This window comes from Roseomonas marmotae (assembly GCF_017654485.1).
Classification (GTDB): Bacteria; Pseudomonadota; Alphaproteobacteria; order Acetobacterales; family Acetobacteraceae; genus Pseudoroseomonas; species Pseudoroseomonas marmotae.
The window spans coordinates 1985586-2040651 of sequence record NZ_CP061091.1 but is presented as its reverse complement, the minus strand read 5'-3'; the positions used below and the strand labels follow the sequence as shown (position 1 = coordinate 2040651).

Below are 55066 nucleotides of genomic sequence, written 5' to 3'. Positions count from 1 at the left end.
ATGGAGCAGCCATGGTCGCGGGCGGCCTTCACCACCTCCCGCACCCTCTCCTTGCTGCCGATATTGCCGGGGTTGATACGGAGGCAGGCGGCACCGGCCACGGCGGCCTCGATGGCCCTGCGGTAATGGAAATGGATATCCGCCACGACGGGCACATTGACCTCGTGGACGATCTCCTTGAGCGCCGCCGTCGATTCCTCGGTGGGGCAGGAGACGCGGACGATATCCACGCCGGCCAGCTCCGCCCGACGGATCTGCGCGATGGTCGCGGCGGCATCCTCGGTCGGCGTATTGGTCATGGTCTGCACCGAGATCGGCGCATCGCCACCGACCAACACCTTGCCGACGCGGATCTGCCGCGATTTGCGGCGCAGGATCTGCTGATACGGACGATAGGACATGGCGGCCGGAACCCTCCCGCTGCGGTCAGCCGCCGATATGGCAGCCCGCGGGCGGGAGGCCAAGGCACCTTTCGGGCGATCTCCCCGCCGGCGGGCGCTTAACGGGTCGGCAATTGCCCAGGCTCGGCATCCCGGAGGCGGGCCGGGTCCAGCAGAATGTCGCGGCGGACACCGACGAGCCCCTGCGAGGCGGCGGAGGGCTTGCCGTCTACCTCGATGGCCAGGCCTTCGATACGGCCGGTGGTCAGGATGAGATTGCCACCCTCCGGCACCTCATAGGTTTCCTTCGGCCGAAGGATGCGGCTGAGGACCGTGCGGCCGGTGCGGGTGTCGCGGATCTGCACCCAGGCATCCTCCGTGGCACGCAGCACGATCCCGCTGGCTGCGGGTGTGGCCGGCTCGGCGGCCGTCAGGGGCGGCGGTTCCGGCGCGGCGGGTGCCGGCTGCTCGGGGGTCAGGACGGCGCTTCCGGCCGGCGGCGCCGGCTGCTCCGGGCGCGGCTGACCCGCGGCCGGTGCCGGCGCGGTGACTGGCGCGGGCGCGGGCACCGTGGCCGGGAAACCGGCAACCGGACCGGCCGGCGGCGTTCCGGGGGGCAGCGCGGCAGGCGGCAGGGCCGTGGCTGGCGGCGGATTGATGCGCGGGGTAGCGCCCGTCACGGCCGAGGTGCCGGGCGGCAGGGCCTGGCCCGCACTGCCGGGCATCGCCGCGCCCGGCAGCGGCGGCGCGCCGGCCTCGCGTGCGGACTGCTCCAGCCGGGGTGGCAGGGCCGGCACAACGTCCACGGTGCGCTGGGAGGAGCCGCTCCAGTAATACCAGCCGGCATAGCCCGCGACCGCCAGCACGGCGCCCACCATCATGATGGCGCCCGCCGGAATGCCGCGCTCGGGCACCGGCTCGGGGAAGACGAGATCCTTGGAAGCGGCGGCAACGCCGGCTCCCTCCCGGAAGCGGCGCACCATCTCGGACGCGTCCAGCCCCAGCATCTGGGCATAGCTGCGGATGAAGCCGGTGGCATAGGTCACGCCCGGCAGGTCCCGAACCCGCCCTTCCTCCAGCGCCGCCAGATAGCGCCGGTTGATGCGGAGCCGGTCCTCGGCCTCTTCCAGGCTGAGGCCGGAGGCGAGACGCGCGTCGCGCAGCTCCTCCCCCACCCTTACCGCTTCGGCACTGGTCTCAGGGCGGGGATGACGCTTCATGTCATAGGCCACGTGGAGGGCACCTATCGCGCCGCGCGGGTTGCGGCGAACGGTTGCAGTGGCGGCCGCCCCCTGCTCCTACGGCCGTCGGCGGGGCATCGGCACGGCGGCCGCCCCCTCCACTTTCTTCAAGCGCCGGCGCGTCGCGCGGTCAATGCGGCGGAGGCCTGGTCCAGCAGTTCGGCGATGATCTCGGCCGCCGGCTGCTCCTTGGTCACCATGCCAACGCTCTGGCCCGCCATCAGGCTGCCATTCTCGACATCGCCATCCACCACCGCGCGGCGGAGGGCACCGGCCCAGAAATGCTCGATCTCAAGCTGCCCGGCATCCTTTGCCACCTCGCCTGCCTTGAAGCGGCGGATGACCTCGGCCTGGTGTTCCAGGAAGCGCTTGGTGCCTCCGTTCTGCAAGGCGCGCACCGGAATGACGGGGAAGCTCTCGTCCAGCTGCACCGTCGGCAGGGCGTCGCGCGCCGCGCCGCGGATGAAGGCGCGCTTGAAGTTCGGATGCGCGATGCATTCGGTGGCGCAGACGAAGCGGGTGCCGATCTGCACGCCCGCCGCGCCCATCTCCAGATAGGAGAGGATGGCCTCGCCCCGCCCGATGCCGCCGGCCACATAGACCGGCACGTCGCGGATATGCGGCAGGATCTCCTGCGCCAGCACGGTCAGGCTGACCGGGCCGATATGCCCGCCGGCCTCGGAACCCTCGATCACCAGCGCATCGGCGCCGGAACGCACCAGCTTCTTGGCCAAGGCCAGCGCCGGGGCGAAGCAGATGACCTTGGCGCCGCCATCCTTGGCCGCCTTGATGGCGGGCCCGGGCGGGATGCCGCCGGCGAAGACGATATGGCCGACCTTCGCGTCCAGGCAGACCTGCACCAGCTCCATCAGGTTCGGGTGCATCGTGATCAGGTTGACGCCAAAGGGCTTGTCCGTCAGCGCCTGGGTGGCGGCGATCTCCTCGGCCAGGCGGTCCGGCATCATGGCGCCGCAGGCGATGACGCCGAAGGCGCCGGCATTGGAGAGGGCGGCGACGAGGTTGCGCTCGCTGACCCAGCTCATCGCCCCGCCCAGGATGGCGTAGCGCGTGCCGAGGAAAGCGGCGCCGCGCGCCATCAGCGCCTCGAGCGAGGGGTCCATCACGGGGGCGAGCGCATCCATCGGCATCTGGCGTTCCTTAACCCGGGGCGTCCAGGCCATAGGCCGTGTGCAGGGCGCGCACGGCCAGCTCGGTGTATTCCAGGCCGACCAGCACGCTGGTCTTGATCTCGGAGGTCGAGATCACCTGGATGTTGATGCCCTTCTCGCTCAGGGCCTTGAACATGGTCGCGGCCACGCCGGCATGGGAGCGCATGCCGATGCCGACGATAGAGATCTTGGCGACCTCCGGATCGGTGATCATCGCTTCGAACTGGATGACCGGGCGGGCCTTCTCCAGCACTTCCTTCGCGCGCGGCAGGTCGGTCTTGCCCACGGTGAAGGTCATGTCGGTCGTGCCGTCGGCGCCCAGGTTCTGGACGATCATGTCCACGTTCACATTGGCTTCCGACAGCGGGACGAAGACCTGCGCGGCGATGCCGGGCTTGTCCGGCACCCGGCGCAGCGTCACCTTGGCCTCGTCGCGGGAATAGGCGACGCCCGTCACCAGCGGCTGTTCCACGATCTCATCCTCATCCACGACCATCGAGCCCGGCTTGTCCTCGAAGGAGGACAGAACCTGTACCCGCACCCGCTGCTTCATGGCCAGTTCGACCGAGCGGGTCTGCAACACCTTGGCGCCGACCGAAGCCAGCTCCAGCATTTCTTCATAAGCCACCGCCGGCAGCTTGCGTGCCTTGGGCACGATGCGCGGGTCGGTGGTGTAGACGCCGTCCACATCCGTATAGATGTCGCAACGGTCAGCCTTGACCGCGGCGGCGATGGCGACGGCCGAGAGGTCCGAGCCGCCACGGCCCAGGGTGGTCACGCGGTTGTCCGGGCCGATGCCCTGGAAGCCCGCCACCACCGGCACCTGACCGGTCTTCATCCGCTCGATCAGCACGGTGCCGTCGATCTCCTCGACGCGGGCCTTGCCATGGGCATCATCCGTCCTGATCGGGATCTGCCAGCCCTGCCAGGAACGCGCATCGACGCCGATGGTCTGCAGCGCGATGGCCAGCAGGCCGATCGTCACCTGCTCTCCGGTCGCGACCACGGTGTCGTATTCGCGGGCATCGTGCAGCGGCGACAGCTCAGTGCACCACTTCACCAGCTGGTTGGTGGTGCCGGACATGGCGGAAACCACCACGGCCACCTCGTTGCCCGCATCGACTTCCCGTTTCACGCGGTTGGCGACGTTGCGGATACGGTCCAGGTCGGCGACGGAAGTGCCGCCGAACTTCATCACGATACGGGCCATTGCGGTTCTGGGAGTCGATCCGAAAATGAAACGGAGTGCCTGCCGCAGTTGCGGCCGGCGAGGGGCTGCGACAGATAACGGGCACTGCGCTGCACCGCAACCGGGGAAGACGCCGCCATGACCGACATCACCCATGCGACCGCAACCCCGGAGGAGATCGCCAAGTTCGATGCCCTGGCCGCCGAGTGGTGGGACCCGCAGGGTCCCATGGCGCCTCTGCACGCCATGAATCCGCTGCGCTGCGGCTGGATCGCCCAGCACCTGGCCCGGGCGCGGGGCGGCGATCCGGCGCGGCTGGGCGGCCTGACGCTGCTGGATGTCGGCTGCGGTGCCGGCCTGGCCGCCGAGGGTATGGCCCACCTGGGGGCGAAAGTAACGGGGCTGGACGCCGCCCCGGCGGCACTCGCCGCCGCCCGCGCGCATGCGGCGGCGGAAGGGCTGGAGATCGACTACCGCGAGGGCATGCCAGAGGCGCTGGCGGCCGAGGGCGCCCGCTTCGACGCGGTGATGGCGCTGGAGGTGATCGAGCATGTCGCCGACCGCGCCGCCTTCCTGGCCGCGCTGGCCAAGCTGACGAAGCCAGGCGGGATGGTCTTCCTCTCCACCCTCAACCGCACCGCGCGGTCCTTCCTTTTCGCCAAGCTGGGCGCGGAATACCTCCTGCGGCTGCTGCCGCGCGGCACCCATGACTGGAAGATGTTCGTCACCCCCGCCGAGCTGGGCGCCGAGGCGCGCCGGGCCGGGCTGCGGGTGGTGGCGATCTCCGGCATGGCGCCCCAGGGGGCACCGGGCCGGGCCTGGCGCGCCACGCCCGATGTGGCGGTCAACTACATCGTGGCGCTGGCGCGGGACTGAGCCTCAGCCGTCCGCCCTTGGGACCCAGGGCAGGCGGGCGATGTCGATGCCCTCATCCCTCAGGGCCTCGGCATCGGTGTCGCTGGCCTCGCCATAGATGCCGCGGAACTCGGTCTCGCCCCGGTGCATCTTGCGCGCCTCCTCGGCGAAGCCGCTGCCGACATAGTCGCAGTTCTTCTCCACCTCGGCCCGCATCCGCTGCAGCAGCGCCACCATCTGCGCCGGGATCGGCCCGGCGGCGGCCTGCTGCTGCGCCCCAGCCTCCGGGGGCGGCGCGGGCTGCTGGGGCACCACAGGCTCGGCCGGCTCAGCCGCCTTGGTGCGGCCCTTCTTCGGAATGGCCGGCGCCATCAGGGCACGCGTGACCTTGGAGCCACCGCAGACCGGGCATTCCACCAGCCCGGCATCGGCAAGCTTCTCGAAGGCGGTGCTGTCCCTGTACCAGCCGTCGAATTCGTGGCCCTGGTCGCAGCGAAGCTGGTAGTGGATCATCAGGCAGCCTGTAGCAGCGGGTCCAGCTTGCCGGACCGGTCAAGCGCGAAAAGGTCGTCGCAACCACCGATCGCCTGATCATTGATGAAGATCTGCGGCACCGTGGTACGGCCGCCGGAGCGGCTGATAGCGTCCTGCCGCTCCTGGGAGCCATGCGGGGAATCGTATTCGGTGAATTCGACACCCTTGCGGCTCAGCAGCGTCTTGGCGCGCGCGCAGTAAGGGCAGAACGGGGTGGTATAGATTTCGACCTTGGCCATGGCGCACACATCGGTGTGTTACGCGCGCCGGTCAAGAGGATTGCGCGGGGATGGCACATCCATCCCGTCCTCCAGCGCGCGGTCCGGCACCCGCGCCGCGGCCAGCACGTCCACCGCCCGCGCGCCGGCCGCCAGCAACAGCCGCGCGCAGGCCGTGGCGGTGGCGCCGGATGTCAGCACGTCGTCCACCAGCACCAGCCGCCGCCCCCTCACCCGCGCCGCCGCACCGGGGGCAAGGGCGAAGGCGTCCTCCAGCAGCGCGGCACGCTCGGCCGCGCCGAACTCCCCCAGTGGCGGGGTGGCGCGGCGGCGGCGCAGCAGGTCCGGCACCCAATCCACACCCGACAGGCGCGAGAGACACCGGGCCAGCAGCGCCGCCTGGTTGTAGCGGCGGGCCAGCAGCCGGCGGCGATGCAGGGGCACCGGCAGCAGGAGATCCGCCCGGGCCAGCAATTCCCGCCCGGCATGGGCCATCTGCCTGGCAATCGGCCCGGCCAGTTCCGTACGGTCACCATATTTCAGGGGCAGCAGCAGGCGGCGGGAGCCGGCGTCATAGAGATAGGCGGCGCGGGCCTGCCCGTATTCCGGCGGGCGGCCGAGGCAGCGGGCACAATGCAGCGCCCCCCCGCCCGGCAGTGGCTCCCCCTGCCCGCTATGAATGAAGGCCACGCCGCAGCGGTGGCAGAGCGGTGCGCCGATCAGTGTGACCTTGCGGAAGCATTCGCCGCAAAGGGTGCCATCGGCCGGGACGACGACGGCGCAGCAGAGGCAGCGCGGCGGCAGCAGCATGTCCAGCGCCGCCCCGCACAACCACCGCAGACTCCGAGTCACCGCCCGACCATCCATGGCGATACCATTATCACGATTCCGTGATAATGATGAAGGGCTTGCACATTCCCCTTCGCCCGGCGCATCAGCCGGCATGAGCGATGCGATGCAGGTCTTCGACCGGACCCTGGTCCGGCTGCGGCGGGAGAAGGCGGCGCCTGGCGTCGGTGCCGTCTCCCCCATCCTGGACGCGGCCGCCGAGCGGCTGCTGGATCGGCTGGACGACACCACGCTGCGCTTCACCCGCGCGCTGGAAATCGGCGGGCGCGGCAGCGTGGCGCCGATGCTGACGGCGCGCGGCATTCCCTTCGTGGTCTCGGCCGATCTGGCGGCCGGAATGGCGCGCCGGGCCGGGGGTCTGCCTGTGGCGGCGGACGAGGAATGGCTGCCTTTCGCGCCCGGCAGCTTCGACCTGGTCGTCGCCAGCCTGTCGCTGCACTGGGTGAACGACCTGCCCGGCGCCCTGCTGCAGATCCGGCGGGCGCTGAGGCCCGACGGGCTGTTCCTGGCCAGCCTGCCGGCGCTCGGCACCCTGCAACCCCTGCGGGAGGCGCTGGCCGCGGCCGAATCGGAGCTGCGCGACGGCATCAGCCCGCGCGTCTCGCCCTTCCCTGAATTGCAGGACGGCGCCGCGCTGTTGCAGCGCGCCGGCTTCGCCCTGCCGGTGGCGGACCGGGAGAGGCTGGCGCTGCACTACCGCACGCCGCTGGCCCTTCTGCGCGACCTGCGCGCCGCCGGTGAAGGCAATGCCGCCCTGGCGCGCGACCCGCGTATCCCGCCACGGGCCCTGTTCCCCCTCGCCCTTTCGCGCCTGCCATCCGATGGGCAGGGGCTGCCGGTGACGCTGGAGATGCTGGTGCTGACGGGCTGGGCGCCGGCACCCACCCAGCAACAGCCCGCCCGGCCCGGCAGCGCCAATGCGAGGCTGGCCGATGCCCTGGGCACGGTGGAGCACAAGGCCGGGGACAAGACGGGGGGCGGCGGCCGTCCGCACTGACGGCGCCGCAGCCCAGCCATCCCCGCGCAAAACCTTGCAACCGGACGCGCTGCCGCGCATCTTTCGCGATTATGGAACAAACGGCTTCTGAGTCCCGCCGCATCGTGCTGCATGCGCCGGAAGATTTCGTCGGCATGCGGCGCGCGGGGCAACTGGCCGCCGCGACGCTGGACATGATCACTCCGCATGTGCGCCCGGGCGTGACCACAGGCGCGTTGGACAAGATCATCCTCGATTTCATCGAGGCGCAGGGCGCGACCTCCGCGACGGTCGGGTATCGCGGCTACCAGCACGCCTCCTGCATCTCGATCAACCATGTGGTCTGCCACGGCATCCCCGGCACCAAGGTACTGGTCGAGGGCGATATCCTCAACATCGACGTCACCGTCATCGTGGACGGGTGGTACGGCGACACCAGCCGCATGTATGTGGCCGGCACGCCCAGCACCAAAGCCAAGCTGCTGATGGACGTGACCTATGAAAGCCTGATGCGCGGCATCAAGGCCGTGCGTCCCGGCGCCCGGCTGGGCGATATCGGCCATGCCATCCAGAGCTATGTGGAGAAGCAGCGCTTCTCCGTGGTGCGGGACTTCTGCGGCCACGGCATCGGCCGCACCTTCCATGCCTCCCCCAATGTGCTGCATTTCGGCCGCCCTGGTGAGGGCGCGGTGCTGAAGCCCGGCATGTTCTTCACGATCGAGCCGATGGTGAATGCCGGCCGGCCCGAGGTGAAGGTGCTGGACGACGGCTGGACCGCCGTGACGCGGGACCGCAGCCTCTCCGCCCAGTTCGAGCACATGGTCGGCGTGACCGAGGACGGGTGCGAGGTCTTCACCTATTCCCCCGCCGGCCTGCACAAGCCCCCCTACGGCGCCTGAGCCCTGGACTTGCCTTTTGGTTCCGTCGAAGCTGGGCGGGACCAAGGAGGCCCCATGCGCAAGATGCGCGGCATGGCGGAAGCGGGGCTCGGCCTCGCCCCGCCGGATGAGACGAGCGGTGCATCCACGGCACCCCGACCAGCCGCCACTTCGTCCGAGGGCCACCGGGCCCGGATGCGCGCCAGGCTGCTCTCGGCCGGCCCCGAGGCGCTGCTGGACCATGAGCTGCTGGAAATGCAGCTTTTCCTTGCCCTTCCGCGACGCGATACAAAGCCCATTGCCCGTGCCCTACTGGCCCGCTTCGGCAGCTTCGGCAATGCCATCTCCGCGAGAGTGGAGGATCTGCGGCAGGTCGAGGGCCTGGGAGACGCAGGCGCCGCCGCGCTGAAGACCGTGCAGGCCGCGGCCCTGCGGCTGATGCGGGAAGAGGTGCTGGACCGTCCTCTGCTGAACAACTGGGACCGGCTGCTGGGCTATCTGAATGCCGCCCTGGCCCGGGAGAAGACGGAGCAGTTCCGCATCCTCTTCCTCGATTCCAAGAACCGGCTGATCGCCGACGAGGCGCAGGCTCGCGGCACGGTCAACCATACCCCCGTCTACCCGCGCGAGGTGGTGAAGCGATGCCTGGAACTACAGGCCACCGCGCTGATCCTGGTCCACAACCATCCCAGCGGCGACCCCACCCCGAGCGGAGCCGATATCGAGATGACCGGCGAGATCCGCGCGGCGGCAGCGACCCTGGGCATCGTCGTCCATGACCATCTCATCATCGGCAATGGCCGGCACCTTTCCTTCCGAAAGGAACGGCTGCTTTAGGTCACCGCCGAAATGAGGCTTCACCTGCCCCTGCCGCACCACCTGCACCCGCGCCGCGGCCTCGCCGCGCTGCGCCGCTGGGTGCGGCAGACGGAGGTCGGCATCATCCTGCTGGCCGTGGTGGTGGGCGCCGTCAGCGGGCTGCTGGCAGTGGCCATCGGCGGCATCGCGCGCGGCCTCCATGTGCTCTTCTTCGGGCCAGGTGCCTTCCATGGCCTTTCGACCCTGCGTGGCGCCTCGCCCTGGCTGCTGCTGACATTGCCGGCCATCGGCGGGCTCGTGCTGGGGGGGCTGAACTGGCTGCTGGCGCGCTATCGCCCCCGCAGCCCCGTCGATCCCATCGAGGCCAATGCGCTGTACGGAGGCCGCCTGTCCTTCAATGACGGGGTGGTGGTGGTGGCGCAGAACCTGGTCTCCAACGGCTTCGGCGCCTCGGTGGGGTTGGAGGCCGGCTATACCCAGATCGCCGGTGGCGCCGCCTCCCGCCTCGGGAGGCTCTTCGGGCTGCGGCGTGGCGATCTCCGGGTACTGGTGGGCTGCGGTGCCGCCGGCGCCATCGCCGCGGCCTTCGACGCGCCGCTGACGGGCACCTTCTATGCCTTCGAGCTGGTGGTGGGCGTCTATTCCATCGTCACCCTCGCCCCGGTTGTCACCAGCGCCGTGACCGCGGTGCTGGTGGCCCGGCTGATCCAGACCGAGGGAGCCGTGCTGGCCGTGGGCGGTGCCGTTGCCCCGGACTGGCAGGGCTATGGCCTGGCGCTCGTGCTCGGCCTGCTCTGCGGGCTGGCAGGGATTGTCGTGATGCGGGGCGTGACCCTGACGGAGCGGTGGCTGCGGCGCGGCGTGCCCTGGCCCAACCTGCGGCCGGCGATCGGCGGGCTGGCGGTGGGCGCGCTGGCGCTGATCACGCCGGGGGTGCTCTCCGCCGGGCATGGCTCCCTGCACCAGCTCTTCGTGACGGAGACGACCCTGGGCGCCGTGGCGCTGCTGCTGCTGCTAAAGGCCCTGGCCTCGGCCATTTCCATCGGCTCGGGGTTTCGCGGAGGCCTGTTCTTTGCCTCCCTGCTGCTGGGGGCGCTGATGGGCCAGCTTTTCGCCGCCTTCCTGGCCCTGGTGATCCCGCCGGGCGTGGACCCCATCTTCCTGATCACCGTCGGCACCAGCGCTTTCGGCGCCGCCGTCATCGGCGCGCCGCTGGCCATGACCTTCCTGGCCATGGAGATGACAGGCAATTTCGGCCTGACCGGCGCGGTCCTGGTGGCCGTCATCGCCTCCAGCGTCACGGTGCGGCGCCTCTTCGGCTACTCCTTCGCCACCTGGCGCTTCCATCTCCGCGGCGAGACGATCCGCAGCGCCCAGGACATCGGCTGGCTGCGCGACCTGACGGTAGGCAAGCTGATGCGACGGGATGTGCGGACGGTGAAAGCGGATACCCGCCTCAGCTCCTTCCGCCGCGACTTCCCGCTCGGCGCCGCGTCCCAGATCGTGGCCGTGGACGAGGCCGACCGCTACGCGGGCATCGTCAGTGTCACCGATGCTCATGCCGAGGCGTCGGATGAACTGGAAACCGTCGCGCCGCTGCTGCACCACGCCAAGACGCCCCTGCTGCCGGCGATGAACGCCAAGGAGGCCATGGCCGTCTTCGAGGCGACCGAGAGCGAGGCGCTGGCGGTGGTCGACAACCTCAGCAGCGGCAGGGTGATCGGCCTGCTGAGCCAGGCCCATCTGTTGCGCCGCTACGGCGAGGAGCTGGAGAAGCGCCGGACGGAGGAGCTGGGCGCCTGAGGCGCCGCTCCCCTGCCCGGCCCCGCGTCACACGGTCGGCGGAACCCCGGCTTCCTTCAGTGCCTTGGCCTGGCGATTGGCCAGCTTGACCTGGTCGAAATCCGCGATCAGCTCGTTGAACATGCGGTGCCAGTTCAACTCGGCGCCCAGCCGCATGAAGGCGCTGCCCAGGCCCACCGCGCCACGGTCCACCAGCACGAATTCACGCGGCGGCTTCACGCCCCCGGTGCGCTTCAGCCCCGCATGCACCTGGGCCGCGACCTTCCGCCCGTAATCCGGGTCGCCGCCGGACTGGATGGGGCGCACGCGGTCGTCCAGCAGCGGCTCGTGCAGGAAGCGCGCCCAGAGGCCGAGGACTTCCATCCTCTCCTTGGTCAGGTTGGTGAAGCCCCAGTTCGTATAGGCCTCGTGCGCCTTTTCCTCGTCGTTATCGCGGATGGCCTCGTAGAGCATGATCACGCCGCTGAGGAATTGCGGCGGGAAGACGCGGATGGCGCCGAAATCCAGCAGGTTGATGCCGGCAGGCTCGCTCTCCGTCGGCTGGCGCACCTGATAGTTGCCGAGATGCGGGTCCCCATGGATCACGCCGTAATGGTAGAAGGGCACGTACCACGCATGGAACAGGGCGCGCGCATAGGCGTTGCGCTCCTCCAGCGGCGGGTTCTCGGCCAGGCGCTCCATGATCGGGCGGCCTTCCAGCCAGTTCATGGTCAGCAGGCGCCGGGTGCAATAACCCTCCACCGGGGTCGGCGTGCGGACATCCGGGACATCGGCCAGCATGCGGTTGTAGAGGCGCATCTGCGCCGCCTCCCGCTCGTAGTCCAGCTCCTCCCGCAGCCGGTCGCAGAGTTCGACATAGACATCGTCATGCTGGATGGCGTCATCCATCCGGGCGAAGATGCCCATGGCGATCTTCAGCTGACGGAGGTCGGCCTCCACCACGCTGGGCATGTCGGGATACTGCAGCTTGCAGGCGACAAGCCGCCCGTCCGGCAGGGTGGCGCGATGCACCTGTCCCAGGCTGGCCGCCGCCGCCGCCTCCTGCCCGAAGCTGGCGAATCTGGACTGCCAGTCCGGCCCCAGTTCGCTGGCCATGCGCCGGCGGACGAAGGCCCATCCCATGGGCGGGGCATTGGCCTGCAGCGCCGCCAGTTCCTGCGCGTATTCCGCCGGCAGGGCGTTAGGCACGGTGGTCAGGAACTGCGCGACCTTCATCAGCGGGCCCTTCAGCCCGCCGAGCAGCGCCTTCAGGTCGTTGGCATGGCTGGCCTTGTCGGTCTTGATGCCCAGGAAGCGTTCCCCCGCCACCCGGGCGGCGATGCCGCCCACGGCGCCGGAGGTGCGGGCCATGCGGCGGAACTCGCCGAAGAAAGTACTCTCGTCCCGCTCGTTAGCCATCGGTGCGCTCAAGCTCGTCGATAAATCCGGAAATGACGTTCAGCCCCTTGTGCCAGAAGGCGGGATCGGCGGCGTTCAGGCCGAAGGGCGCCAGCAGCTCCTTGTGCCGCAGCGTGCCCCCGGCCTTCAGCAGCTCCAGATACTTGGCCTGGAAATCGGGGACGCTGCCCTCCTGGAAGACGCCGTAGAGCGCATTCACCAGGCAGTCTCCGAAAGCGTAGGCATAGACGTAGAACGGCGTGTGGATGAAATGCGGGATATAGGACCAGTAGATCTCGTAATCCGGCGTGAACTCGAAGGCCGGGCCGAGGCTCTCCACCTGCACCTGCATCCAGAGCGCGCCGATCTCCTCGCGTGACAGCTCGCCCTTGCCGCGGGCGTCATGCAGCAGGGTCTCGAAGCGGTAGAAGGCGATCTGCCGCACCACCGTGTTCAGCATGTCCTCCACCTTGCCGGCCAGCAGGGCGCGGCGCCGCTTCGGGTCCTTCTCGGCATCCAGCACGGCGCGGAAGGTTAGCATCTCGCCGAAGACGCTCGCGGTCTCGGCGAGCGTCAGCGGGGTGCCGGACATCAGGTAGCCCTGGTCGGCCGCCAGCACCTGATGCACGCCATGGCCCAGCTCATGCGCCAGGGTCATCACGTCGCGCGACTTGCCGTGATAGTTCAGCAGCAGATAGGGGTGCACGCTCGGCACCGTCGGGTGGGCGAAGGCGCCGGAAGCCTTGCCCGGCCGCAGCGCCGCATCGATCCAGGGTGAATCGAAGAAGCGCCGGCCGATCTTGCCCAGCTCCGGGCTGAAGCCGTTATAGGCGGCCAGCACGCGGTCCCGCGCGGCATCCCAGGGGATGTCGCTGTCATCCTCGTCCGGCAGGGGCGCATTGCGATCCCAGTGCTGCAGCTTGGGCAGGCCCAGCCACTTGGCCTTCATGGCGTAGTAGCGGTGCGACAGCGCCGGGTAGCTGGCCACCACGGCCGAGACCAGCGCATCCACCACCTCGTCCTCGACCATGTTGGCGCGGTTGCGGCTGCTGCCGGGGCGCGGATACTGCCGCCAGCCGTCGATGATCTCCTTGTCCTTGGCCAGGGTGTTGGTGATCAGCGTGAAGAGCCGCGACTTCTCCCCGAAGGCGGCTGAGACCCCCTTGGCCGCCGCCTCCCGCACCTTGCGGTCGCGGTCGGAGAGCTTGTTTAGGGCGCCGGAGACGTTCAGCACCTCCTCCCCGACCTTGACCTCCATCGCCGCGATGGTTTCGTCGAACAGGCGGTTCCAGGCGCTGCGCCCCGTGACCTCCTTCTCATGCAGCAGCCGCTCCACCTCGTCCGAAAGCTGGTGCGGGCGGAAGACACGGAGATCGCGCAGGAAGGGGCGGTAATGGGCCAGCGCCTTGCTCTTGCCGAGCTTGGCCTCCAGCACCGCCTCCTCCAGCTTGTTCAGCTCCAGCGTGAAGAAAAGGAGGTGGGTGGAGATCGCCGTCACCCGCTCCTGCATCGTCTGGTAGAAGCGGCCGTTCTCTGGGTCCTGGGCATCGCCGGAGAAGACGAGTTGGGCATAGGACATCGCGCGGCCCAGCACCTCCTCGATCCGCTCATAGGTGGCGATGCCCTCGGCCAGCGCGTCGCCGGAAAGGTCGGCCAGCTTGCCGGCATAGCGTTCGGAGAAGGCGCGGGCCTCGGAATCGGCCTGCTTCAGGTCGGCTTCTAGCTTAGGGTCGCCTGAGCCATCATAGAGGTCGGAGAGGTCCCAGACCGGCAAGGCTGCCTCCCCTCCGGTACCGGAGGGGCGGGAGGCGGTGTCGCGGGCGGGATGGCGGGGAGTAAGAAGCTTCACGGCGCGCCTTGCGGTTGTGGGTTCCGGTCCTACCGATATAAGCCCAACAGGCGGCAGGCCAAGCGCCCGCCGCCAAAGGACTGCCACGGCAAAGGAAGAAGATGGCGTTGGAGGAGAACTGGAACAGCCTGCCGGGCATGATGCTCAGCCTGGCGCGCCGCTGGCCGGAGCGGTCGATGCTGCGCTTCTGGCGCGAGGGCGCCTGGCGGGAGATGAGCTGGGCGGAATACGCCATGGCCGTGGCCGCCATCGCCGCCGGGCTGCGCCGGCGCGGCGTCTCACCGGGCGACCGCGTGCTCATCGTCTCCGAGAACCGGCCGGAATTCCTGATCGCCGACACCGCCATCATGGCCATCGGCGCCGTGTCCGTGCCCACCTACACCACCAATGCGGTGGAGGACCACGCGCATATCCTGCGCGATTCCGGCGCCCGCACCGCCATCGTCTCCACCCCCCGCCTGGCCCGCATGGTGGCCGAGGCGGCGGGGATCGGCGGGCTGGACCTGCTGGTGGCCATGGAGGACGCCGAGAATACCGTCCCCTGGGCGGAGCTGGCCTCCACGCCGCCCGACCTCGCCATGCTGGTGGCCGAGGTGGACCATATCCCGCCGGGGCGGCTGGCCTGCCTGATCTACACCTCCGGCACCGGCGGCGCGCCCAAGGGGGTGATGCTGCCGCACCGGGCCATGCTGGCCAATCGGCACGGGGTCGCCAGCTTCATCGGCAAGCTGAACCTGCCGGCGGATGCCTGCTACCTTTCCTTCCTGCCGCTCTCCCACGCCTATGAGCATACGGTGGGAGGCTTCCTGCTGCCCTCCTTCGGCATCCAGGTCGTCTACAGCCGCGGCGCCGACCGCCTGGCGGCCGAGTTGCAGAGCTTGCGCCCCGCCGTGCTGACGGCCGTGCCCCGCCTCTTCGAGGTGCTGCGGGCCCGCATCCTGGCCGGGCTGGAGAAGGAATCGCCCTTCCGCCGCCGGATGTTCGAGGCCGCGCTGCGTCTCGGCCTGCGCAAGCTGGACGGCCCCAGCCTCAGCCCTTGGGAGCAGTTGCAGGACGCGGTGCTGGAACACTTGGTGCGCCGCAAGGTGCGGGCGCGCTTCGGCGGGCGGATGGTCGCGCTGGTCTCGGGCGGCGCGCGGCTAGACCCCGGCCTCTCCGGCTTCTTCATCGCGCTGGGCCTGCCGCTGATCCAGGGCTATGGCCAGACCGAGGCCGGGCCGGTGATCAGCGTCAATGTGCCCTGGGACAACCGCCGGCATACCGTGGGCAAGGTGCTGGACGGCGTCGAGGCCCGCATCGCCGCCGATGGCGAGGTGCTGGTGCGCGGCGACCTGGTGATGGACGGATACTGGAACAACCCGGAGGCCACGGCCAAGGCGCTGCTGGACCTGCGCGACGGCGGCGCCCCCTGGCTGCATACCGGCGACCTGGGGGAGATCTCCCAGGGCTACCTTCGCATCACCGACCGAAAGCGGGATATCATCAAGACCTCGGGCGGGGACATGGTCAGCCCGGCCAAGATCGAGGGCATGCTGATGGCGGAGCCGGAAATCGCCCTCGCCGTGGTGGCGGGCGAAGGCCGCCCCGCCATCGCCGCGCTACTGGTACCGGCCGAGGGGCAGGAGGACAGGGTGCCCGACGCTGTGGCACGGGTGAATGCGCGCCTCTCCTCGGTCGAGCGGGTGCGCCACAGCCTGGTGGTGCCGCCCTTCACCGTCGAGAACGGCATGCTGACGCCCACCATGAAGATCAGGCGCCGCGCGGTGCTGGAAGCCCATGCGGCGGCACTGGACAGGCTCTACGCCTGAGGCCGCCGCACGGAGTTTTGTTTCCATATCGAATCGTCATGGCGCTAGGCTCCCCATCGCGATGGACGCCCGGGAGCCCGCCATGCCGTCAGCCGGTTTGATCCTGCGCCATTGGTTCGAGGAAGTCTGGAACCAGAAGGACGCTTCCCGCATGGCTGACTATATCGCGCCGGAATGCGTGCTTCATTCCACCGACATGGCGGGGTCTGACCTGCGCGGGCCCGCGGCCTTCCAGATCTTCTTCGACCAGGTGCAGGGAAATTTCTCCGACGTCCAGTTCACCGTGCATGACGTGGTCGAGCAGGGTGACCGGGCAGCCGGACGCTGGACGGCCCGCATGACCCATACCGGCGACGGTTTCGGTGTCCCCGCCACCGGGCGGAGCGTGACCATCAGCGGGATGTCGATGGTCCGTGTCGAGGATGGAAAGGTCGCGGAAGCCTGGGACGAATGGGACCGCTTCCGGCTGGCCACCACCTGCGGGATGGTGGCCAGGGTCTGAACGCCGCGCCACCGAAAGGTGGCGGCGCGGCCGGGGCATCACATGCCCAGGGCGCGGCGGTAGAGGTCGAGCAGGGTCTCCTGCTCCTCCACGTCGGCGGGCTCCTGCTTGCGGATGCGGATGATCTGGCGAATCACCTTCACCTCGAAGCCGGCGGACTTGGCCTCGGCGAAGATGTCCTTGATGTCGTCGGCCAGCGCCTTGCGCTCTTCCTCCAGCCGCTCCACCCGCTCGATGATCGAGCGCAGGCGGTCGGCCGCGATGCCGCCCACTTCGGACTCGGGATCAGCGGCCTGGCGGTCCCGGCTGGCCTTCGCGTCCTGCTCGTCGAAATCGCTCATCAAGGGTCTCCGGACAGTGCCACCAAAAAAATCCGGCGCCTTGGAAAGGCACCGGGGCTGCGCGGTATAGCTGTCCGGAAGGGCCTCCGCAAATGCGCCAGACCCTCGTCACGACCCTGCAATGCAGGCTCGCCGGGCCTCCCTGGCATACCGTCCCGGGCAGGCCAGGGTTGCTGCCGGCGCCTCAGTGCTGGTGGTTGCCGGCGGTCAAGGCGGCCTTCTGCTCCGGCGTCGCTTCCTTCTGATACTTCGCCTGCCATTCCTTGTAGGGCATGCCGTAGATGGTCTCCCGTGCCTCCGGGTCCGGCAGGGCGATGCCCTGTGCCTCGGCGGCCTCGCGATACCAGCGGCTGAGGCAGTTCCGGCAGAAGCCGGCCAGGTTCATCAGGTCGATATTCTGCACATCCGTCCGCTCCCGCAGATGCTGCACCAGGCGGCGGAAGGCGGCGGCTTCCAGCTCCGTGCGGGTGGCGGCGTCGATCTCGGTGGTCATGGGTCTGGCCCTCCTCTACCCCGCAAGGTGGGGCGGGAGGGCCATCCGGTTCAAGCGTTGCCGGCGAGGTAGTCCATCGCGGCCTGCACGCCACCGGACCTGTGCGGCACGCCCGCGAGGCGCAGCCCCATCTCCACCCCCGTCAGCGTGCCCAGCACCTGCAGGTCGCCGATATCGCCGAGATGGCCGATGCGGAACACCCTGTCGTTCAACCGGCCGAGCCCGTTGCCGAGGCTCATGTTGAAACGCTCCAGGATAGTGGCGCGCAGCGCATTGGCCGAATGTCCCTCCGGCAGCCGCACGGCGGTCAGCACGGGGGAGAAGTGGCGGGGATCTTCGCACTGGACCTCCAGCCCCCAGGCGCGCACGGCGCGGCGGGTGGCCTCCCCATGGCGTTCATGCCGGGCGAAGACATTCTGCAGCCCCTCTTCCATCAGCATGTCCAGCGCGGTGTCCAGCGCGTAGAGCATGTTGGTGGCGGGGGTGTAGGGGAAGTAGCCGGTGGCGTTGGAGGCCAGCATCGGCTTCCAGTCCCAGAAGCTGCGCGGCAGCTTCGCGTTCTCGCTGGCCTTCAGCGCCTTGTCCGAGACGGCGTTGAACGACAGCCCCGGCGGCAGCATCAGCCCCTTCTGGCTGCCGGAAACCGTCACATCGACGCGCCATTCGTCGTGCTTGTATTCGACGGAGCCGAGGGAGGAGATGGTATCCACCAGCAGCAGCGCCGGATGGCCCGCCGCATCCATCGCGGCGCGCACCTCGTCGATACGGCTGGTGGCGCCGGTGCTGGTCTCGTTATGCACGACGGCCACCGCCTTGATGGCATGGGCCTTGTCGGCGCGCAGCCTCGCGCCGATCGCCTCCACATCCGCGCCACGGCGCCAGTCGGTCTCGATGAAGGTGGGCCTGAGGCCCAGGCGCTCCGCCATTTCCCGCCACAGCGAGGCGAACTGGCCGGTGTCGCACATCAGCACCGTGTCGCCGGGGGAGAGGGTATTCACCAGCGCAGCTTCCCAGGCACCGGTGCCGGAGGCGGGATAGATGATCACGGGGCCAGTGGTGCCGAAGACCGGCTTGATCTTCTCCAGCAGCTGCTTGCCGAAGAGACCGAAATCGGGGCCCCGGTGGTCCATGGTCGGATTGTCCATGGCGCGCAGCACGCGGTCCGGCACGTTGCTCGGGCCGGGGATCTGCAGGAAATGCCGGCCGGCAGTGGGCTTGGACTGGAAATAGGCCATGGGATCGTCTCCTCCGTTGCCTTGTCCCTAGCCGCCATTCATCTCATCCGCCAATGAGTTCGGCTTCTTGGATTGATGAGCATAATAGATCGGACAGCGCGGCCCGGTGCCGCTAGGCTTTCCACCAGAGAGGAAGCTGCATGAACGCCATCACCACCGCGAAGCACCGCCCCGGCGACCCGGCCCTGGCCGCCCGGCTTAAGCGCAATGTCGAGGGCGAGGTGCGCTTCGCCCCTGCGGATCGCGGCCGCTATGCAACCGATGCCAGCATCTATCAGGTGGAGCCCATCGGCGTGCTGGTGCCGAAGAGCATGGAGGATGTGGAGGCGGCGCTGGCCCTTTGCCGTGAGGAAGGCGTGCCCGTGCTGCCGCGCGGCGGCGGCACCAGCCAGTGCGGCCAGACGGTCAACCGCGCGCTGGTGATCGACTGCACCAAATACCTGCGCAACGTCCTCTCGGTCGATGCGGCGGCGGGCGTCGCGAAGGTGCAGCCCGGCATCGCGCTCGGCGCGCTGAACGATGCGCTGAAGCAGCACAAGCTGTTCTTCCCGGTCGATCCCTCCACCTGGGCGCGCTGCACCATCGGCGGCATGGCCGGCAATAATTCCTGCGGCTCCAAATCCATCCGCTACGGGCTGATGGCGGATAATGTGCTGGCCATCGACGCGCTGCTGCCCAATGGCCGGCGCTTCACCTTCGGCGAGGTCGCGGACAATCTGGGCGCCGATATCCCCGCCGATGTCGCCAGCCTCATCCAGTCCCTCCGCGCCCTCGGTGCGCGGGAGGCGGAGGAGATCGCCACACGCTTCCCGCGCCAGCTCCGCCGCGTCGGCGGCTACAATATCGAGACGCTGACCCCCGCCGCACGCGCGGAAGGCCGTGGCAACCTCGCGCGGCTGCTGGTGGGCAGCGAGGGCACCCTCGCCTTTTCCCAAGCGCTGGACCTGAAGCTCTGGCCGATCAAGCCTCGCAAGGTGCTGGGCATCTGCCAGTTCCCCACCTTCCGCGCCGCCATGGCCGCCAGCCAGCACCTCGTCACCCTGAACCCCGAGGCGGTCGAGCTGGTGGACCGCACCATGATCGACCTCGGCCGCTCCATCCCGATCTACCGCGCCACGATCGACGCCATCGTGCTGGGCGAGCCGGACTCGCTGCTCATCGTCGAATTCCATGGCGATGACGATGCCGCGCTGCTGCGTGACCTGGACCGGCTGGACGAGATGATGGGCGATCTCGGCTATCCGAAATCCGTTGTGCGCGTCACGGATTCCGCGTTCCAGGCGCAGGTGGCGTCGGTGCGCGAGGCCGGCCTGAACATCATGATGTCCATGAAGGGCGACGGGAAGCCGGTCTCCTTCATCGAGGACACCGCCGTCGATCTTCCTGATCTCGCCGACTACACCGAGCGGCTGAACGAAGTCTTTGAGAAGCACGGCACCAAGGGCACCTGGTACGCCCATGCCAGCGTCGGCTGCCTTCATGTCCGCCCCGTGCTGAACATGAAGGCTGGCGAGGATGTCGCGAAGATGCGCGCCATCGCCGAGGAATGCTTTGCCCTGGTGCGCGAATACAAGGGCAGCCATTCCGGCGAGCATGGCGACGGCATCGTCCGTTCCGAATTCCATGAGCCGATGTTCGGCGCCCGCATCGTGCGTGCCTTCGAGGCGGTGAAGGATGCCTTCGACCCCGCCGGGCTGATGAACCCGGGCCGTGTCGTGCGGGCGCCGCGCATGGATGACCGCACGCTCTTCCGCTACCCGCCCGGCTACCGCGCGGATGAGAGCATCAAGCCGGCGCTGGACTGGTCCGCCTGGCCGGGGCCGCAGGGCGGTTTCCTGGGCGCGGTGGAGATGTGCAACAACAATGGCACCTGCCGGAAATTCGATGCCGATGTGATGTGCCCCTCCTTCCGCGCCACGCGGGACGAGCAGCACCTGACGCGCGGCCGCGCCAATACACTGCGTCTCGCCCTCACCGGCCAGCTCGGCCCCGACGCGCTGGCGGGGGACGAGGTGGCGGAGGCGCTCTCCCTCTGCGTCTCCTGCAAGGGCTGCAAGCGGGAATGCCCGACCGGCGTGGACATGGCGAAGATGAAGATCGAGGCGAGCCATGCCCGCGCGAAGCGCCATGGCGTCCGACTGAAGGACCGCATCATCGCCGAACTGCCGCGCTGGGCGCCCTGGGCCGCCAAGCTGCCGGGCCTGGCCAATCTGCGCGACACCATCCCAGGGCTGGCGGGCCTGTCGGAGCGCGCGCTGGGCCTGGCCGCCGGCCGCCGCCTGCCACGGTTCCGGCGCGATGCCTTCCGCGATCCCGAGGCACGGCGGGATGGCGCGGGCCGCGAGGTCATCCTCTTCGCCGATACCTTCAACCGCTATTACGAGCCGGAGAACCTGCGCGACGCCGTGACGGTGCTGGGCGCCGCCGGTTTCCGCGTTACGCCCGCGGCCGCGCCGGACGGGCGTCCGCTCTGCTGCGGCCGCACCTATCTCGCCGCCGGCATGGTGGATGAGGCACGGGCCGAGGCGCGGCGCACCCTGGCGGCGCTGTCTGGCTCGGATGCCCCGGTACTGGGCCTGGAGCCTTCCTGCATCATGACATTACGGGACGAATTCCTGTCCCTGCTTCCGGGCCCGGAAGCCACGGCGCTGGCGGGACGCGCGCAGCTCGCCACCGAGTTCCTGGCAACGCAGGAATGGCCGGCCGGCCTGAAGCCCATCGGCACGACCCGCGCGCATATCCATGGCCACTGCCACCAGAAGGCTTTCGGCGCCTTCCTGCCGGCGGTGAAGACGCTGCGGCAGATCCCGGAGCTGACCGTCACGCCCATCGCTTCCTCGTGTTGCGGCATGGCCGGCTCTTTCGGCTATGAGGCGAAGAACCTGGAGGTGAGCCGCGCCATGGCCGAGCTGTCCCTGCTGCCGGCCGTCCGCGCCGCGGCGCCCGAGGATGCCATCGTCGCCGACGGCACCTCCTGCCGCCACCAGATCCGTGACCTGTCCGGCCGTGACGCCGTGCATTCCATCCGCCTGCTGGCCCGGGCCGTGCAGACATGAACACGCCGCGCGAAATCCTGGAATTCTGGTTCGACGGCAATCTCGGCCGGTCCCGGCCCATCTGGTTCGAGCGGAATGACGCCTTCGACGCCGCCATCTCCGCGCGCTTCGGCGATCTGGTGATTCCGGCGCGGGAGGGAGAGCTGGACGACTGGGCCGCGGATGCGGAAGGCGCCCTGGCCCTGCTGCTGCTGCTCGACCAGTTCCCGCGCAACCTCTTCCGCGGACAGTCGGCGGCTTTCGCCTCCGACCCCCATGCCCGCGCCGTGGCACGGACCGCGGTGCTGGAACGGCGGCAGGACCTCGCCTTCGGTCCGGTGCCGCGCGGCTTCTTCTACCTGCCCTTCGAGCATGGCGAGGCTATGGCCGACCAGAACCTGTCGGTCACGCTGTTCGAGGGGTTGCGCGATGATCCATCCGCCCGCAAGCCGGGCGGGGGCATTGACTATGCCTGGCGGCACTGGCAGGTCATTGCTCGCTTCGGGCGCTTTCCCCACCGCAATCGCGTCCTGGGGCGGCCCAATACCCAGGACGAAGCCGCCTATCTGGCGCTACCGGGTGCCGGCTTTTAAGCCGGCCTGCCATGCGTCCAGCGGTGGTCACATTGTTTTCACTGAAGGTCTCGTAAGCTTCACTGGCTGTGGCAGCTTAAACGGCGCAATAAGCGCCACGTGCGTGGTGGCCTTTTGGTGAGCCGAATGGCTGCCTAGCCACTGAGAGCCCGGGAGCATCTGTGAGCTATGGCATTTTTGTCACAGCGGCGGAGCTTCAGTCGAAATAAAGAAACTGGCGTGTGCAACCCGGGTTCATCCCCTCGCCCGCACACTGGGTTGCTGAGGAACAAGATCATGAAATTCCGTCATATGCTTCTCGCTGCCACCGCCGCGGTCGCGCTTCCCGGCGCGGCGATGGCTCAGTCCTCCTGGCTGCCGACCGCGGCGGCCCAGCCCATCTCCGGTGTCTATCTCGGCGCCGGCGCGGGCTGGAACCATCTCGACAAGAACAACCTGACGGCGATCGGCACGAACGCCCTGGCCCTGGATTCCATCGGTGCGAGCCGCCAGGGCAACATCAACTTCAAGGAAGGCGGCGTCGGCGTCCTCTCCCTGGGTTACGGCTTCGGCAACGGCTTCCGCGTCGAGGTGGAAGGCAACTATCGGTACAACGAAGTCGATAAGCTGGGTGGCTTCCCGGCCCGTGCGCCGGGCGCCGGCTTCGGCAGCGCCTTCCGCAACTTCGATGGCCAGCAGAAGCAGTACGGCGCGATGGCCAACGTCTACTACGACTTCCAGCTGCCGCAGTGGTTCCCGAACATGCCGGTCGCGGTCGTGCCGTATATCGGCGGCGGCGTCGGCTACATGTGGAAGGACGTGGATGCCCGTGGCACCCGCCGCGACGCACCGAACACCATTGTCTCGATCGACGACACGACGGGCGCCTTCGCCTACCAGGGCATCGCCGGTCTGTCCTTCCCGATCGCTTCGGTGCCGGGCCTCGCGATCACGGCCGAGTATCGCTACACCGGCTCGCTGCAGTCGAAGTTCGACGGTGTGGTCACCACTCCGGCGGGCGGCGTCAGCCGGGGCCAGTATCAGCTGGATCAGAACCACAACCACTCGGCTCTGATCGGCGTGCGCTACGCCTTCAACACGCCGGTTCCGGTCGCTCCGGCCCCGGTGGCGCCGATCGCTCCGGCCGTCGCTCCGGCTCCGGCCCGCACCTACCTGGTGTTCTTCGACTGGGATCGCGCTGACCTGACGGCCCGTGCCCGCCAGATCATCGCCGAGGCCGCCCAGGCCGCCAGCCGCGTGCAGGCCACCCGGATCGAAGTGTCCGGCCACACCGACAGCTCCGGCTCGCCGCAGTACAACCAGCGCCTGTCCCAGCGCCGCGCCGACGCCGTCGCCGCCGAGCTGGTCCGCCTGGGCGTGCAGCGTTCGGAGATCACGATCCGCGCCTATGGCGAGAGCCAGCCGCTGGTCGCCACGGCCGACGGTGTGCGCGAGCCGCAGAACCGCCGCGTCGAGATCGTCCTGCGCTAAGGCAGGCGGACTGGACGGGGGAGGTTTCCCCCGTCCGCCTCCACTCGTTCCACGAGAAGAAACTTGGGCGCCGAAAGGCGCCCATTTTTTGTGCCTGCCCCCCGGCCTCGCGCCGGATGGGCCTTGCCGCTCCTCGGCCAGGGCTTTGCCTGCGGCCTCCGGTGAATAAGGCCGTGATGACGATGGTCATCGGTCCGGAACCCAGCGCGCTCGCGTGACCCAGGTGAAGTGATGCACCATACGCAGGGCTGGGCCGCCTTGGCAGTGCCGTCGCTCCATGGGCAAGGTCGCTGGTCCCGGATCAGGGCGAATCCCTGTCCAGTATCCCGCCGGCCCGAGGAACTTCAGGATGTCTCAGGAAACCGATGGCCTGCCGCCATCCAAGCGGCGCTGGGCGATGGCTGCCATCGCTGTTTCCATCACCCTGGCGGTGATGGACAGCTCCGTCGCCAATGTCGCCCTTCCAGCCATCGCCGCAGACCTGAATGCCTCCGCCTCGGATGTCATCCTGGTGGTGAACGCCTACCAGATCGCCACCATCATGTCCCTGCTGCCCTTCGCCTCCATGGGCGAGAAATTCGGCTATGCCCGGGTCTATCGCGCCGGGCTGGTGGTCTTTACCGCCTCCTCGCTGATCTGCGCCCTTTCAGATTCGCTGCAGATGCTGATCATCGCGCGCGCGGTGCAGGGCTTCGGCGCGGCCGGGCTGATGAGCGTGAACACCGCCCTGGTTCGCTACATCTTTCCGCATAAGATGCTGGGGCGCGGGATCGGCATGAACGCGCTGATCGTCGCCACGGCCTCGGTGGCCGGCCCGCCGGTGGGCGCCGCCATCCTGGGCGTGGCGCACTGGCCCTGGGTCTTCGCGGTGAACCTGCCGCTGGGTCTGCTGGCCCTGGCGCTCACCCGCTTCCTGCCGCGCACCCCGCGCGGCAACCGCCGCTTCGATGCCGGCAGCGCCATGCTCAGCGCCGGCACCTTCGGCCTGCTGACGGTCGGGGTGGAGCAGTTCACCCGCGGCCAGTCCTGGTGGATCGTCGGCCTCTTCCTGCTGGGCTTCCTGGCCTGCGGCACGCTGCTGGTGCGGCGCCAGGCCGGGCGGGCGGCGCCGCTGCTGCCGGTGGACCTGCTGCGGATTCCGGTCTTCGCGCTGTCCATCGCCACCTCGGTCTGTTCCTTCGCGGCGCAGATGCTGACCTTCGTCGCCCTGCCCTTCCTGTTCCAGCACAATCTCGGCCGCACGGCGGTGGAGAGCGGATTGCTGATCACGCCCTGGCCGCTCGTGCTGATCGGTGTCGCGCCGCTCGCCGGCCGGCTTTCCGACCGCTTCAACCCGGGCCTGCTGGGCGGCATCGGGATGGCCGTCATGGCTATTGGCCTGGCTCTGATGGCCACGCTGCCGGTCGATGCCACCTACCCCGAAATCGCCTGGCGCGTGGCGCTCTGCGGCGCAGGCTTCGGCCTGTTCCAGAGCCCGAACAACCGGGTTCTGCTCTCCTCTGCCCCGAGGGAACGCAGTGGCGGCGCCAGCGGCATGCTCTCCACCGCGCGGTTGCTGGGCCAGACGGTCGGCGCCGCCCTGGCGGCGCTGGCGCTGGGCCCGATGGTCGGCGGCGAGAATGGCGCCTATATTGGCGTCGGGCTTGCGGCGGCCATCGCGGCTATCGCCTCCCTGATCAGCCTGAGTCGCCTGGCGGCAACCCGGCGGGCATGAGTGGCCTTCAACCAGCGGCCACCGGCTTCACCCTGCCATTTATGAGTTCTGTACCATGACCACGCCCAGCAATGCCGATCTCGCCGCCGAGATCCTGCGGCTCACCGCCGCCGCCCCTCCGGGCAAGTCCATCGCCCCCAGCGACGTGGCGCGCGCCTTCTCCCCGCCGGGCACGCCGCTGAGCGATGAAAGCTGGCGGCCGCTGCTGCCGCGGCTGCGCAAGGTGGCCCTGGCCTTACAGCAGGAAGGCCGGATCGAGATTCTGCGGAAGGGCAAGCCCGTGCCACCGGAAGAGGTGCGCGGCGTCATCCGCCTGCGTGCCGGGACCGCCGAACCCCCACCCGAGGCCTGAACACATGCGCCGCCTGTTGCCCTTCCTGCGTGATGCCTGGGCACTGGCCCGGCCCTACTGGAACAGCGAGGACAAATGGAAGGCGCGCGGCCTGCTGGCCGTCGTCATCCTGCTGAACCTCTCCCTGGTCGGCATGAACGTGCTGCTGACCTATTGGCAGGCGGCTTTCTACGATGCCTTGCAGGAGAAGGATTTCCCGGCCTTCAGCCAGCTCCTGCTCTGGGGACATTGGCGGGAGAGCGGGAGCTTCATGCCCGGCTTCTCCATCATCGCGGCGCTCTTCATCGTCGTCGCGGTCTATCAGCTCTACCTGAACCAGGCCCTGCAGATCCGCTGGCGGCGCTGGCTCGTGGGGCAGATGCTGCATGAATGGCTGGACCGGCACGCCTATTACCGCATGGGCCTGACAGAAGGCGGCGCCGACAACCCGGACCAGCGTATCGCCGACGATACCCGCCTCTATGTCAGCAGCACCCTCAATCTCGGGCTGGGGCTGATGAGCGCGGTGGTCACGCTGATCTCCTTCATCTTCGTGCTCTGGGGGCTGTCGGGGCCCATGGCGGTCTTCGGCATCAATATCCCGGGCTATCTGGTCTGGGTGGCACTGATCTATTCCGCCATCGGCACCTGGCTGGCGCATCTCATCGGCCGCAAGCTGGTCGGGCTGAACTTCAACCAGCAGCGGGTGGAAGCCGATTTCCGTTTCTCCCTGGTGCGCGTGCGGGAGAACATGGAGGGCATCGCCCTGCATGGCGGTGAGGCCCAGGAGGAAGCCGGGCTGCGCGCGCGCTTCGCCGCTGTCATGAACAACTGGTGGGCCATCATGACGGCCACCAAGCAGCTGACCTTCTTCACCGCCGGCTTCGGCCAGGTGGCGGTCATATTCCCCTTCATCGTGGCGGCTCCGGCCTATTTCGCCGGGCGCGTCGCGCTGGGCGGCCTGGTCCAGACGACCCGCGCCTTCGGCGAGGTGCAGGGTGCCATGTCCTGGTTCGTGACGGCCTATGACGAGCTGGCCGCCTGGAGGGCCACGGTGGAGCGCCTGACGGGCTTCCACTATGCCGTCTCCGCCGCCCGCGCCGCGGCGGAGGAAGGGCCGCGGGTCTCGCCTTCCAGCGGCGAAGCCCTGGAGGCAGAGGGCCTGCGCCTGGCCCTGCCCAATGGCCGCCCCTTGACCGAGGATGCCAGCCTGCGTGTCGAGCCTGGGGAGGCGGTGCTGATCACCGGCGTTTCCGGCAGCGGCAAATCCACCTTGTTCCGCGCGTTGGCGGGCATCTGGCCCTTCGGCTCCGGCCAGATCCACCAGCCCGATGGCGAGGTGCTGTTCCTGCCGCAGCGCCCCTATATGCCGCTCGGCACCCTCAAGCGCGCCATCTGCTACCCGCATGACCCGGCCGAGCATAGCGATGCCGAGGTCACGGCGGCGCTGGACAAGGCCGGGCTGGCCGCGCTGGCCCCCCGGCTGCATGAGACCGATGCCTGGGAACGCCGCCTCTCCGGCGGCGAGCAGCAGCGGCTGGCCGTGGCGCGGGCCCTGCTGGTCCGCCCGCGATGGCTCTTCCTGGACGAGGCGACCGCAAGCCTCGATACGGCGGCGGAGCGCATGCTCTACACGACGCTGCGGCGTGAATTGCCAGATACTGCGATAATCTCCATTGCCCATCGCCCCGCCGTGGTCGAATTTCACGACAGGGTGCTGCGGCTGTCCGAAGGCAGGCTGGCACCCTCGCAATTGCAGGAGACGCCGACGTGAGCGCCATTCCCCCGCCCCGCTTCGACCATGTCGTGGTCTATGTGGAAGACCAGCTCGACGCCTCGGCCGAGGCCTATCAGCGCCTGGGCTTCCAACTGACGGAGCGCGGGCACCACACGCTCGGCTCCAGCAATCACCTCGCGATCTTCGGCACCGATTACCTGGAGCTGCTGGGCTACGAGCCCGCGCGGATCACCAAGGACTCCGTCCTCTGGAACATGCCGAAGGGCCTGGGCGGCCTGGTGTTCAAGCCCGGTGCCGATGCCGGCTTCCGCGACGCCATCGTCGAACGCGGTGTGCCCGCCGAGGAGTCGCGGGAGTTCAGCCGCCCGGTGGATCTGCCCGAGGGCACGCGGGACGCGAAGTTCCGTGTGACGCATCTGAAGCCCGAGGTGTCCTTCAACGGCCGGGTCTTCTTCTGCCACCACTTCACGCCGGAACTGGTCTGGCGGCCGGAATGGCAGCGGCACGCCAATGGCACGACCGGCATCGCTGAATTCATCGTGGCCAGCGCCGAGCCGGAGCGCGCGGCCGAACCCTATCGCAAGCTCTTCGGCGATGCTCCCTTTGAGACGGTGGATGGCGGCGTGGCGCTGCGGACCGACAAGGGCCGCCTGCTGATCCTGACTCCGGAGGCCGCCCGCGCCCATCTGGGCGATGCTCTGCCGCCGCTGCCGGCGGATGGGCGCGACGCCATGGTCGGGCTGATCCTCCGCACCGCGTCCCTCACCCAGGCCAAGGCCGCTCTGGCCGCCGGCGGCGTGCCGGCGCGGGAGGAAGCGGGCCGCCTACTGGTGGCGGCGCCGGATGCCTTCGGGCTGGCTCTCGGCTTCGTCGAGTAAGCGGCCTCAGCCCGGCGCGAAATAGTCGGGATAGCGCGCCAGCACCGCCGGGATGCGGGAGAAGGTGGCGGAGAAGTGCTGGCGCAGTGCTGCCTCGGTGGCGGCTGTGTCACGGGCCAGGATCGCCTCGGCGATCCGGCCGTGCTCCTCCACCACCGCTTCCATCTTGCCTGGGCTGGGCAGGTTCAGGCGGCGCAGCCGGTCCAGATGGCCACTGCGGCTGCGGACCAGCGCCCAGAGGCCGGACATGCCAGCGGCCTCGTAGAGCCGGGCGTGGAAGGCATCGTCCGCCGCCGCGAAGCCGTCCTGGCCGATCAGCCGCCGCTGCTCCGCCAGATGCTCGGCCAGCCGCGCCGCCAGGGCCGGCGGCGGCGCGCCGGCCAGTTTCCGGCCCAGTTCCAGCTCCAGTGACACGCGGAGGAAATGCGCCTGCCGCGCATTGTCCAGGTCGATCCGCGCAACATGGGTCGAGGCGCTGGGGACCACCGTTACCAGCCCCTCATCCTGCAGCCGGCTCAGTGCCTCCCGCACCGGGGTCTGGCTGACCTGCAGCCGGGCCGCCAGATTCGCGCGGGAGAGCGGCATGCCCGGTGGCAGCGCGAGCGAGATGATCGCCTGCCGGAGGGTGGCGAAAGCGACCTCCCCCGCCGGGATACGCGGTGCGATGGGCACGAGCAGGGCATCGGGCGAGGGTTGAGGTGCTGCGGACATGGACCGCTTCTACCTGAACCATCCAGAATCCGAAATATCGGATACTTGTCTGACGAGTGACCCGAGGTTAGGAATCTCTCAACGGCCGTGCCAGAGGGCAAGAGCCATATTGGAAGGGAAACGGCCATGGCCGCACCGCGCCTCCTTCTCGCCCGCCGGGTGACCCCGGCCGCCGAGGACCGTGCCCGTCGCGAATTCGATGCGCTGGTGGCAGATCATGACCTCGATGCCGAGGAAACCATCGAGGCCGCTACCCGCCACAGGGCGGATGCACTGCTGATCGGCTCCCCCTGCAAGCTGGACGCGGCGGCCATCAACAGGCTGCCGGACTATGTGAAGGTCATCGCCAATGCCAGCGTCGGCTATGACCACATGGATGCCGATGCGGCCAAGGCACGCGGCATCATCGTCACCAATACGCCGGATGTGCTGACGGACTGCACCGCCGATCTGGCCTTCATGCTGCTGCTGGCCGCCTGCCGCCGCGCCCATGAATACGACGCCATGATGCGACAGGGCTGGGGCATCCGCATGGGTCTGGCCGACTGGCTGGGCGTGAAGCCCAGCGGCAAGACGCTCGGCATCGTCGGCATGGGGCGCATCGGCCGGGCCATGGCGCAGCGCGCGCGGGGCTTCGGTATGCGCGTCCTCTATCACAACCGCCACCGCCTGCCGGATGACCTGGAACAGGGCGCCGAGTATTTCGAAAGCCTGGAGGCGATGCTGCCGCATTGCCAGATCCTCTCCCTGCACCTGCCCGCGGGCGGCGCCACGCTGATGACGCGGGACGCCTTCGCCCTGCTGCCGAAGGGCGCCGTCTTCGTGAACACCGCCCGCGGCGCGCTGGTGGACGAGGATGCGCTGCTGGAGGCACTGAAGAGCGGCCACCTCTTCGCCGCCGGGCTCGACGTCTTCCGCAAGGAGCCCGATTTCGACAGGCGCTTCGCCGAGCTTCCCAATGTCTTCCTGACCCCGCACATGGCCAGCGCCACGCAGGAGACGCGTGACGCCATGGGCATGCTGGCGCTGGACAATATCGCCGCCGTCTGTGCCGGCCGCGAAGCCCTCACCCCCGTCTGAGCGGAAGCCCTGCCGTCATGACCGAATCGCCCCTGCCGAAAGTGAAGACCGTCGAGGAGCTGCGGAGCCGCCGCTGGTTCGGCCCTGCGGATCTCCGTTCCTTCGGCCACCGCTCCCGCGCCATGCAGATGGGCTACAGCCCGGAGGAATGGACCGGCAAGCCTGTCATCGCGATCATCAACACCTGGTCCGACCTCAATCCCTGCCATTCGCACTTCAAGCAGCGGGTGGAGGATGTGAAGCGCGGCATCCTGATGGCCGGCGGCTTCCCGGTGGAGCTGCCGGCGATCTCGGTCTCCGAGAGCTTCGTCAAGCCGACCACCATGATGTATCGCAACATGCTGGCCATGGAGACGGAGGAGCTTCTGCGCTCCCATCCCGTGGATGGCGCGGTGCTGATGGGCGGCTGCGACAAGACCACACCGGGCCTGCTGCTGGGCGCCACCAGCATGAATATCCCGGCCATCTTCCTGCCCGCCGGCCCCATGCTGCGCGGCAACTGGCAGGGCAAGTTCCTTGGCTCCGGCTCGGATTCCTGGAAATACTGGGATGAGTTGCGTGCCGGCAAGATCACGGACCAGGACTGGCTGTCCGTCGAGGGCGGCATCGCGCGCTCCTACGGCACCTGCATGACCATGGGCACGGCCTCGACCATGACGGCCATCGCGGAAGCGGTGGGCATGGTGCTGCCGGGCGGTTCCTCCATGCTGGCCGCCGATGCCGGGCATATCCGCCTGGCCAGCGAGAGCGGGCGCCGCATCGTCGGCATGGTCTGGGAAGACCTGACGCCGCAGAAGATCCAGACCCGCCCGGCCTTCGAGAATGCCATCGCCGTCGCCATGGCGATGGGCTGCTCCACCAATGCCATCATCCACCTGATCGCCATGGCGCGCCGCGCCGGGCAGGATATCGGGCTGGAGGATTTCGAGCGCTACAGCCGCAAGGTTCCCGTCATCGGCAATGTCCGGCCGTCCGGCAATGCCTATCTGATGGAGGATTTCTACTACGCCGGCGGCATCAAGGCGCTGATGAACCGTATCACGGAACATCTCGACCTCTCCTGCCTCACCTGCACCGGCCGCACGCTGGGCGAGAACATCGCCGGCGCCAAAGTCTTCAACGACGACGTCATCCGCACCACGGACAACCCGATCTACGGTGAAGGCTCGCTGGCCGTGCTGAAGGGCAACCTGGCGCCCGACGGTTGCGTCATCAAGCCCGCTGCCATGGACCAGCGCTTCCTGAAGCATTCGGGCCCCGCCGTGGTTTTTGACGACTACCCCAGCATGAAGAAGGCGGTGGACGATGAGAACTATCCCTTCACGCCCGATACGGTGATGGTGCTGCGGAATGCCGGCCCGCAGGGCGGCCCGGGCATGCCGGAATGGGGCATGCTGCCGATGCCGAAGAAGCTGCTGAAGGAGGGCCACCGCGACATGATGCGCATGTCCGATGCGCGGATGTCCGGCACCAGCTACGGCGCCTGCGTCCTGCATGTGGCGCCGGAAAGCTGGATCGGCGGTCCGCTGGCCCTGCTGCGCACCGGCGACATCGTCGAGATGGACGTGGACGCCCGCAGCATCAACATGCTGGTCTCCGAGGAGGAACTCGCGAAGCGCCGTGCCGAATGGAAGGCTCCGGAGGCACGCTTCGGCCGTGGCTATGGCTGGATGTTCACCAAGCATATCCAGCAGGCCAATGAAGGCTGCGACTTTGACTTCCTGAAGACCGAATTCGGCCCGCCGGTCGAAGAACCCGTGATCTATTGAGGTCCCGCGACATGAGCAGCCTGAAGCCCGAGACCCGCGCGAAGCTGAAGACCGTCAGCACCGCCACCCTCGCCACCGCGCTGTTCAAGCGCGGCCTCCGCAACCAGATGATCCAGGGCGTGCAGCCCGTGGGCGGCAAGGCCAAGCCGGAGACCATGGTGGGCGAGGCCTTCACGCTCCGCTACATGCCGGCGCGCGAGGATCTGAACCAGCTTTCCGTTTTCCGCGACCGTGGCCACCCCCAGCGCAAGGCGGTGGAGGAATGCCCGCCCGGCGCGGTGATGGTGATGGACAGCCGCAAGGACCCGCGCGCGGCCTCGGCCGGCGGCATCCTCGTCACGCGGCTGATGATGCGCGGCGTCGCCGGCGTCGTCACCGATGGCGGCTTCCGGGATTCGGCCGAGATCGCCGAACTGGAGATGCCGGCCTATCACACCCGTCCCTCCGCCCCCACCAACCTGACGCTGCATCAGGCCATCGACATCAACGTGCCGATCGGCTGCGGCGACGCGCCGGTCTTTCCTGGGGATGTCATCGTCGGCGATGCCGATGGCGTCATCGTCATCCCCGCGCATCTGGCGGATGAGATCGCCGAGGAGGCGGTGGAGATGACAGCCTATGAGGATTTCGTGACGGAGCGGGTGCAGGGCGGCCAGAGCATCCTCGGCCTCTATCCCCCCACGGATGAAGGCAATCTCGCCACCTTCACCGAATGGCGGAAGGCCAAGGGCCGCTGACCCGCCACCCCGCGCCGCCGGTACCGGCGGCGCGGGCCTTTCGCAGCCTCAGGCGGCCGCGCGGTCCAGGAAGCCGATGACTTCCTGGATGCGCCCCCGCCCGTCCAGCCGCAGCACGTCGGAGCCCTGGGCGACGGGCGCGCCGCCTTCCGGCGCCAGATCCCAGGAGAAGCGCAGGAAGGGCCCATGCGCGTCCGGTTGGCCGCGCAGCGTGAAACCATGGCCGGGAAAGCCGCTCCGCGCGGTCTCGATCATCCGGGCGATACCCTCGCGCCCTTCCCCCTGCATCAGCGGGTCGGCATAGCGCGCCGCTTCGGCCCAGCCTTGCGACAGCAGCGCCCGCCGCCGCCCGGCATCGGCCTCGTTCCAGGCAGCCAGATAGGCCTCGGCGATCTTCATCGGATCATGCATGGCGTTTCTCCTCGGTGAGCCGGAGACCCTCCCCGGCCCGCGAGGCTTAGAACAGGCGCCCGCCGCGCCGCGATAACCTCAGAGGTCATGGCCAGGCGCCGCGGCATTGCTAGACTTCCGGGCATGTCGATCACCCAGCCCACCGTCGGCGACCTGTTGCGGGAATGGCGCCTGCGCCGCAGGCGCAGCCAGCTTGATCTCGCGCTGGATGCCGAGGTCTCCACGCGCCACCTCAGCTATGTGGAAACCGGCCGTGCCTCGGCCAGCCGGGAGATGCTGCTGCGGCTGGCCGAGCATCTCGGCATGCCCCTGCGCCAGCGCAACCAGCTGCTGATGGCCGGCGGCTTCGCCCCGCATTATCCGGAACGCCCCTTGCAGGCGCCGGACATGGCGGCGGCGCGTGGGGCGGTGGAGGCGATCCTGAAGGGTCATGAGCCCTTCCCCGCCCTGGCCGTGGACCGGCACTGGCACCTTCTGGCGGCCAATGATGCGGTGGCCCCACTGCTGGCCGGCGCGGCGCCGGAACTCTTGGCGCCGCCTGTGAATGTCCTACGCCTCAGCCTGCATCCACGGGGGCTGGCGCCATGGATCGAGAACCTGCCCGAATGGCGCGCGCATCTGCTGGAGCGGCTGCGCGCGCAGATCGACCAGTCCGGCGATCCTGTGCTGGCCGCGCTACATGTCGAACTCTCCGCCTATCCCTGCCCGCCGGCGGGACAGGCGGAGCCGATGGGCGGCATCGCCGTGCCCCTGCGCATCCGCCCTCCAGGCCAGGACCGCGCGCTGTCCTTCCTCTCCACCACCACGGTCTTTGGCACGCCCGTCGATGTCACGCTCTCCGAGCTGGCGCTGGAATGCTTCTACCCCGCTGACGAGGCCACCCGGCGCGCCCTGACCGCCACCGTCCGAACGGAGCCATCCTCATGAGCGTCGTCTATGCCATTCAGTTCCAGGTCCGGCCCGGGCAGCTGGAGCGCTTTACCACCCTGCTGAACGGCCTGCTGGATGCCATGCGCGCCGAGGCCAGCTTCCGAAACGCGGTGCTGCACCGCGCCCCGGAGGACCCCTGCCGCTTCATGCTCTACGAAACCTGGGCGGATCATGAGGAGGTGCTGGCCGTGCAGGTCCACCGCCCCTATCGCGCCGCCTGGAATGCCGCATTGCCGGAGATCCTGGCCGGCCCGCGGGAAATCTCCGTCTGGCATCCCCTGCGCGCCGACGGCATCGCCGCCTGAGGTGAAAAGGCCTGGGCCTCATGGCGCGGGCCTCCACCACCCTCAGTCGAAGCTGAGAAAGCCTGGCATCTCGCTGATCGGGCCCGCGTCCCGGAGCTTTGCCAGGTCGGGCACCGGGCGGGCCAGGGTGGCGTCGCCCGCCACCGCGGCCTCGATGGCGGCAGCCACGGCCACGACCAGCGCGTCGCCGCCGCGCGGGCCGACGATCTGGAAGCCGAAGGGCATGCCCGCCTTGTCCAGGCCCAGCGGCAGGCTGATGGCGGGGTGGCCCGTGACCGTCACCGCATAGGCATTGGCCAGCCAGTGAAAGTAGCTTTTGGTCGCCACGCCGTCGATCTCGGTGGGGTACAGCTCGCTCCAGGGCCGGGGCGAGATGGTCATGGCGGGCGAGACGATCACATCCACCCCGCTGGCGAAGAACTGCTGCCAGCGGCGATAGATCTGCGTCTGCAACACCGAGGCACGCGCCACATCGGCCGCCGAATAGCCCCAGCCTTCCTCGACATTGGCGCGGACATTCGGGCCGACGCAGTTCGGGTCCTTCCGCACCTTCTCGTCGAAGCCGGCCAGGAAGCTGACGGCGCGCAGCACCGCGAAAGCCTCGTCCGTGCCGCTGCAATCGGGATGGCGCTGCTCGACCGAGGCGAAGAGCGGCGTCAGCGCCGCGAGGCGGCTGGCGAAGACCTCGCGGATATGCCGCTCCGTCGGTGCGAAGCCGAAATCCACGGTCGCGGCGACACGGATGGAGGAAAGGTCCACCGCCTCATGCCAGGCCATGCCGCGCCGCACATCCACATCCGGCAGGGTATAGGCCAGCGGGTCCACGCCATCGTCGCCGGCGATGGCGGAGAGCATCAGCGCCAGGTCGCCGACGTCCCGCGCCATCGGCCCGAGCACCGACAGCGCCGACCAGCCCAGCGCCCGCCGCCCATTCGGCACCAGCCCCGGGCTGGGGCGGAAGCCGACGATGCCGTTGAAGGCCGCCGGGTTCCGCAGCGAGCCGCCGGTATCGGAGCCGCTGGCCAGCGGCACCATGCCCGTCGCCAGCGCCACGCCCGAGCCGCCGGAGGAACCGGCGGCCGAGCGGGTGGGGTCGAAGGGATTGCCCGTGGCGCCATAGACGGCGTTGCGCGTATTCGCGCCCGCGCCGAATTCCGGCGTATTGGTCTTGCCCAGCACGATGCCGCCGGCGGCACGCAGGTCCGCCACCATGTGGTCGTCATGCTTGGGCACATTGTCCCGGAACAGCGGGCTGCCGAAGGTGGTGACCAGCCCCGCCGTGGAATCCAGGTCCTTGATCCCCAGCGGCAGGCCATGCAGCGGGCCCAGCTTGTCGCCGCGCATCACCGCCTCCTCCGCCGCCTGGGCGGCGGCGCGGGCACGCTCCTCATCCATCGCCACCATGGCATTGACGGCATGGTTCACGGCGCCGATGCGGCGGAGGCAGGACTCCAGCAGCTCGACCGGCGAGAGCTTCCTCGTGCCGATCAGTTGCCGCGCCTGGACGGCGGATAAATCGCAGGGCTCGGTCATGGTGGTCACTCCTTCAGCCGTCAGCGCGCCTCAGTAGCCGAGGGCGCAGCCATCCTTGCGGGGGTCGGAACCGCCGATCAGCACGCCCCGTTCACGGTCGATCAGGATGGCCTGGCCGCCGCCATGCGGATTGGCGATCAGTTCCGGCACATGGCCCATGCGGCTGAGCTGGTCGACGACGGAGCTGGGGATGCCCCGTTCCACCTGCAGCTTTCCGCCATAGGGGAAGAGGCGCGGCAGATCGAGCGCCGCCTGGACATCCAGCCCGAACTCAAAGTGGTTGGACAGGAAGAGCGTCTGGCCCATCGGCTGGAAATGACCGCCCATGACGCCATAGGGCATCAGCGGCTGGCCATCCTTCATCACCATGCCCGGGATGATGGTGTGCATCGGGCGCTTGTTGGGGGCGATGCAGTTCGGGTGCCCCTCCTGCAGGCGGAAGCCGAAGCCGCGGTTGTGCAGCATCACGCCGCTCTTCTCGGCCAGGATGCCGGAGCCGAAGCTCTCGAAGAGCGAGTTGATGAAGGAACAGACATTGCCGTCCGCATCCACCACGCAGAGATAGACGGTGTCCTTGTGGACCGGCAGCATCTCCGCGAGGCCGGCCGGCGGCAGCTCGCGCATCGCCTTCTCATCGCTGATCAGCGCGCGCAGCCCGGCCGTGTACTCGGCTGAGGTCAGCTTGGCGACCGGCACCTCCACCTGGGAGGGATCGGCCAGGAAGGCGTCACGGTCGCGATAGGCCAGGCGCGCCACCTCGGTATGGCGGTGCAGGCGGGTGGCGGAGAGCGGGCCGCCCTCCGGCGTCTCGAACCGCTCGAGCACGCCGAGCATGGAGAGCACCAGCATGCCCGAGCCATTGGGCGGGCACTGGAAGATATCCAGCCCCTTCCAGCGCGCCTGGATCGGCTCGACGAACTCGGCCACGTCCAGCCCGGCGGCGAAATCCGCCTCGGTATGGCTGCCGCCGGCGGCCCGCAGGGTGGCCACCATGTCGGCGGCGATCTCACCCTCGTAGAAAGCGCGCGCCCCTTCATTGGCGATGGCGCGCAGCGTGCGGGCCAGGGCCGGCTGGCGGAAGATGTCACCCACCTTCAGGGGCTGGCCGTCCTTCAGGAAATGGCGGGCCGTCGCCTCCCGCCGCGACAGCTTCGGCGTCGCATTCTGCCAGTCCGAGGCAACGCGCGGGTGGATGGGGTGGCCTTCCTCCGCCAGGCGGATGGCGGGCGCCAGGATGCGGTCCAGCGGCATGCGGCCATAGACCGCGTTCAGCTTGCCCCAGGCCGAGACGGCGCCGGGGACGGTGACGGAATGGGGCGAGGTCGGGTCCATCGCCGTCAGCCCGTCGGCGCGCAGCCGCTCCGGCGTGGCCCCGGCCGGCGCGCGGCCGGAACCGTTCATGGCGACCACCCGCCCCTGGCCGGCCGGCGCATAGAGGCAGAAGCAGTCGCCGCCGATGCCGGTGGATTGCGGCTCCACCACCGCCAGCACGGCCGCGGCGGCGATGGCGGCGTCCAGCGCGTTGCCACCGTTCCGCAGGATATCAATGGCCGCCAGTGTCGCCGCCGGCATCGAGGTGGCCGCCATGCCACGCGTAGCGAGGACAGGGCTGCGGCCGGGGGCATGGAAATCGCGCATCGGGTTCTCTCAGAGCTAACAGGGCCGGAAATCGCGGTACGCTGACATGCTCGCGGCCTCGCGTCCATCCATCCCCCTTCCTTCACCGCCAAGGAAGCGGTATCCGAAGTGCATGGACAGCACCGCGAGTATCGAGGATTTCGACCGCATCGACATCCGCGTCGGCACCGTGGTCGATGCCCAGCCGCTGGAGGGCGCCCGAAAGCCCGCATTGCGGCTGGAGATCGACCTGGGGCCGGAGATCGGGGTGAAGCGGTCCTCCGCACAGATCACCGTGCATTACCCGCCCGGAAAACTGATCGGCCGGCAGGTGCTCTGCGTTGTCAACCTCCCACCCCGCAAGGTGGCCGACGTCGAGAGTGAGGTCCTGACCCTCGGCCTGCCGGACGCCAATGGCGCGGTGGTTCTTCTCCGCCCTGATATCGCCGTCCCCAATGGCGGCAGGATGTTCTGAATGATGGCCCAGCCCCGTTACTACACCGTCTCCTGGGACCAGCTTCACCGGGATGGCAAGGCGCTGGCCTGGCGGCTGGTGGAGAAGGGCCCGCTGAAGGGCATCGTCGCCATCACCCGCGGCGGGCTGATCCCCGCCGCCATCGTGGCGCGCGAGCTCGACTGCCGGATGATCGAGAGCACCTCCATCGTCACCTATGATGAGGAAGTGAAGGGCGAGCCGGTCGTAGCCAAGCCCCCCACCGCCGCCGGGGATGGCGAGGGCTGGCTGGTGCTGGATGACCTGGTGGATACCGGCACCACGCTGAAGGTGGTCCGCAGGCTGCTGCCGAAGGCGCATTACGCCACGGTCTATGCCAAGCCCGCCGGCAAGCCGCTGGTCGATACCTTCGTGACCGAGGTCAGCCAGGACACCTGGATCCTCTTCCCCTGGGATACCGAGCAGCAGTTCGTGCCCCCCATCGCCAAGGCGAACGCCGCCAAGTAAGGCGGCGCCGCGCGCTCAGTAGCCCCTGGCGGTATCCACCCGCTGGGGCATGGGCTGACCCTGCCGCATGGCCCGCAGGTTCTGGAACAGCAGGTCCAGGCTCTGGTCGTTGTAGGTGGCGGGATCATCGGCCGACATATGCGGCGTGATCAGCAGGTTGGGCGCCGTCCAGAGGCGGTCACCCGCCGGCAGCGGCTCCTGCACCTGCACATCCGTCACCGCGCCGGCCAGATGCCCGGATTCCAGCGCATCGCAAAGCGCATCCTCATCCCAGACAGGACCGCGGGCGATATTCACCAGCTTGGCGCCACGAGGCAGCAGCGCCATGCGGCGGCGGTCCAGCAGCCCCTGCGTGCGCGGCGTCAGCGGACAGGCCAGCACCAGGAACTCAGCCTCCGGCAATACGCTGTCGATCGCGTCCTGACTGACTACGCGGGAGCAGGCGGGGTGAGGCGCATCCGAATTCCGCACGCCGATCACGGTCATGCCGAACTGCGCCGCGCGCTCGGCCACCGCGCCGCCCAGCGAACCCAGCCCGACGACGCAGACTGTCCGCCCCGCCAGCACCGAGCCGAAGCGCGGCGACCAGACCTGCTTCTGCTGGTCCTGCGCGAAGGTGGGGATGTGGTTGGCGAGCATCAGCAGCGCCATCAGCCCGAACTCGCCGGCCTTGGCCCCATGGGTGCCCCGGTTGTTCAGCAGCGCCACGCCCGGCGGCAGCCAGGCGAAGGGGGCCAGCCGGTCCACGCCGGCGGAGGTGCAGAAGATGGCCTTCAGCTTCGGCGCGGCGCCGGGGAGCACGCCCTCGGGGAAATGCCGGGCCGCCAGCCTGGTCCAGGTGACCAGCACCTCGGCCTCCGCCAGGGCGGACCAGAGCCCGGCCTCGTCATGGGCCAGGCTGATCCCGGCAGCGGCGAAATCGGGATGGCGCGCCAGGGCCGCCGCGACTTGGGCGGGCGTGATGGCGAAGAGGGCATCGCCCTCGGGATTCTGGATATGGATACGCATGGCGCGCAGCCTCCCGGCGGCGGCAGGTGGCGTCAAGCCACCTGCCGCCGCCGGGCATCAGTTGCCGCGCTTGCGGGCGCCGTTCTTGCGAAGCAGGAATTCGCGGCCCAGCTTCACCCGCGCCTGACCGTTATAATCGACGATATCGGCCGTGGCGTAGGTCTCGCTCCAGGTGTTCGGGATGAAGCTGCCGGTGCCCACGACATCGATCGGGACCTTGGCTTCGTTCATCACCCTACACTTGGAGACACCGAAGCCGGAGGAGGCGACGATGCCCACCCTGGGGAAGCCGGCCCGGTCCAGCGCCTCCCGCATCCGCCAGATGGCGGCGGCGGAGACTCCGGTGCCGACAAGGTGCCGCAGCTCGGTATCGGAACGGTAGCGGCGGATGGCGCCGGGCGCGTGCCGCTCCAGCACCGCGTAGGATTCCGCGGGGTCCAGGCCTTCCAGGAAGCGGCCGCCATGGGTATCCAGCCGGACGGAAAGCCGACCGGCCGCCGCCAGCTCGGGGAAGCGGCGGCAGACCTCCAGCCCGTCCGTGACCTCCCGGCCGAAGTAATCGACCAGCACGGTCAGATTGTCGTCGGGATAGGTCTCGTGGAACATCTCGGCCGCGCGCAGCGTGCTGCCGGCATAGCCGATCAGGGCATGCGGCATGGTGCCGAAGCCACGCTCATTGCCGAACCAATGGGCCGTGACGTCATTGGCATTGCCAATGAAGCCCTTGGCCCCTTCCCGCTTCGCGCTGGCCGAGCCGACGGCGGCGGCATAGGCCATCATCTCCTGCATCTCGGCCCCGGCGCAGTGCCGGGCCTCCATGGCCAGGAAGGCGGCCTTGGGCAGTTCCAGGCACATCTGATAGGCATTATGCGCGGCGACGCAGGCCGGCCCCAGCTTCTGGAGATAAAGCGTCTCCAGATCCGCGAGCTGCACAAAGGAGCCGGTGATGTAGAGGATCGGGTCGCCCGCGCCCACCCACACGCCTTCCTTGTGCATCAGCTCGATGCTGATCTCCGTCCCCCGCTCGGCGGCGATGGTCGCCAGCCAGTCCATGACCAGCCGCGGTGCCGAGACCACCGGCCGCCGCAGGAAGACCGCGTAGGTCACCTGGCAGTCGCCGAAGCGGGCGGCGATCTCCTTGGTGCGGTTGAAGTAGACATCCGTGCGGCCGGCGATATCGGCTTCCACCGGCTGCGGGGGCATGGGGCTCACAGGGCGCCTCGTTACTGGGCCGCGAGCAGGGAGAGCTGCGCGCCGTCGGGGCGGCGGGCCTTCAGCTCCTCCGCCACCAGGAAGGCCAGTTCCAGTGCCTGCTCGGCATTCAGGCGTGGGTCGCACTGCGTGGCGTAGTTCGAGGCGAGATCGGCCTCCGTCAGCCGGTGCGCGCCACCGATGCATTCGGTGACCTCGTTGCCGGTCATCTCGACATGCACGCCGCCGGGCCAGGTGCCGACTTCCTGATGAGCGTCGAAGAAGCCGCGCACCTCCGCCAGGATGCTGTCGAAGGAGCGGGTCTTGTAGCTGCCGGCGGTATGCGTGTTGCCATGCATGGGGTCGCAGATCCAGACCACCTCGCGGCCCGCGTCGCGCACCGCGCGCAGCAGCGGCGCCAGCTTCTCGGCCACCTTCTGGGCACCCATGCGGGTGATCAGCGTCAGCCTGCCCGGCTCATTGGCGGGGTTCAGGATCTCGGTCAGCCGCACCAGCTCGGATGCATCGGTGGTCGGGCCGACCTTCAGCCCCAGCGGATTCTTCACGCCACGCAGGAACTCGACATGCGCGCCATCCGGCTGCCGCGTGCGGTCGCCGATCCAGAGGAAGTGGGCGGAGCAGGCATACCAGTCGCCGGTCGTGGAATCGACGCGGGTCAGGGCTTCCTCATAGGGGAGCAGCAGCGCCTCGTGGCTGGTGTAGAATTCCGTCTCCCGCACCTGCGGCGCCTCGGACATGCCGCAGGCCGCCATAAAGCGCAGCGTCTCGTCGATCCGGTGCGCCAGGTCCTGGTAGCGGTCGGCCAGCGGGCTGCGGGCGACGAAGCCCAGGTTCCAGCGATGAACCTCATGCAGGTCGGCATAGCCGCCGGTGGCGAAGGCGCGCAGCAGGTTCAGCGTGCCGGCCGACTGCATATAGGCGAATTCCATCCGCGACGGCTCGGGCGTCCGTGCCCCGGCGTTGAATTCCGGCCCGTTGATGATGTCGCCGCGATAGGAGGGCAGCGTGACGCCATCCTGCGTCTCGGTGTCGGAGGAGCGGGGCTTGGCGAACTGTCCGGCCATGCGGCCCAGCTTCACCACCGGCAGCCCGCCGCCGAAGGTCAGCACCACGGCCATCTGCAGCAGCACCCGGAAGGTGTCGCGGATGGTATTGGCCTTGAAGTCGGAGAAGCTCTCGGCGCAGTCGCCGCCCTGGAGGACGAAGGCCTTGCCCTGCCCCGCCGCCGCCAGGGACTTCTTCAGACGCCGGGCTTCGCCGGCAAACACCAAAGGCGGAAAGCCGGCGAGCTTCGCCTCCATCGCCTTCAGCTTCGCCGCGTCCGGATAATCTGGCACCTGCCGGATCGGCATTTCGCGCCAGCTTCCGGGCTGCCACCCGCGCACCGTCATGACTTCAGGTTTCCTCGTCTGACCGTTAGTGAGCAGTCACGATAGACCGAGGCAGGGGCGAGGGCTACCACGCAAGCGTGAAAGCGGCGCGGAGCAGCCTTGCGGGCGGCAGGCCCTGCCCTCATGCCCGCGCCAGCCCCTGCCCCCCTGAAATCCAGCAGCCCGCCGCCGGTGATGGCGGCCATGCCCATGGTGATCGCCAGGATGGCCGATGAGAAGCGGCCCGGCCTCCGCCGCCAGGGCGAAGCTGAGGTCCCAGAGCACGCAGAGCAGGTACGGAGCCCCGCGGAGAGAAGCCCCAGCAGCGCCAGCTTCGGCGCCTCTTATGGGATCAGCCGCAGGCGCCGCCGCCAGGGCGCCAGCACCAGCGCGGCGGTGCCGAAGCGGATCATGGTCAGCAGCGCCGGGTGCATCGGCTCGGCACCCCGCATGGCGAAGCGGGTGCTGGTGATCCAGTTGGTCGACATCGTCACCGCCAGCAGCGCACTGCCAAGCCCAAGACGAAAGGAGGGAGCGATGCCTCCGATAGTCGCGGGTGAGGTCTGGGTCATGCGTTCCGCTCCGCGAATTGAGACGGCGATGCTGCCTTCCCTGGCCGGCCAGGCGCCTGCCCGCAAGCCTACCGACCCGCATCGCCGCCCGTGGCCACCGCATTCCTCTGCGCACGGATAGAACGCTGTTCCGGTTATTCAGCCGCGCGTCCAGGCTGTAGCATCCCGCCCGTCAGCACCTGGGGAGGAGACGGAATTGAACAAGCCACGCATCTGGGGCCGCGCCAACTCGGTCAATGTGCAGAAGGTGCTCTGGTGCTGCGAGGAGCTGCGCCTGGAATTCGAGCGCACCGATGCCGGCATGCAGTTCGGCAAGGTCGATACGCCCGAATACCGGGCGATGAACCCGAATGGCCGCATCCCCACGCTGGAGGATGGCGACGTCATCCTCTGGGAATCGCATTCCATCCTCCGATACCTCGCCATGCGCCAGATCGAGCGGCAGGCGGGGCCGGAAGGCAGGCGCCTCTATCCGGAGGGCGCCGCGACCCGCGCGCGGGTGGAGCGCTGGCTGGACTGGACCCTCTCCACGGTGCAGCCGGCGGAGCGGAACCTCTTCTGGGGCATGGTGCGCACGCCGCCGGAGCAGCGCGACATGGTGGCCATCCGCGCAGCCGCCGAGGCCTCGGGCGCGGCCTGGCACATCCTGGACAGCCACCTCGCGCATGGCCTGCCCTTCCTGGAAGGGGAGAATCTGACCCTCGCCGATATCGCGCTTGGCGCCTATGTGCGCCGCTGGTTTGGGGTGGAGGTGGAGGAGCGGCCGGAACTGCCCCGGCTGCACGCCTGGTACGACCGGCTGAACCAGCGCCCGGGCTACCGGCGATATGTCGCCCCGCCGATGACCTGAGGCGGGTGGCTTACGCCTTATGCCCGCCTCTGGGCCCCGGCAGGTGGTTCAGGGGCAGCGGCCCCGGCGGCTTCACCGTCTGGATGGCGAAGTTGCTGCGGATGTCGATCACCCCCGGCATCTTCAGCAGCGTGCCCAGCAGCAGGCGCTCATAGCCCGCGAGATCGGGCACGACGACCTGCAGGAGGAAATCGGCCTCGCCCGAAACCAGATGGCAGGAAAGGATCTCGGGCACCGACTGCACCGCCTCCCGGAAGGCGGCGGCGGTCTCGTCCCGGTGCCGCTCGACCTTCACGCCGACGAAGACGGTCAGCCCCAGGCCAATGCGCTGCCGGTCAAGCGCCGCCGAGTAGCCGCTGATGATGCCGGCGACCTCCAGCATCCGCACCCGGCGCAGGCAGGGAGAAGGCGAGAGTCCGACCTCCTCGGCCAGTTGCACATTGGTCAGCCGCCCGTCCCGCTGCAACGCGGCCAGAATCCGGCGGTCGATCGCATCCAGCTCCATCCCGGCATTCCCGCGGCCCCTGGCGGCAAGACCTAGCATATCCTGCCAACGCGGCCGCCCGGAACAAGCGACTTCGCAAGGACCTGCCCTGCCCCCTGGCGCTAGACCTCTCCCTTAAACGGGAGACCGGGCCATGAGGGAGTTCTGGATCTTCATGACCGCCCTGGCCATCGCCTACCTCCTGCCGGGGCCGGATATGGTGCTCATCCTACAGACCGCCGCGCGGCAGGGACGGAAGGCGGCACTGGCCACCGCCCTGGGCCTCGCCCTCGCCCGCGCGGCGCATGTCACCATTGCCGGGGCCGGGCTGGCCACGTTGCTCCTGGCCACGCCCTGGGCCTTCGATGCGGTGCGGATGGCCGGCGCGGCTTATCTCTGCTGGATCGGCTGGACGCTGCTGCGCCCCCTTGCCGCCCCGGCACCCGCGGCAGCCACGCCGCCATGGAGGGCGGCAGCCTCCTGCCGGGCGGCGCTGCGCCGGGGGCTGCTCACCAACATCTCCAACCCCAAGGCTCTGCTCTTCTGCTCCGTGCTGCTGCCGCAGTTCATCGAGCCGGCGGGCAGCGCGGCGGCGCAATTCATCCTGCTGGGCGCCGTCCTGGTGGCGGTCGGCGCGGGTTTCGACCTCGCCTATGCCTGGATGGGCGCGCGGCTCGGCCGCTGGATGGCGCGGCATCCGGCGGCCGAGCAGGTCCAGCGCTGGGCCTTCGCCTTCCTGCTGATGGGCTTTGGCCTGCGGCTGGCGCTCGCCTAGCGGCCGCGCGTCACCAGCCGGCCCGGCTTCTCGCCCGTCGCCTTGCCCTCGGAGAAGGAGAGGACGCCATTGGCCCAGACCTTCTCGATGCCCGTGCTCATCTGCGCCGGCTCTTCGAAGGTGGCGTTGTCGATGACGGTGCTGGCATCGAAGAGCACGAGGTCGGCATAGGCGCCCTCGCGGATCACGCCGCGGTCCACCATGCCGAAGACCTGGGCGCAGCGGCCCGTCATCTTGTGGATCGCCGTTTCCATGTCGAAGAGGCCGAGCTGGCGGGAATAGAAGCCCAGCACGCGCGGGAAGGTGCCCCAGAGGCGCGGGTGCGGCTTGGCGTCATGCGGCAGGCCGTCGGAGCCGATCATGGAGAGCGGGTGGCGCATGATGCGGCGCACATCCTCCTCGTCCATCTGGAAGGTGATGGCGCCGGCCGGCAGCAGCCGCTCGGCCGCGCCACGCATGTCGGTGTTCCAGCCGCGCGCGATCTCGGACAGCTCCCGCCCTGCCATCTCCGGATGCGGCACGGACCAGCTGATCAGGACGCGGGTATCCTCCCGCACCTTCTCCGGCATCAGCACGGTGGAGCCGGCGGGATAGGGATACATGTCGAAGGCCACTTCCTGCATGGAAGCGGCGGCCTCGATCAACGCCAGGGTCTGCACGCTGCGCCCGTAATTCTCGGGCATCGAGCACTTGTGATGGCTGATATGGACCTGCAGGCCCAGCTGCGTGCCAATCCGCAGCGTCTCCTCGATCGAGGCCAGGATGTGGTTCGCCTCGTCCCGCATATGCGTGGTGTAGAGGCCGTTGGTGGTCTTCAGCGCCTCGCCCACCGCGATGACCTCCTCGGTCGTCGCGGCCTTGTTCAGCGGGTAGTAGAGGCCGGTGGAGAAGCCCGAGGCCCCCTCCATCAGCGACTGCTTCAGCCGCGCGTGCATCCGGTCGATCTCGGCATCCTTGGCCGGGCGGTGCACGTCGCCGTTCATCGCCTCCACCCGCAGCGTCTGGTGGCCGACCAGGGCGTAGGTATTCACCTCGCTACCCTGCTTCTTCAGCGCATGGGCGTAGTCGCCGAAGCTGTCGAAGGTCCACCACTGCTCGTCGCCCAGCAGATCCAGCGGCGCGGGCGGGCGCTTGGCGGTGTGGCGCATGGGCGCGAGGCTGATGCCGCAATTGCCCACCACCACCGTCGTCACGCCCTGGCTGATCTTGCAGAGCATGCAGGCGGGGCCACAGAGCACGGCGCGGTCGTCATGCGTGTGCGAGTCGATGAAGCCCGGCGCGATGGCCTTGCCGGTGGCGATGATCTCGCGGTCCGCGCTGGCACCGCCGAGGTCGCCCACCGCCACAATGCGGTCGCCGGTGACACCCACATCCCCCAGCCGCCGGGGCGCGCCCGTGCCGTCGAAGATGGTGGCATCGCGGATGATGGTATCGCAGCGCAGCGCCATGGCGGGGCGGTCCTCAGGATGCAAAGATGCGGGGGATCATGCCCTGCTCTCGCTTCATGATCCAGCCGGGGGATGCATTGCGCCGGCCCGCCCGCCCCCCTAGCCTGCCGCCGCCTTTTGCTGTCGCGACAGATCGGGAGATCCTGACCCCATGACCGAAGCCACGCCCGCCCCTTCACAGGACACCATCGCGCTGAAGGGCCTGCAGGCACCAGCCTCGATCGTGGTGGACCGCTGGGGCATCCCGCATCTGCGGGCGGAGAGCGAGGCGGATCTCTGGTTCCTGCAAGGCTTCAACGCGGCACGGGACCGGCTGTGGCAGATCGACCTCTGGCGGAAGCGCGGCCTCGGCCTGCTGGCCGCGGATTTCGGCCCCGGCTACTTGGCGCAGGACCGCGCCTCCCGCCTCTTCCTCTATCGCGGCGACATGGACGCCGAATTCGCCGCCTATGCCCCCGATGCACGGGCGATCTGCGGCGCCTTCGCCGCCGGCATCAACGCCTATGTCGATCTCTGCGAGCGCGAGCCCGGGCGCCTGCCGCCCGAATTCGCGCTGATGGGCACGAAGCCCGCGCACTGGGCCGCCGAGGACGTGGTGCGCATCCGCACCCATACGCTGACGCGCAACGCGCTGTCCGAGGTGATCCGCGCCGCCGTGCTGGCCCGCGCCGACCTGGCCACCGACCTGCTGCGGAAGGATATCGAGCCGATGCGCGAGCCGGTCCGGCCGGAGGGGCTGGATCTCGGCAGCATCGGGCTGGAGTGCCTGGAGACCTTCAAGCTCGCCACCGCGCCCGTCACCTTCAGCCAGGAGCGGCTGGCCGCGCCGCTGGAGGACTGGCGCCGCTGGGCCCGCGTGCTCGACACCGGCGAAGTGCTCCGCAACGCGGAGATGGAAGGCTCCAACAACTGGGCCGTCCATGGCAGCCGCACGGAAAGCGGCCGCCCCATCCTGGCCACCGACCCCCACCGCGCCCATGCCGCGCCGGGCCTGCGCTACGTGGTCCATCTGGAAGCGCCGGGCTTCAACGCCATCGGCATGGGGGAGCCGGCGGTGCCCGGCATCTCCATCGGCCATAACGGCACGGCCGCCTTCGCGCTGACCATCCATGGCGCGGACCAGGAAGACGTCATGGTCTACGAGACCAATGACGACGGCAGCGCCTATCGCTATGGCGAGGAATACGAACCCTTCATCGAAGAGGTGGCGGAGTTCGCGGTGAAGGACCAGCCGGCGCAGAGCCTGACGCTGCGCTTCACCCGGCACGGCCCCGTCATCGCCGAGGGCAAGGGCCGGGCCATGGCCGTCCGGACCGTCTGGTCGCTGCCGGGCTCGGCGCCTTATCTCCGCAGCCTCTCCGGCATGCGCGCCACGACGCTCGACGCCTATGCGGAGGCCATGCGCGGCTGGGGCACGCCCTCGGTCAACCAGGTCTATGCGGATGTCTCCGGCACCGTCGCCTGGATGCCTGCCGGCTTCGCGCCGCAGCGCCCCAACTGGGATGGGCTGCTGCCCGTGCCCGGCGATGGCCGCTACGAATGGTCCGGCCTGCTGGATCAGGCGGAATACCCCACCATTGTCAACCCGCCGGAAGGCTTCGTCGCCTCGGCCAATGAGCTGAACCTGCCGGCGGACTGGCCGCACGACCAGAAGATGTTCGGCTTTGAATGGACGGAACCCTCCCGCGCCCGCCGCATCCGCGAGGTGCTCGGGCGCATCGGCGTGAACGAGCAGCCGTTGCACCGCGTGGAGGATTCGGCGGCCCTGCAGACGGATGTGCTCTCCATCCCCGCGCGGCGGCTCTGCGCGCTGCTGCTGCGGCTGCCGCGCACCGGCGCGGCGCCGGAGCTCTGGGCGGCGCTGACGATGCTGGAGGAGTGGGATTTCCAGCTCCGCGCCGACAGCCCCGCGGCCGCATTGTTCGAGGTCTTCCTGGCCAGGTTCCTGAAGCCGCGCATGCTGGCGGCGCTGGTGCCCGATGCCTCGCTGCGCCCGCTGCTGCTGCCGCAGGACAACGAGGTGCTGGCCCGCGTGCTGGAGGACCCCGACAGCCGCTTTGGCGATGACCCGAAGGCCGCGCGGGATGCGCTGCTGGCCTCCTGCCTGACCGATGCCTTCCGCGACTGCGAGAAGCGCATGGGCCCCTCCCCCTCAGGATGGGCCTGGGGGAAACTGCATCACGGCTACTTCTCCCATGCGCTCTCGGGCCTGCCGGACGCGCCGGCGCATCTGGATGTCGGGCCGCTGCCGGTGGGTGGCAGCTCCTCCACGCCGATGCATACGGGCTACCGCCCCAGCGACTTCCGCGCCATGCACGGCGCCTCGGTCCGGCTGGTGATGGATGTCGGCGAGTGGGACAGGAGCATCGGCATCAACGCGCCGGGGCAATCGGGCGACCCGCGCTCCCCGCATTATGCCGACCTCGCGCCGAGCTGGGCGCGCGGCGCCTATGTGCCGCTGCTCTATTCGCGTGAGGCGGTGGACGCGATGGAGATGCAGCGGATCGAGCTGACCCCCGGCTGAGCCCCCGCGCGGCAGGGCGGGGAAAGGAGGAACGGATGACGGTCTTTCTCTGCAAGGCCTGCGGCACATCCTATCCGGATGCGCCCAGCCCCCCCGCCCATTGCCCGGTCTGCGAGGATGAGCGGCAATACATCCCTGCCGGCGGCCAGGCCTGGATCCCGCGTGAGGCGCTGGCGGAATCCCATGTAAATGCCTGGAAGCAGCACGAGCCGAACCTGCTGAGCGTGCAGACCATGCCGGCCTTCGCCATCAACCAGCGCGCCTTCCTGCTGCGGACGCCCGCCGGCAATATCCTGTGGGACTGCATCGCGCTGCTGGATGCGGCGACAGAGGAGCTGGTGCGCGGCCTCGGCGGCATCCGCGCCATCGCCATCTCCCACCCGCATTACTACACCATCATGCAGGATTGGGCCGCCGCCTTCGGCGCCACCATCCACCTGCATGCCGCCGACCGCGAATGGGTGATGCGCCCCGACCCCGCCATCGACTTCTGGGAAGGCGAGACGCTGGAAGTCCTGCCCGGCGTCACGCTGATCCGCGCGGGCGGGCATTTCGCGGGCGGCACGGTGCTGCACTGGGCCGGCACGGAAGACGGCGCGGGCGCGTTGCTGCCGGGCGATATCGTGCAGGTGGCGCCCGGCGCGCGCCGGGTCTCCTTCATGTGGAGCTACCCCAACATGATGCCCCTGCCCGCCGCCGAGATCCGCCGCGTGGCGGAACGGCTGGCGCCGTGGCGCTATCAGCGCATCTACGGGGCCTTCAAGGGACAGGAGGTGCCGGCGGATGGGCCGGGCATCGTGGCGCGTTCCGCCGCCCGGTACATCGCGCTGCTGGAGAGCGACCCTCCGCAACCGAACCGGTGACGTTCCGGATCAGTTCGCGTCCGTGACCCTCAGGGGGCGCTGAACGTAGAGGCTCTGCCGCGCATAGCACAGCCAGAGCCGGCGCGCGCCGATGTAATCTTGGCCGAGCACGATGCCGAAGGGAAAGTCGTCCGGCCGCTCGACGACGCTGACGGGCATGTCGCGCAGCACTTCCTGGCCGATCCGGACGGTGGCGAAGCGGTGCACCCGTGCCTCCATCCGCGACGGGCCGATGCCCAGGAGCAGCCGGGCGGGTGCCACGGACAACATGGCCTCCGGCACGCCGAGCGCGACGGCGGTCGAACGCCGGATCGAGGTATGGCCGGCGCCGGTATCCAGCAGCGCCGGGACGGCCGTGCCATCCAGCTCCACCGTCATCAACACCCAGCCATTCTGCAGCACCTCCACGGGGATGGTGTCGTAGCCGCCGGGCCATGGCGGCGGGCTGGCCAGGCAGGTCCGGGCGTCATGCAGCACCACCCTGCGGCTGGGGATGTCCATCTCGACCTCCGAGGCGCGCAGGAGATTGGCGCCAAGGAAGCCCGCGATCAGCCGCTGGCCGGGCAAGGGGTGGGCCGCGACCGGAAGCGACAGGTTGCCGAACTGCCGCCGCCCGACGCCCATGCGCCTCAGCAGCGCGTTCTGCTCGACCGAGACCCCGCCGGTACCCCGCAGCTCCGTCTTCCGCACGGGATCGCGGGGCAGCCGGAGGAACTGGACGGCTTCCGGCGTCACCGCCACCGAGGTGCCGCCGGTATCCAGCACGAAGGGCATGCGCTGGCCGTTCACCTCCACCGGCACGACGGGGACGTTGAGCCGCATGTCGACGGGCAGCGCGTCGCCGGCGCGGTAGTCGCAGGGCGCGGCGCAGGCGGCGAGCGATCCGGCCAGGATCAGCGCGAGCCAGTGCCGCGGGGTCACCACTCGATCGGCTTCCAGAGCGCGACGGGCGGCGATGCTTTCGCCCGGATCGCCGCCTGCAACTCCGTCTCCAGCGCCGAGAGGAAGCGCGACTTGTCCGAGCCCTGCATGGGCGCCGGGCCGCGCGTCATGGCGCCGATCTCCCGCAGGTGCTGCGCCACCGCCCGCCCCGCCAGGGCGCTGCCGATATTGTCGGTGGTCCAGAGCTTTCCATCCGGCTTGATGGCCCGCGCCTGCTTCGCCAGGCAGCGGGAGGCCAGCGGGATATCGGAGGTGACGCAGAGGTCATGGGCGCCGATATGCTCGGCGATCCAGTCATCCGCGACATCCGCGCCCTCGGAGACGATGACGCGGCGGATCCAGTCCGCCTCCGGCAGCCGGATGCCGCGCGCGCCATTGCTCACCACATGCACGATGAGGCCGAGCCGCTCAGCGACGCGGAAGACCTCGTCCCGGACAGGACAGGCATCCGCGTCGATGTAGACCTCCGGCTTCAGCCCGCCACCTCCGCCAGCCAGCGCGTCACGACGGCACAGGCGCTGGAGAAATCCTCCATGCGCATGGCCTCATGCGGGTTGTGGCTGCCATTCTGGTTGCGCACGAAGAGCATCCCGGCGGGAATGCCCGCCGTGGCGAAGGCCGCCGCGTCATGCCCGCCGCCCGAGGCCATCTCGGTATGCCGCACGCCGATGGCCTGCGCCGCCCGCGCCAGCCCGGCGCGCACCTCGGCATCCATCGGCGCCGCCTTGGAGCCGGTCTCCGGGCCGAAGTCGAAGCGCACGCCGCGCCGCGCCTCGATCTCCCGCGCCAGCACCGCCATGCGGTCGAAGATGGCGTCCACGCTGGCGGGGTTCACGCTGCGGACATCCAGCATGAAGCTGGCCTCGCCCGGGATCTTGGTGAAGCCCGCTTCCTCGGTGGTGGCCAGGGTGCAGAAGGTGCAGACGAGGCGGTGCCCCCGCGTTTCCAGCCGCGCCCATTCCTCGTCCACGCCCACCGCCAGCTCCGCCAGGGCGATGGCCGCATCGCGGCGGTAGCGGCGCGGGGTGGCGCCGGAATGGTTGTATTCGCCCAGCACACGCCCCTGCCGCAGGCGGCGGGAGCCCGGGATGCCGGTGACGACGGCCACCGGGATTTCCTCCGCGTCCAGCACCGGGCCCTGCTCGATATGCACCTCCAGGAAGGCGGCGGTATTCTCGGGCGTCAGCAGCTTCTCGCCCCGCGCGGCGAAGTCGGGGTCGAAGCCCTCCTCCCGCATGTGGTCCGCCAGGCTGCGGCCGGTATCCTGCCGCTTCACCTGAAGCTCTTCGGCCTTGAGCATCCCCAGGGCGCCACGGCTGCCGGGATAGGAGGTGGGGAACCAGGCCCCCGCCTCCTCCGCCCGCGTCGCCATAACGGTGATGTCGCGCGAGGGCTGGAAGCCCGCGCGCTTCAGCCCGGCCACGGCGGCCAGCCCCGCCAGCACGCCGGCGGCGCCGTCGAAATTGCCGCCTTCCTTCACGGAATCCAGGTGGCTGCCCAGCAGCACGCGCTTCGCCGCGCGGTCGGTGCCGGGCAGCGTCATGTAGAGGTTGCCGACAGGGTCGGTGGTCACGTCCAGCCCCAGCGCCTCGGCTTCCCGCCGCGCCAGTTCATGCGCCATCCGCTCACCGGGGCCATAGGCGTCGCGGGTGACGCCCGGGCCGTCGGCGCTGTTGGCGCGCAGCTCATCGAACATCCGTGACGCCAGATCCATGTCCGGCGTCAGGTTGCTGCGGATAGTCTCAGACACAGCCAACGACCCCGCCATCGATCAGGTGGATGCGGCCGGTGGTATAGGCGGCGCGGTCGGACGCCAGGAAGGCACCCATGGGGCCGAACTCGGCGGGCTCGCCATAGCGGCCAGCCGGGATCGTCTTGCTGCGGGCCTCGATGATCTCCTCGGCCGTCTTGCCCGCCTTCTGCGCGGCGCCGGAGGCCAGCTCCACGCTGCGGTCGGTGCGGATGGCGCCGGGAGCCAGGATGTTGCAGGTCACGCCGTCACCCGCGACCTCGGCGGCCAGCGTCTTGTTCCAGCCGACGATGGCGGCGCGCAGGGTGTTGGAGAGCGCGAGGTTCGGCAGCGGCTGCACCATGCCGGAGGAGCCGATGGCGATGACACGGCCCCACTTCTGCGCCCGCATGGCCGGCAGCACCCGCGTCGCCACCCGGATGGGGGAGAGCACGATGCGCTGGAACCAGGTGGTCAGGTCTTCCTGCTTGATATCGGCCGCCGTGCACTGCGGCGGGCCGCCGTGGTTCAGCACGACGATGTCGATGCCGCCCAGCTCCGCCACGGCCTTGTCCACCAGCGCGTCCATCTGCGCGCCATCCGCCACGTCGGCCTGGATGCCGACGGCCTTGGCGGCACCCGCGGCCACCAGTTCCTGCGCCACGCGGTCCAGGCTCGCCTGGTCACGTCCGGAAACGGCAATGGCCACGCCCTCGGCCGCCAGCGCATCGGCCACTGAGCGGCCCAGGCCCTTCGAGCCCCCCATCACCAGGGCGCGACGCCCCTTGAGACCCAGATCCATACCTCTTCTCCCGCTCCAAAGCCGCGTAAACTGTGGCGGACGGTGAACGCAACGCCGCCCGAAGGCAAGCCCACCCCCTTGGCGTGGAGGACAACAGCCCCCAAGCTTGCCGGACGATCATCGCCATGCCTCGCGGAGCCCGTGATGTCCAAGCCCCTGCTGCTGATGACCCGCCATTTTCCCCCGGCGGTGGAGGCCCGCGCGGCCCGCGACTACGCCACCATCCCCAATGCCGCCGATACCGCCATGACGGGCGCCGAGATCGTCAGCGCCGCGCGGCAGGCGGAGCCCGCCGGCATCCTCTGCGCCGCCGGGGATGCGATGAATGCCGAGACCATCGGCCAACTGCCGGAGAGCGTGCGGATCATCTCCACCTTCAGCGTCGGCACCGATCATATCGACCTGGCGGCGGCGGCGGCGCGCGGCATCGCCGTCGCCAATACGCCTGACGTGCTGAGCGTCGCGACGGCCGAAATCGCCATGCTGCTGATCCTGACCGCCGCCCGCCGGGGCGGGGAGGCCGAGCGCATGCTGCGCGCCCGCGCCTGGACCGGCTGGGCACCGACCCAGCTTCTGGGCGTGACGCTGGAGCGCAAGGTGCTGGGCATCCTGGGCATGGGGCGCATCGGCCAGGAACTGGCGAAGATGGCGCGCGGCTTCGGCATGGAGATCCATTACCGCAACCGCCGCCCCCTGCCGGATGCCGAGGCGCAGGGGGCCGTCTACCACGACAGCGACGAGAGCTTCCTCGCCGCCATCGACGTGCTCTCCATGCATATCCCGGGCGGCGAGGCCACGCGGCGCTGGCTGAACGCGGCGCGCATCGCGCAGCTGAAGCGTGGCGCCATCGTGGTGAATACCGGACGCGGATCGACCGTGGATGACGAGGCGCTCTGCGCGGCGCTGGAGAGCGGGCATTTGCGCGCCGCGGGCCTCGACGTCTTCGATGGCGAGCCGCGCATCTACGAGGGCTACTACACCGCCCCCAATGTCGTGCTGCTGCCGCATCTCGGCAGCGCCACGGTGGAGACGCGGGACGCCATGGGCTTCCGCGCGCTCGACAACCTGGATGCCGTGCTGCTGCGCGGGGAGCCGCCGCCGCACCGCGTGGGGTGAGGCCGGCGGCGCCCGCGCCGCGGCTAGAATTCCAGGCAGATCTTGCCGAAATGCGCGCCCGCTTCCTGGTGGCGGAAGGCATCGGCGATCTGGGGCAGCGCGAAGCTCCGGTCGATCACGGGCTTCAGCCCCGTGCTCTCAATGGCGCGGACAAAATCCATCTGGTGGCGGCGGTTGCCGACGATCAGCCCCTGCAGCCGCGCCTGCCGCGCCATCAGGGCGGCGGTCGGCACCTCGCCGCCCCGCCCCGTCAACACGCCGATCAGCGAGATATGCCCGCCGACACGCACGGCGGCGATGGATTGCGGCAGGGTGCCGGGGCCGCCGACCTCGACGACATGGTCCACGCCACGCCCGCCGGTCCAGTCATAGGCCAGCCTTCCCCATTCGGGCTGCTGCTTGTAGTTGATGACATGGTCCGCGCCCATGCCGCGCAGCCGCTCCAGCTTCTCGTCCGAGGAGGAGGTGGCAATGACCGTTGCGCCCATCAGCTTGGCCAGTTGCAGGGCGAAGATGGACACGCCGCCGGTGCCGAGCACCAGCACCACATCCCCCGCCTTCAATCCGCCATTCACCACCAGGGCGCGCCAGGCGGTCAGGCCGGCGGTGGTCAGCGTGGCGGCCTCGGCATGGCTGTAGCCGCGCGGGGCATGGGTGAACCAGGTGGCCGGGCAGGCCACGGCCTCCCGTGCATAGCCGTCGATCCCGTCGCCGGGGACGCCCTTGAAATTGTCCACCACCGGCGGGCCGTCCTGCCAGTGCGGGAAGAAGCAGGAGACGACATGGTCGCCGGGCGCGAATTCGCTGACGCCCTGCCCCACCGCCTCCACCACCCCGGCACCGTCGGACATGGGGATGCGCCCATCCGCCGCCTTCATCCCGCCGCTGACGACGCCGTAGTCGTGATAATTCAGTGAGCTGGCATGCAGCCGCACGCGCATCTCACCGGGGCCGGGTGCGCCGGGCTCGGGCATGTCGATCAGTTCCAGGCGGTCCAGCCCGCCTGGGGCGCGCAGCACGATTCCCTTCACGATTCTTTCCT

General features: G+C 69.3%; 54 protein-coding genes (2 of these 54 only partly in view). 26 read left to right on the top strand and 28 right to left on the bottom strand.

Annotation, left to right across the window (positions count from 1 at the left end; all coding sequences use genetic code 11):
- From ispG to IAI58_RS09640, 4 genes are all read right to left on the bottom strand, one after another.
- On the bottom strand, positions 1-401 hold the 5' end (the start) of the coding sequence (gene ispG / locus IAI58_RS09655; protein WP_207450091.1) for a flavodoxin-dependent (E)-4-hydroxy-3-methylbut-2-enyl-diphosphate synthase. It extends 739 nt beyond the left edge of the window; 401 of the gene's 1140 nt are visible here — the first part of the coding sequence; the start codon lies at positions 399-401; the stop codon falls past the left edge of the window.
- A gap of 98 nt (positions 402-499) precedes the next feature.
- Positions 500-1600: a helix-turn-helix domain-containing protein gene (locus IAI58_RS09650; RefSeq protein WP_207450090.1), complete on the bottom strand. Its 1101-nt coding sequence runs from the start codon at positions 1598-1600 to the stop codon at positions 500-502.
- Positions 1601-1728: 128 nt separating this feature from the next.
- Positions 1729-2769, bottom strand: coding sequence for an NAD(P)H-dependent flavin oxidoreductase (locus tag IAI58_RS09645; RefSeq protein WP_237182624.1), 1041 nt, complete (start codon positions 2767-2769; stop codon positions 1729-1731).
- A 10-nt stretch (positions 2770-2779) separates the two neighbouring features.
- Complete coding sequence (locus tag IAI58_RS09640; RefSeq protein WP_207450089.1) at positions 2780-4000, bottom strand: aspartate kinase; 1221 nt, start codon at positions 3998-4000, stop codon at positions 2780-2782.
- 117 nt (positions 4001-4117) lie between these two features.
- Between IAI58_RS09640 and ubiG the strand changes: the two genes are divergently transcribed.
- Entirely contained in the window at positions 4118-4855 is a 738-nt protein-coding gene (gene ubiG / locus IAI58_RS09635) for a bifunctional 2-polyprenyl-6-hydroxyphenol methylase/3-demethylubiquinol 3-O-methyltransferase UbiG (RefSeq protein ID WP_207450088.1), read from the top strand.
- Between the two features lie 3 nt (positions 4856-4858).
- Here ubiG and IAI58_RS09630 read toward each other — a convergent pair whose 3' ends face one another.
- The 3 genes from IAI58_RS09630 to IAI58_RS09620 are packed head-to-tail and all read right to left on the bottom strand — an operon-like array spanning position 4859 to position 6396.
- Positions 4859-5347: a DUF1178 family protein gene (locus IAI58_RS09630; RefSeq protein ID WP_207450087.1), complete on the bottom strand. Its 489-nt coding sequence runs from the start codon at positions 5345-5347 to the stop codon at positions 4859-4861.
- Entirely contained in the window at positions 5347-5607 is a 261-nt protein-coding gene (grxC, locus tag IAI58_RS09625) for a glutaredoxin 3 (protein WP_207450086.1), read from the bottom strand. Before grxC ends, IAI58_RS09630 begins: the two co-directional genes overlap by 1 nt.
- An 18-nt stretch (positions 5608-5625) precedes the next feature.
- A complete protein-coding gene (locus IAI58_RS09620; RefSeq protein WP_237182623.1) occupies positions 5626-6396 on the bottom strand; it encodes a ComF family protein in 771 nt (256 codons plus the stop codon).
- Between the two features lie 133 nt (positions 6397-6529).
- Here IAI58_RS09620 and IAI58_RS09615 point away from each other — a divergent pair, with 133 nt between their 5' ends.
- The 4 genes from IAI58_RS09615 to IAI58_RS09600 all read left to right on the top strand — a co-directional run bounded on the left by IAI58_RS09615 (position 6530) and on the right by IAI58_RS09600 (position 10911).
- Complete coding sequence (locus IAI58_RS09615; RefSeq protein ID WP_207450084.1) at positions 6530-7432, top strand: methyltransferase domain-containing protein; 903 nt, start codon at positions 6530-6532, stop codon at positions 7430-7432.
- 71 nt (positions 7433-7503) lie between these two features.
- On the top strand, positions 7504-8310 hold the full coding sequence (map, locus tag IAI58_RS09610) for a type I methionyl aminopeptidase (RefSeq protein WP_207450082.1): 807 nt from the start codon (positions 7504-7506) through the stop codon (positions 8308-8310).
- A gap of 54 nt (positions 8311-8364) precedes the next feature.
- A complete protein-coding gene (radC, locus tag IAI58_RS09605; RefSeq protein WP_207450080.1) occupies positions 8365-9126 on the top strand; it encodes a RadC family protein in 762 nt (253 codons plus the stop codon).
- 12 nt (positions 9127-9138) lie between these two features.
- On the top strand, positions 9139-10911 hold the full coding sequence (locus tag IAI58_RS09600) for a chloride channel protein (protein WP_207450078.1): 1773 nt from the start codon (positions 9139-9141) through the stop codon (positions 10909-10911).
- 27 nt (positions 10912-10938) lie between these two features.
- Here the strand turns inward: IAI58_RS09600 and IAI58_RS09595 are convergent, their stop codons facing one another.
- Together IAI58_RS09595 and IAI58_RS09590 are read right to left on the bottom strand one after the other, a co-directional pair.
- Entirely contained in the window at positions 10939-12309 is a 1371-nt protein-coding gene (locus IAI58_RS09595) for an ABC1 kinase family protein (protein WP_207450076.1), read from the bottom strand.
- Positions 12302-14137, bottom strand: coding sequence for a M3 family oligoendopeptidase (locus IAI58_RS09590; protein WP_207450074.1), 1836 nt, complete (start codon positions 14135-14137; stop codon positions 12302-12304). The genes IAI58_RS09595 and IAI58_RS09590 overlap by 8 nt, the downstream gene beginning before the upstream one ends.
- Before the next feature lie 101 nt (positions 14138-14238).
- On the opposite strand from IAI58_RS09590, the gene IAI58_RS09585 reads away from it, so the two are divergent.
- Both IAI58_RS09585 and IAI58_RS09580 read left to right on the top strand, forming a co-directional pair.
- Positions 14239-15945: an AMP-dependent synthetase/ligase gene (locus IAI58_RS09585; protein WP_208775922.1), complete on the top strand. Its 1707-nt coding sequence runs from the start codon at positions 14239-14241 to the stop codon at positions 15943-15945.
- An 82-nt stretch (positions 15946-16027) separates the two neighbouring features.
- The gene (locus tag IAI58_RS09580) at positions 16028-16447 is read left to right on the top strand and encodes an ester cyclase (protein ID WP_207450070.1); all 420 of its coding nucleotides are present in this window, start codon (positions 16028-16030) and stop codon (positions 16445-16447) included.
- 38 nt (positions 16448-16485) lie between these two features.
- Here IAI58_RS09580 and IAI58_RS09575 read toward each other — a convergent pair whose 3' ends face one another.
- The 3 genes from IAI58_RS09575 to IAI58_RS09565 form a co-directional block, all read right to left on the bottom strand.
- Positions 16486-16788 carry a DUF2312 domain-containing protein gene (locus tag IAI58_RS09575; RefSeq protein ID WP_207450068.1) on the bottom strand — a complete coding sequence of 101 codons (303 nt, stop codon included), beginning with the start codon at positions 16786-16788 and terminating at the stop codon, positions 16486-16488.
- A gap of 184 nt (positions 16789-16972) precedes the next feature.
- Entirely contained in the window at positions 16973-17281 is a 309-nt protein-coding gene (locus IAI58_RS09570; RefSeq protein WP_207450066.1) for a DUF1244 domain-containing protein, read from the bottom strand.
- 50 nt (positions 17282-17331) lie between these two features.
- Entirely contained in the window at positions 17332-18516 is a 1185-nt protein-coding gene (locus IAI58_RS09565; RefSeq protein ID WP_207450064.1) for a pyridoxal-phosphate-dependent aminotransferase family protein, read from the bottom strand.
- A gap of 140 nt (positions 18517-18656) precedes the next feature.
- Here IAI58_RS09565 and IAI58_RS09560 point away from each other — a divergent pair, with 140 nt between their 5' ends.
- The 7 genes from IAI58_RS09560 to IAI58_RS09530 all read left to right on the top strand — a co-directional run bounded on the left by IAI58_RS09560 (position 18657) and on the right by IAI58_RS09530 (position 28275).
- On the top strand, positions 18657-21572 hold the full coding sequence (locus IAI58_RS09560; protein ID WP_207450062.1) for an FAD-binding and (Fe-S)-binding domain-containing protein: 2916 nt from the start codon (positions 18657-18659) through the stop codon (positions 21570-21572).
- On the top strand, positions 21569-22144 hold the full coding sequence (locus IAI58_RS09555; protein ID WP_207450060.1) for a DUF924 family protein: 576 nt from the start codon (positions 21569-21571) through the stop codon (positions 22142-22144). Before IAI58_RS09560 ends, IAI58_RS09555 begins: the two co-directional genes overlap by 4 nt.
- 276 nt (positions 22145-22420) lie before the next feature.
- Entirely contained in the window at positions 22421-23614 is a 1194-nt protein-coding gene (locus IAI58_RS09550; RefSeq protein ID WP_207450058.1) for an OmpA family protein, read from the top strand.
- 349 nt (positions 23615-23963) lie between these two features.
- A complete protein-coding gene (locus tag IAI58_RS09545; RefSeq protein WP_207450056.1) occupies positions 23964-25328 on the top strand; it encodes an MFS transporter in 1365 nt (454 codons plus the stop codon).
- Between the two features lie 55 nt (positions 25329-25383).
- On the top strand, positions 25384-25680 hold the full coding sequence (locus IAI58_RS09540) for a DUF3253 domain-containing protein (protein WP_207450054.1): 297 nt from the start codon (positions 25384-25386) through the stop codon (positions 25678-25680).
- A gap of 4 nt (positions 25681-25684) precedes the next feature.
- Entirely contained in the window at positions 25685-27433 is a 1749-nt protein-coding gene (locus tag IAI58_RS09535; protein ID WP_207450052.1) for an ABC transporter ATP-binding protein/permease, read from the top strand.
- A complete protein-coding gene (locus IAI58_RS09530) occupies positions 27430-28275 on the top strand; it encodes a VOC family protein (RefSeq protein WP_207450050.1) in 846 nt (281 codons plus the stop codon). Before IAI58_RS09535 ends, IAI58_RS09530 begins: the two co-directional genes overlap by 4 nt.
- A gap of 6 nt (positions 28276-28281) precedes the next feature.
- Here IAI58_RS09530 and IAI58_RS09525 read toward each other — a convergent pair whose 3' ends face one another.
- Positions 28282-28986 carry a GntR family transcriptional regulator gene (locus IAI58_RS09525; protein ID WP_207450048.1) on the bottom strand — a complete coding sequence of 235 codons (705 nt, stop codon included), beginning with the start codon at positions 28984-28986 and terminating at the stop codon, positions 28282-28284.
- 126 nt (positions 28987-29112) lie between these two features.
- Here IAI58_RS09525 and IAI58_RS09520 point away from each other — a divergent pair, with 126 nt between their 5' ends.
- Genes IAI58_RS09520 through IAI58_RS09510 form a run of 3 tightly spaced genes read left to right on the top strand, consistent with a single transcriptional unit; the run spans position 29113 to position 32572 of the window.
- On the top strand, positions 29113-30066 hold the full coding sequence (locus tag IAI58_RS09520) for a 2-hydroxyacid dehydrogenase (protein ID WP_207450046.1): 954 nt from the start codon (positions 29113-29115) through the stop codon (positions 30064-30066).
- Positions 30067-30083: 17 nt separating this feature from the next.
- Positions 30084-31835, top strand: a complete 1752-nt coding sequence (gene araD / locus IAI58_RS09515; protein ID WP_207450044.1) for an L-arabinonate dehydratase — start codon at positions 30084-30086, stop codon at positions 31833-31835.
- A gap of 11 nt (positions 31836-31846) precedes the next feature.
- Positions 31847-32572 carry a ribonuclease activity regulator RraA gene (locus IAI58_RS09510; RefSeq protein WP_207450042.1) on the top strand — a complete coding sequence of 242 codons (726 nt, stop codon included), beginning with the start codon at positions 31847-31849 and terminating at the stop codon, positions 32570-32572.
- 48 nt (positions 32573-32620) lie between these two features.
- Here the strand turns inward: IAI58_RS09510 and IAI58_RS09505 are convergent, their stop codons facing one another.
- Positions 32621-32983, bottom strand: a complete 363-nt coding sequence (locus IAI58_RS09505; protein WP_207450040.1) for a nuclear transport factor 2 family protein — start codon at positions 32981-32983, stop codon at positions 32621-32623.
- Positions 32984-33106: 123 nt separating this feature from the next.
- Between IAI58_RS09505 and IAI58_RS09500 the strand changes: the two genes are divergently transcribed.
- Both IAI58_RS09500 and IAI58_RS09495 read left to right on the top strand, forming a co-directional pair.
- Positions 33107-33910 (top strand): MmyB family transcriptional regulator, encoded by an 804-nt coding sequence (locus tag IAI58_RS09500; protein WP_207450038.1) that lies wholly within the window; start codon positions 33107-33109, stop codon positions 33908-33910.
- Complete coding sequence (locus IAI58_RS09495) at positions 33907-34218, top strand: putative quinol monooxygenase (RefSeq protein WP_207450036.1); 312 nt, start codon at positions 33907-33909, stop codon at positions 34216-34218. Before IAI58_RS09500 ends, IAI58_RS09495 begins: the two co-directional genes overlap by 4 nt.
- 42 nt (positions 34219-34260) lie before the next feature.
- On the opposite strand, the gene IAI58_RS09490 is transcribed toward IAI58_RS09495, so the two are convergent.
- Together IAI58_RS09490 and ggt are read right to left on the bottom strand one after the other, a co-directional pair.
- Positions 34261-35751 (bottom strand): amidase, encoded by a 1491-nt coding sequence (locus tag IAI58_RS09490; protein WP_207450034.1) that lies wholly within the window; start codon positions 35749-35751, stop codon positions 34261-34263.
- A gap of 30 nt (positions 35752-35781) precedes the next feature.
- Positions 35782-37389 (bottom strand): gamma-glutamyltransferase, encoded by a 1608-nt coding sequence (gene ggt, locus IAI58_RS09485; protein WP_207450032.1) that lies wholly within the window; start codon positions 37387-37389, stop codon positions 35782-35784.
- 112 nt (positions 37390-37501) lie between these two features.
- Between ggt and IAI58_RS09480 the strand changes: the two genes are divergently transcribed.
- Positions 37502-37843, top strand: coding sequence for a tRNA-binding protein (locus tag IAI58_RS09480; protein ID WP_207450030.1), 342 nt, complete (start codon positions 37502-37504; stop codon positions 37841-37843).
- A 3-nt stretch (positions 37844-37846) separates the two neighbouring features.
- Positions 37847-38329 carry a xanthine phosphoribosyltransferase gene (gene gpt, locus IAI58_RS09475; RefSeq protein ID WP_207450028.1) on the top strand — a complete coding sequence of 161 codons (483 nt, stop codon included), beginning with the start codon at positions 37847-37849 and terminating at the stop codon, positions 38327-38329.
- A gap of 15 nt (positions 38330-38344) precedes the next feature.
- Here gpt and IAI58_RS09470 read toward each other — a convergent pair whose 3' ends face one another.
- The 4 genes from IAI58_RS09470 to IAI58_RS09455 form a co-directional block, all read right to left on the bottom strand.
- The gene (locus tag IAI58_RS09470; protein WP_207450097.1) at positions 38345-39337 is read right to left on the bottom strand and encodes a D-2-hydroxyacid dehydrogenase; all 993 of its coding nucleotides are present in this window, start codon (positions 39335-39337) and stop codon (positions 38345-38347) included.
- Between the two features lie 57 nt (positions 39338-39394).
- On the bottom strand, positions 39395-40540 hold the full coding sequence (locus IAI58_RS09465) for a nicotinate phosphoribosyltransferase (protein WP_207449427.1): 1146 nt from the start codon (positions 40538-40540) through the stop codon (positions 39395-39397).
- Between the two features lie 20 nt (positions 40541-40560).
- A complete protein-coding gene (locus IAI58_RS09460; protein ID WP_207449428.1) occupies positions 40561-41940 on the bottom strand; it encodes a class II 3-deoxy-7-phosphoheptulonate synthase in 1380 nt (459 codons plus the stop codon).
- 323 nt (positions 41941-42263) lie between these two features.
- Positions 42264-42491 (bottom strand): hypothetical protein, encoded by a 228-nt coding sequence (locus IAI58_RS09455; protein WP_207449430.1) that lies wholly within the window; start codon positions 42489-42491, stop codon positions 42264-42266.
- Between the two features lie 196 nt (positions 42492-42687).
- Here IAI58_RS09455 and IAI58_RS09450 point away from each other — a divergent pair, with 196 nt between their 5' ends.
- Complete coding sequence (locus IAI58_RS09450; protein WP_207449432.1) at positions 42688-43341, top strand: glutathione S-transferase family protein; 654 nt, start codon at positions 42688-42690, stop codon at positions 43339-43341.
- A 10-nt stretch (positions 43342-43351) separates the two neighbouring features.
- Here IAI58_RS09450 and IAI58_RS09445 read toward each other — a convergent pair whose 3' ends face one another.
- Positions 43352-43846 (bottom strand): Lrp/AsnC family transcriptional regulator, encoded by a 495-nt coding sequence (locus tag IAI58_RS09445; RefSeq protein ID WP_207449434.1) that lies wholly within the window; start codon positions 43844-43846, stop codon positions 43352-43354.
- Between the two features lie 133 nt (positions 43847-43979).
- Here IAI58_RS09445 and IAI58_RS09440 point away from each other — a divergent pair, with 133 nt between their 5' ends.
- Positions 43980-44600 carry a LysE family translocator gene (locus tag IAI58_RS09440; protein WP_207449436.1) on the top strand — a complete coding sequence of 207 codons (621 nt, stop codon included), beginning with the start codon at positions 43980-43982 and terminating at the stop codon, positions 44598-44600.
- Here IAI58_RS09440 and IAI58_RS09435 read toward each other — a convergent pair.
- Positions 44597-46048, bottom strand: a complete 1452-nt coding sequence (locus IAI58_RS09435; protein WP_207449438.1) for an N-acyl-D-amino-acid deacylase family protein — start codon at positions 46046-46048, stop codon at positions 44597-44599. The genes IAI58_RS09440 and IAI58_RS09435 overlap by 4 nt on opposite strands.
- 151 nt (positions 46049-46199) lie before the next feature.
- Between IAI58_RS09435 and IAI58_RS09430 the strand changes: the two genes are divergently transcribed.
- Complete coding sequence (locus tag IAI58_RS09430) at positions 46200-48572, top strand: penicillin acylase family protein (RefSeq protein ID WP_207449440.1); 2373 nt, start codon at positions 46200-46202, stop codon at positions 48570-48572.
- 35 nt (positions 48573-48607) lie between these two features.
- The gene (locus tag IAI58_RS09425; protein ID WP_207449442.1) at positions 48608-49435 is read left to right on the top strand and encodes an MBL fold metallo-hydrolase; all 828 of its coding nucleotides are present in this window, start codon (positions 48608-48610) and stop codon (positions 49433-49435) included.
- A 9-nt stretch (positions 49436-49444) separates the two neighbouring features.
- On the opposite strand, the gene IAI58_RS09420 is transcribed toward IAI58_RS09425, so the two are convergent.
- The 4 genes from IAI58_RS09420 to IAI58_RS09405 are packed head-to-tail and all read right to left on the bottom strand — an operon-like array spanning position 49445 to position 52908.
- Positions 49445-50359, bottom strand: coding sequence for a retroviral-like aspartic protease family protein (locus tag IAI58_RS09420; RefSeq protein ID WP_207449444.1), 915 nt, complete (start codon positions 50357-50359; stop codon positions 49445-49447).
- A complete protein-coding gene (locus IAI58_RS09415) occupies positions 50353-50853 on the bottom strand; it encodes a YaiI/YqxD family protein (RefSeq protein WP_207449576.1) in 501 nt (166 codons plus the stop codon). Before IAI58_RS09415 ends, IAI58_RS09420 begins: the two co-directional genes overlap by 7 nt.
- Positions 50850-52127: a hydantoinase/carbamoylase family amidase gene (locus IAI58_RS09410; protein WP_237182833.1), complete on the bottom strand. Its 1278-nt coding sequence runs from the start codon at positions 52125-52127 to the stop codon at positions 50850-50852. The genes IAI58_RS09415 and IAI58_RS09410 overlap by 4 nt, the downstream gene beginning before the upstream one ends.
- Positions 52120-52908: an SDR family oxidoreductase gene (locus tag IAI58_RS09405; protein WP_208775921.1), complete on the bottom strand. Its 789-nt coding sequence runs from the start codon at positions 52906-52908 to the stop codon at positions 52120-52122. The genes IAI58_RS09410 and IAI58_RS09405 overlap by 8 nt, the downstream gene beginning before the upstream one ends.
- Before the next feature lie 144 nt (positions 52909-53052).
- On the opposite strand from IAI58_RS09405, the gene IAI58_RS09400 reads away from it, so the two are divergent.
- Positions 53053-54024 (top strand): 2-hydroxyacid dehydrogenase, encoded by a 972-nt coding sequence (locus IAI58_RS09400; protein ID WP_207449450.1) that lies wholly within the window; start codon positions 53053-53055, stop codon positions 54022-54024.
- Between the two features lie 23 nt (positions 54025-54047).
- On the opposite strand, the gene IAI58_RS09395 is transcribed toward IAI58_RS09400, so the two are convergent.
- The gene (locus IAI58_RS09395; protein ID WP_237182832.1) at positions 54048-55055 is read right to left on the bottom strand and encodes a zinc-dependent alcohol dehydrogenase family protein; all 1008 of its coding nucleotides are present in this window, start codon (positions 55053-55055) and stop codon (positions 54048-54050) included.
- On the bottom strand, positions 55052-55066 hold the final stretch of the coding sequence (locus tag IAI58_RS09390; RefSeq protein WP_207449452.1) for a TetR/AcrR family transcriptional regulator. The gene runs 579 nt beyond the window's last position; the window shows 15 of its 594 coding nt (coding positions 580-594); its start codon lies beyond the right edge, outside the window — the gene reads right to left on this strand; it ends in the stop codon at positions 55052-55054. Before IAI58_RS09390 ends, IAI58_RS09395 begins: the two co-directional genes overlap by 4 nt.

What these genes read in the sequence shown, in the direction of transcription:
- IAI58_RS09405 (WP_208775921.1), bottom strand. Translation starts at nt 52,908, where the DNA reads ATGGATCTGGGTCTCAAGGGGCGTCGCGCCCTGGTGATGGGGGGCTCG.
- IAI58_RS09495 (WP_207450036.1), top strand. Translation starts at nt 33,907, where the DNA reads ATGAGCGTCGTCTATGCCATTCAGTTCCAGGTCCGGCCCGGGCAGCTG.
- IAI58_RS09565 (WP_207450064.1), bottom strand. Translation starts at nt 18,516, where the DNA reads ATGGCCTATTTCCAGTCCAAGCCCACTGCCGGCCGGCATTTCCTGCAG.
- IAI58_RS09600 (WP_207450078.1), top strand. Translation starts at nt 9,139, where the DNA reads ATGAGGCTTCACCTGCCCCTGCCGCACCACCTGCACCCGCGCCGCGGC.
- radC (WP_207450080.1), top strand. Translation starts at nt 8,365, where the DNA reads ATGCGCAAGATGCGCGGCATGGCGGAAGCGGGGCTCGGCCTCGCCCCG.
- IAI58_RS09640 (WP_207450089.1), bottom strand. Translation starts at nt 4,000, where the DNA reads ATGGCCCGTATCGTGATGAAGTTCGGCGGCACTTCCGTCGCCGACCTG.
- gpt (WP_207450028.1), top strand. Translation starts at nt 37,847, where the DNA reads ATGGCCCAGCCCCGTTACTACACCGTCTCCTGGGACCAGCTTCACCGG.
- IAI58_RS09460 (WP_207449428.1), bottom strand. Translation starts at nt 41,940, where the DNA reads ATGACGGTGCGCGGGTGGCAGCCCGGAAGCTGGCGCGAAATGCCGATC.
- ubiG (WP_207450088.1), top strand. Translation starts at nt 4,118, where the DNA reads ATGACCGACATCACCCATGCGACCGCAACCCCGGAGGAGATCGCCAAG.
- IAI58_RS09525 (WP_207450048.1), bottom strand. Translation starts at nt 28,986, where the DNA reads ATGTCCGCAGCACCTCAACCCTCGCCCGATGCCCTGCTCGTGCCCATC.
- IAI58_RS09540 (WP_207450054.1), top strand. Translation starts at nt 25,384, where the DNA reads ATGACCACGCCCAGCAATGCCGATCTCGCCGCCGAGATCCTGCGGCTC.
- IAI58_RS09545 (WP_207450056.1), top strand. Translation starts at nt 23,964, where the DNA reads ATGTCTCAGGAAACCGATGGCCTGCCGCCATCCAAGCGGCGCTGGGCG.
- IAI58_RS09580 (WP_207450070.1), top strand. Translation starts at nt 16,028, where the DNA reads ATGCCGTCAGCCGGTTTGATCCTGCGCCATTGGTTCGAGGAAGTCTGG.
- IAI58_RS09645 (WP_237182624.1), bottom strand. Translation starts at nt 2,769, where the DNA reads ATGCCGATGGATGCGCTCGCCCCCGTGATGGACCCCTCGCTCGAGGCG.
- IAI58_RS09585 (WP_208775922.1), top strand. Translation starts at nt 14,239, where the DNA reads ATGGCGTTGGAGGAGAACTGGAACAGCCTGCCGGGCATGATGCTCAGC.
- IAI58_RS09465 (WP_207449427.1), bottom strand. Translation starts at nt 40,540, where the DNA reads ATGCCCCCGCAGCCGGTGGAAGCCGATATCGCCGGCCGCACGGATGTC.
- IAI58_RS09575 (WP_207450068.1), bottom strand. Translation starts at nt 16,788, where the DNA reads ATGAGCGATTTCGACGAGCAGGACGCGAAGGCCAGCCGGGACCGCCAG.
- IAI58_RS09630 (WP_207450087.1), bottom strand. Translation starts at nt 5,347, where the DNA reads ATGATCCACTACCAGCTTCGCTGCGACCAGGGCCACGAATTCGACGGC.
- araD (WP_207450044.1), top strand. Translation starts at nt 30,084, where the DNA reads ATGACCGAATCGCCCCTGCCGAAAGTGAAGACCGTCGAGGAGCTGCGG.
- IAI58_RS09455 (WP_207449430.1), bottom strand. Translation starts at nt 42,491, where the DNA reads ATGACCCAGACCTCACCCGCGACTATCGGAGGCATCGCTCCCTCCTTT.
- IAI58_RS09595 (WP_207450076.1), bottom strand. Translation starts at nt 12,309, where the DNA reads ATGGCTAACGAGCGGGACGAGAGTACTTTCTTCGGCGAGTTCCGCCGC.
- map (WP_207450082.1), top strand. Translation starts at nt 7,504, where the DNA reads ATGGAACAAACGGCTTCTGAGTCCCGCCGCATCGTGCTGCATGCGCCG.
- IAI58_RS09620 (WP_237182623.1), bottom strand. Translation starts at nt 6,396, where the DNA reads ATGCTGCTGCCGCCGCGCTGCCTCTGCTGCGCCGTCGTCGTCCCGGCC.
- IAI58_RS09430 (WP_207449440.1), top strand. Translation starts at nt 46,200, where the DNA reads ATGACCGAAGCCACGCCCGCCCCTTCACAGGACACCATCGCGCTGAAG.
- IAI58_RS09500 (WP_207450038.1), top strand. Translation starts at nt 33,107, where the DNA reads ATGTCGATCACCCAGCCCACCGTCGGCGACCTGTTGCGGGAATGGCGC.
- IAI58_RS09555 (WP_207450060.1), top strand. Translation starts at nt 21,569, where the DNA reads ATGAACACGCCGCGCGAAATCCTGGAATTCTGGTTCGACGGCAATCTC.
- IAI58_RS09425 (WP_207449442.1), top strand. Translation starts at nt 48,608, where the DNA reads ATGACGGTCTTTCTCTGCAAGGCCTGCGGCACATCCTATCCGGATGCG.
- IAI58_RS09505 (WP_207450040.1), bottom strand. Translation starts at nt 32,983, where the DNA reads ATGCATGATCCGATGAAGATCGCCGAGGCCTATCTGGCTGCCTGGAAC.
- IAI58_RS09470 (WP_207450097.1), bottom strand. Translation starts at nt 39,337, where the DNA reads ATGCGTATCCATATCCAGAATCCCGAGGGCGATGCCCTCTTCGCCATC.
- IAI58_RS09615 (WP_207450084.1), top strand. Translation starts at nt 6,530, where the DNA reads ATGAGCGATGCGATGCAGGTCTTCGACCGGACCCTGGTCCGGCTGCGG.
- IAI58_RS09435 (WP_207449438.1), bottom strand. Translation starts at nt 46,048, where the DNA reads ATGGCGCTGCGCTGCGATACCATCATCCGCGATGCCACCATCTTCGAC.
- IAI58_RS09560 (WP_207450062.1), top strand. Translation starts at nt 18,657, where the DNA reads ATGAACGCCATCACCACCGCGAAGCACCGCCCCGGCGACCCGGCCCTG.
- IAI58_RS09490 (WP_207450034.1), bottom strand. Translation starts at nt 35,751, where the DNA reads ATGACCGAGCCCTGCGATTTATCCGCCGTCCAGGCGCGGCAACTGATC.
- IAI58_RS09440 (WP_207449436.1), top strand. Translation starts at nt 43,980, where the DNA reads ATGAGGGAGTTCTGGATCTTCATGACCGCCCTGGCCATCGCCTACCTC.
- ggt (WP_207450032.1), bottom strand. Translation starts at nt 37,389, where the DNA reads ATGCGCGATTTCCATGCCCCCGGCCGCAGCCCTGTCCTCGCTACGCGT.
- grxC (WP_207450086.1), bottom strand. Translation starts at nt 5,607, where the DNA reads ATGGCCAAGGTCGAAATCTATACCACCCCGTTCTGCCCTTACTGCGCG.
- IAI58_RS09550 (WP_207450058.1), top strand. Translation starts at nt 22,421, where the DNA reads ATGAAATTCCGTCATATGCTTCTCGCTGCCACCGCCGCGGTCGCGCTT.
- IAI58_RS09480 (WP_207450030.1), top strand. Translation starts at nt 37,502, where the DNA reads ATGGACAGCACCGCGAGTATCGAGGATTTCGACCGCATCGACATCCGC.
- IAI58_RS09535 (WP_207450052.1), top strand. Translation starts at nt 25,685, where the DNA reads ATGCGCCGCCTGTTGCCCTTCCTGCGTGATGCCTGGGCACTGGCCCGG.
- IAI58_RS09400 (WP_207449450.1), top strand. Translation starts at nt 53,053, where the DNA reads ATGTCCAAGCCCCTGCTGCTGATGACCCGCCATTTTCCCCCGGCGGTG.
- IAI58_RS09650 (WP_207450090.1), bottom strand. Translation starts at nt 1,600, where the DNA reads ATGAAGCGTCATCCCCGCCCTGAGACCAGTGCCGAAGCGGTAAGGGTG.
- IAI58_RS09445 (WP_207449434.1), bottom strand. Translation starts at nt 43,846, where the DNA reads ATGGAGCTGGATGCGATCGACCGCCGGATTCTGGCCGCGTTGCAGCGG.
- IAI58_RS09570 (WP_207450066.1), bottom strand. Translation starts at nt 17,281, where the DNA reads ATGACCACCGAGATCGACGCCGCCACCCGCACGGAGCTGGAAGCCGCC.
- IAI58_RS09510 (WP_207450042.1), top strand. Translation starts at nt 31,847, where the DNA reads ATGAGCAGCCTGAAGCCCGAGACCCGCGCGAAGCTGAAGACCGTCAGC.
- IAI58_RS09520 (WP_207450046.1), top strand. Translation starts at nt 29,113, where the DNA reads ATGGCCGCACCGCGCCTCCTTCTCGCCCGCCGGGTGACCCCGGCCGCC.